General features: G+C 66.0%; 53 protein-coding genes and 1 pseudogene. 29 read left to right on the forward strand and 25 right to left on the reverse strand.

Annotation, left to right across the window (positions count from 1 at the left end; genetic code table 11):
- Positions 1–141: pseudogene (locus AC1DQR_RS35020) on the forward strand (IS3 family transposase); the annotation flags it as partial.
- 800 nt (positions 142–941) lie between these two features.
- Here AC1DQR_RS35020 and AC1DQR_RS35025 read toward each other — a convergent pair.
- From AC1DQR_RS35025 to AC1DQR_RS35035, 3 genes are read right to left on the reverse strand one after another with little or no spacing between them, the layout of a single operon-like run.
- A complete protein-coding gene (locus AC1DQR_RS35025) occupies positions 942–1,433 on the reverse strand; it encodes an aminoacyl-tRNA deacylase (RefSeq protein ID WP_183031910.1) in 492 nt (163 codons plus the stop codon).
- A 35-nt stretch (positions 1,434–1,468) separates the two neighbouring features.
- Positions 1,469–2,434: a site-specific tyrosine recombinase XerD gene (gene xerD / locus AC1DQR_RS35030; RefSeq protein ID WP_477134704.1), complete on the reverse strand. Its 966-nt coding sequence runs from the start codon at positions 2,432–2,434 to the stop codon at positions 1,469–1,471.
- Positions 2,431–2,910, reverse strand: coding sequence for a methylated-DNA--[protein]-cysteine S-methyltransferase (locus AC1DQR_RS35035; protein ID WP_174425989.1), 480 nt, complete (start codon positions 2,908–2,910; stop codon positions 2,431–2,433). The genes xerD and AC1DQR_RS35035 overlap by 4 nt, the downstream gene beginning before the upstream one ends.
- Positions 2,911–3,156: 246 nt before the next feature.
- Here AC1DQR_RS35035 and AC1DQR_RS35040 point away from each other — a divergent pair, with 246 nt between their 5' ends.
- The 7 genes from AC1DQR_RS35040 to AC1DQR_RS35070 all read left to right on the forward strand — a co-directional run bounded on the left by AC1DQR_RS35040 (position 3,157) and on the right by AC1DQR_RS35070 (position 12,524).
- Positions 3,157–4,416: an ROK family transcriptional regulator gene (locus AC1DQR_RS35040; RefSeq protein ID WP_477134705.1), complete on the forward strand. Its 1,260-nt coding sequence runs from the start codon at positions 3,157–3,159 to the stop codon at positions 4,414–4,416.
- 46 nt (positions 4,417–4,462) lie between these two features.
- Positions 4,463–6,088 carry a sugar ABC transporter ATP-binding protein gene (locus AC1DQR_RS35045; protein WP_416050437.1) on the forward strand — a complete coding sequence of 542 codons (1,626 nt, stop codon included), beginning with the start codon at positions 4,463–4,465 and terminating at the stop codon, positions 6,086–6,088.
- Positions 6,089–6,178: 90 nt separating this feature from the next.
- On the forward strand, positions 6,179–7,192 hold the full coding sequence (locus tag AC1DQR_RS35050; RefSeq protein WP_477134706.1) for an ABC transporter permease subunit: 1,014 nt from the start codon (positions 6,179–6,181) through the stop codon (positions 7,190–7,192).
- A gap of 39 nt (positions 7,193–7,231) precedes the next feature.
- On the forward strand, positions 7,232–8,209 hold the full coding sequence (locus AC1DQR_RS35055; RefSeq protein WP_416047695.1) for an ABC transporter substrate-binding protein: 978 nt from the start codon (positions 7,232–7,234) through the stop codon (positions 8,207–8,209).
- 83 nt (positions 8,210–8,292) lie between these two features.
- Positions 8,293–9,783 (forward strand): glucose-6-phosphate dehydrogenase, encoded by a 1,491-nt coding sequence (gene zwf, locus AC1DQR_RS35060; RefSeq protein ID WP_416047696.1) that lies wholly within the window; start codon positions 8,293–8,295, stop codon positions 9,781–9,783.
- Positions 9,784–9,873: 90 nt separating this feature from the next.
- On the forward strand, positions 9,874–11,550 hold the full coding sequence (pgi, locus tag AC1DQR_RS35065) for a glucose-6-phosphate isomerase (protein ID WP_477134707.1): 1,677 nt from the start codon (positions 9,874–9,876) through the stop codon (positions 11,548–11,550).
- A gap of 44 nt (positions 11,551–11,594) precedes the next feature.
- Complete coding sequence (locus AC1DQR_RS35070) at positions 11,595–12,524, forward strand: carbohydrate kinase family protein (protein ID WP_416047698.1); 930 nt, start codon at positions 11,595–11,597, stop codon at positions 12,522–12,524.
- Positions 12,525–12,664: 140 nt separating this feature from the next.
- On the opposite strand, the gene AC1DQR_RS35075 is transcribed toward AC1DQR_RS35070, so the two are convergent.
- The gene (locus AC1DQR_RS35075; RefSeq protein ID WP_253930730.1) at positions 12,665–13,633 is read right to left on the reverse strand and encodes a tripartite tricarboxylate transporter substrate binding protein BugE; all 969 of its coding nucleotides are present in this window, start codon (positions 13,631–13,633) and stop codon (positions 12,665–12,667) included.
- 137 nt (positions 13,634–13,770) lie between these two features.
- Positions 13,771–14,397, reverse strand: a complete 627-nt coding sequence (locus tag AC1DQR_RS35080; protein WP_416047699.1) for a chalcone isomerase family protein — start codon at positions 14,395–14,397, stop codon at positions 13,771–13,773.
- A gap of 122 nt (positions 14,398–14,519) precedes the next feature.
- On the opposite strand from AC1DQR_RS35080, the gene AC1DQR_RS35085 reads away from it, so the two are divergent.
- Positions 14,520–15,413, forward strand: coding sequence for an AEC family transporter (locus AC1DQR_RS35085; protein WP_416047700.1), 894 nt, complete (start codon positions 14,520–14,522; stop codon positions 15,411–15,413).
- 4 nt (positions 15,414–15,417) lie between these two features.
- On the opposite strand, the gene queG is transcribed toward AC1DQR_RS35085, so the two are convergent.
- The gene (gene queG / locus AC1DQR_RS35090) at positions 15,418–16,638 is read right to left on the reverse strand and encodes a tRNA epoxyqueuosine(34) reductase QueG (RefSeq protein WP_416047701.1); all 1,221 of its coding nucleotides are present in this window, start codon (positions 16,636–16,638) and stop codon (positions 15,418–15,420) included.
- Between the two features lie 16 nt (positions 16,639–16,654).
- Here queG and tsaE point away from each other — a divergent pair, with 16 nt between their 5' ends.
- Both tsaE and AC1DQR_RS35100 read left to right on the forward strand, forming a co-directional pair.
- Entirely contained in the window at positions 16,655–17,167 is a 513-nt protein-coding gene (tsaE, locus tag AC1DQR_RS35095; RefSeq protein ID WP_416047702.1) for a tRNA (adenosine(37)-N6)-threonylcarbamoyltransferase complex ATPase subunit type 1 TsaE, read from the forward strand.
- Positions 17,161–18,666 carry an N-acetylmuramoyl-L-alanine amidase gene (locus tag AC1DQR_RS35100; protein WP_150988779.1) on the forward strand — a complete coding sequence of 502 codons (1,506 nt, stop codon included), beginning with the start codon at positions 17,161–17,163 and terminating at the stop codon, positions 18,664–18,666. The genes tsaE and AC1DQR_RS35100 overlap by 7 nt, the downstream gene beginning before the upstream one ends.
- Before the next feature lie 77 nt (positions 18,667–18,743).
- Here AC1DQR_RS35100 and AC1DQR_RS35105 read toward each other — a convergent pair whose 3' ends face one another.
- Complete coding sequence (locus tag AC1DQR_RS35105) at positions 18,744–19,766, reverse strand: bile acid:sodium symporter family protein (RefSeq protein WP_253930735.1); 1,023 nt, start codon at positions 19,764–19,766, stop codon at positions 18,744–18,746.
- Between the two features lie 95 nt (positions 19,767–19,861).
- On the opposite strand from AC1DQR_RS35105, the gene AC1DQR_RS35110 reads away from it, so the two are divergent.
- Entirely contained in the window at positions 19,862–20,770 is a 909-nt protein-coding gene (locus tag AC1DQR_RS35110; protein WP_416047703.1) for a LysR family transcriptional regulator, read from the forward strand.
- 48 nt (positions 20,771–20,818) lie between these two features.
- Here AC1DQR_RS35110 and AC1DQR_RS35115 read toward each other — a convergent pair whose 3' ends face one another.
- Positions 20,819–21,577: a class I SAM-dependent methyltransferase gene (locus AC1DQR_RS35115; RefSeq protein WP_416047704.1), complete on the reverse strand. Its 759-nt coding sequence runs from the start codon at positions 21,575–21,577 to the stop codon at positions 20,819–20,821.
- A 209-nt stretch (positions 21,578–21,786) separates the two neighbouring features.
- Here AC1DQR_RS35115 and AC1DQR_RS35120 point away from each other — a divergent pair, with 209 nt between their 5' ends.
- Positions 21,787–22,596 carry a helix-turn-helix transcriptional regulator gene (locus AC1DQR_RS35120; protein ID WP_043344037.1) on the forward strand — a complete coding sequence of 270 codons (810 nt, stop codon included), beginning with the start codon at positions 21,787–21,789 and terminating at the stop codon, positions 22,594–22,596.
- A gap of 27 nt (positions 22,597–22,623) precedes the next feature.
- On the opposite strand, the gene AC1DQR_RS35125 is transcribed toward AC1DQR_RS35120, so the two are convergent.
- From AC1DQR_RS35125 to AC1DQR_RS35155, 7 genes are all read right to left on the reverse strand, one after another.
- Positions 22,624–23,382, reverse strand: a complete 759-nt coding sequence (locus AC1DQR_RS35125) for a 3-hydroxyacyl-CoA dehydrogenase (protein WP_477134708.1) — start codon at positions 23,380–23,382, stop codon at positions 22,624–22,626.
- Between the two features lie 179 nt (positions 23,383–23,561).
- Positions 23,562–24,227, reverse strand: a complete 666-nt coding sequence (adk, locus tag AC1DQR_RS35130) for an adenylate kinase (protein ID WP_416047705.1) — start codon at positions 24,225–24,227, stop codon at positions 23,562–23,564.
- Between the two features lie 360 nt (positions 24,228–24,587).
- Positions 24,588–25,397, reverse strand: a complete 810-nt coding sequence (gene kdsB / locus AC1DQR_RS35135; protein ID WP_477134709.1) for a 3-deoxy-manno-octulosonate cytidylyltransferase — start codon at positions 25,395–25,397, stop codon at positions 24,588–24,590.
- A gap of 12 nt (positions 25,398–25,409) precedes the next feature.
- Entirely contained in the window at positions 25,410–25,598 is a 189-nt protein-coding gene (locus AC1DQR_RS35140) for a Trm112 family protein (protein ID WP_043344047.1), read from the reverse strand.
- Positions 25,579–26,688: a tetraacyldisaccharide 4'-kinase gene (gene lpxK, locus AC1DQR_RS35145; protein ID WP_477134710.1), complete on the reverse strand. Its 1,110-nt coding sequence runs from the start codon at positions 26,686–26,688 to the stop codon at positions 25,579–25,581. Before lpxK ends, AC1DQR_RS35140 begins: the two co-directional genes overlap by 20 nt.
- A 199-nt stretch (positions 26,689–26,887) precedes the next feature.
- On the reverse strand, positions 26,888–27,316 hold the full coding sequence (locus AC1DQR_RS35150) for an ExbD/TolR family protein (protein WP_043344052.1): 429 nt from the start codon (positions 27,314–27,316) through the stop codon (positions 26,888–26,890).
- A 6-nt stretch (positions 27,317–27,322) separates the two neighbouring features.
- Complete coding sequence (locus AC1DQR_RS35155; protein ID WP_006157938.1) at positions 27,323–27,943, reverse strand: MotA/TolQ/ExbB proton channel family protein; 621 nt, start codon at positions 27,941–27,943, stop codon at positions 27,323–27,325.
- Between the two features lie 1,054 nt (positions 27,944–28,997).
- Between AC1DQR_RS35155 and xseA the strand changes: the two genes are divergently transcribed.
- Together xseA and sodB are read left to right on the forward strand one after the other, a co-directional pair.
- Positions 28,998–30,383, forward strand: coding sequence for an exodeoxyribonuclease VII large subunit (gene xseA, locus AC1DQR_RS35160; protein WP_477134711.1), 1,386 nt, complete (start codon positions 28,998–29,000; stop codon positions 30,381–30,383).
- A 153-nt stretch (positions 30,384–30,536) separates the two neighbouring features.
- Complete coding sequence (gene sodB / locus AC1DQR_RS35165; protein WP_006157940.1) at positions 30,537–31,118, forward strand: superoxide dismutase [Fe]; 582 nt, start codon at positions 30,537–30,539, stop codon at positions 31,116–31,118.
- Between the two features lie 39 nt (positions 31,119–31,157).
- Here sodB and AC1DQR_RS35170 read toward each other — a convergent pair whose 3' ends face one another.
- Together AC1DQR_RS35170 and AC1DQR_RS35175 are read right to left on the reverse strand one after the other, a co-directional pair.
- On the reverse strand, positions 31,158–31,394 hold the full coding sequence (locus tag AC1DQR_RS35170; protein WP_416047709.1) for a type 2 periplasmic-binding domain-containing protein: 237 nt from the start codon (positions 31,392–31,394) through the stop codon (positions 31,158–31,160).
- A 174-nt stretch (positions 31,395–31,568) separates the two neighbouring features.
- Entirely contained in the window at positions 31,569–32,486 is a 918-nt protein-coding gene (locus AC1DQR_RS35175) for a LysR family transcriptional regulator (protein ID WP_477134712.1), read from the reverse strand.
- 166 nt (positions 32,487–32,652) lie between these two features.
- On the opposite strand from AC1DQR_RS35175, the gene AC1DQR_RS35180 reads away from it, so the two are divergent.
- The 5 genes from AC1DQR_RS35180 (at position 32,653) to AC1DQR_RS35200 (ending at position 36,570) form a co-directional block, all read left to right on the forward strand.
- On the forward strand, positions 32,653–33,603 hold the full coding sequence (locus tag AC1DQR_RS35180; RefSeq protein ID WP_416047711.1) for an alpha/beta fold hydrolase: 951 nt from the start codon (positions 32,653–32,655) through the stop codon (positions 33,601–33,603).
- A 40-nt stretch (positions 33,604–33,643) separates the two neighbouring features.
- Positions 33,644–34,627, forward strand: coding sequence for a glutathione S-transferase family protein (locus AC1DQR_RS35185; protein ID WP_416047712.1), 984 nt, complete (start codon positions 33,644–33,646; stop codon positions 34,625–34,627).
- 41 nt (positions 34,628–34,668) lie between these two features.
- Positions 34,669–35,703: an alpha/beta fold hydrolase gene (locus AC1DQR_RS35190; protein ID WP_416047713.1), complete on the forward strand. Its 1,035-nt coding sequence runs from the start codon at positions 34,669–34,671 to the stop codon at positions 35,701–35,703.
- Between the two features lie 281 nt (positions 35,704–35,984).
- Positions 35,985–36,284: a hypothetical protein gene (locus tag AC1DQR_RS35195; protein WP_416047714.1), complete on the forward strand. Its 300-nt coding sequence runs from the start codon at positions 35,985–35,987 to the stop codon at positions 36,282–36,284.
- Positions 36,285–36,375: 91 nt separating this feature from the next.
- On the forward strand, positions 36,376–36,570 hold the full coding sequence (locus AC1DQR_RS35200) for a hypothetical protein (protein ID WP_043344120.1): 195 nt from the start codon (positions 36,376–36,378) through the stop codon (positions 36,568–36,570).
- Positions 36,571–36,609: 39 nt separating this feature from the next.
- Here the strand turns inward: AC1DQR_RS35200 and AC1DQR_RS35205 are convergent, their stop codons facing one another.
- A complete protein-coding gene (locus AC1DQR_RS35205; RefSeq protein WP_416047715.1) occupies positions 36,610–37,488 on the reverse strand; it encodes a lipid A biosynthesis lauroyl acyltransferase in 879 nt (292 codons plus the stop codon).
- A gap of 178 nt (positions 37,489–37,666) precedes the next feature.
- Complete coding sequence (locus AC1DQR_RS35210; protein ID WP_477134713.1) at positions 37,667–37,906, reverse strand: hypothetical protein; 240 nt, start codon at positions 37,904–37,906, stop codon at positions 37,667–37,669.
- 343 nt (positions 37,907–38,249) lie between these two features.
- Here AC1DQR_RS35210 and AC1DQR_RS35215 point away from each other — a divergent pair, with 343 nt between their 5' ends.
- The 6 genes from AC1DQR_RS35215 (at position 38,250) to AC1DQR_RS35240 (ending at position 41,294) form a co-directional block, all read left to right on the forward strand.
- Positions 38,250–38,453 (forward strand): cold-shock protein, encoded by a 204-nt coding sequence (locus AC1DQR_RS35215; protein WP_006157950.1) that lies wholly within the window; start codon positions 38,250–38,252, stop codon positions 38,451–38,453.
- 97 nt (positions 38,454–38,550) lie between these two features.
- Positions 38,551–39,465 carry a trypsin-like peptidase domain-containing protein gene (locus AC1DQR_RS35220; protein WP_416047716.1) on the forward strand — a complete coding sequence of 305 codons (915 nt, stop codon included), beginning with the start codon at positions 38,551–38,553 and terminating at the stop codon, positions 39,463–39,465.
- 61 nt (positions 39,466–39,526) lie between these two features.
- The gene (locus AC1DQR_RS35225; RefSeq protein WP_416047717.1) at positions 39,527–39,811 is read left to right on the forward strand and encodes a hypothetical protein; all 285 of its coding nucleotides are present in this window, start codon (positions 39,527–39,529) and stop codon (positions 39,809–39,811) included.
- 192 nt (positions 39,812–40,003) lie between these two features.
- Positions 40,004–40,327 carry a hypothetical protein gene (locus AC1DQR_RS35230; RefSeq protein ID WP_416047718.1) on the forward strand — a complete coding sequence of 108 codons (324 nt, stop codon included), beginning with the start codon at positions 40,004–40,006 and terminating at the stop codon, positions 40,325–40,327.
- A 95-nt stretch (positions 40,328–40,422) separates the two neighbouring features.
- Complete coding sequence (locus tag AC1DQR_RS35235) at positions 40,423–40,707, forward strand: hypothetical protein (protein WP_150988690.1); 285 nt, start codon at positions 40,423–40,425, stop codon at positions 40,705–40,707.
- Between the two features lie 212 nt (positions 40,708–40,919).
- Positions 40,920–41,294 carry a hypothetical protein gene (locus AC1DQR_RS35240; protein WP_416047719.1) on the forward strand — a complete coding sequence of 125 codons (375 nt, stop codon included), beginning with the start codon at positions 40,920–40,922 and terminating at the stop codon, positions 41,292–41,294.
- A gap of 72 nt (positions 41,295–41,366) precedes the next feature.
- Here the strand turns inward: AC1DQR_RS35240 and AC1DQR_RS35245 are convergent, their stop codons facing one another.
- The 3 genes from AC1DQR_RS35245 to AC1DQR_RS35255 all read right to left on the reverse strand — a co-directional run bounded on the left by AC1DQR_RS35245 (position 41,367) and on the right by AC1DQR_RS35255 (position 42,256).
- Complete coding sequence (locus tag AC1DQR_RS35245; protein ID WP_416047720.1) at positions 41,367–41,621, reverse strand: translation initiation factor 1; 255 nt, start codon at positions 41,619–41,621, stop codon at positions 41,367–41,369.
- An 81-nt stretch (positions 41,622–41,702) separates the two neighbouring features.
- Positions 41,703–41,924 carry a translation initiation factor IF-1 gene (infA, locus tag AC1DQR_RS35250; protein ID WP_006157957.1) on the reverse strand — a complete coding sequence of 74 codons (222 nt, stop codon included), beginning with the start codon at positions 41,922–41,924 and terminating at the stop codon, positions 41,703–41,705.
- A 74-nt stretch (positions 41,925–41,998) separates the two neighbouring features.
- The gene (locus AC1DQR_RS35255; protein WP_416047721.1) at positions 41,999–42,256 is read right to left on the reverse strand and encodes an isochorismatase; all 258 of its coding nucleotides are present in this window, start codon (positions 42,254–42,256) and stop codon (positions 41,999–42,001) included.
- Between the two features lie 531 nt (positions 42,257–42,787).
- On the opposite strand from AC1DQR_RS35255, the gene AC1DQR_RS35260 reads away from it, so the two are divergent.
- On the forward strand, positions 42,788–42,988 hold the full coding sequence (locus AC1DQR_RS35260) for a hypothetical protein (RefSeq protein WP_150988681.1): 201 nt from the start codon (positions 42,788–42,790) through the stop codon (positions 42,986–42,988).
- Positions 42,989–43,015: 27 nt separating this feature from the next.
- Here the strand turns inward: AC1DQR_RS35260 and AC1DQR_RS35265 are convergent, their stop codons facing one another.
- The gene (locus AC1DQR_RS35265) at positions 43,016–43,258 is read right to left on the reverse strand and encodes a hypothetical protein (RefSeq protein WP_043344153.1); all 243 of its coding nucleotides are present in this window, start codon (positions 43,256–43,258) and stop codon (positions 43,016–43,018) included.
- Between the two features lie 110 nt (positions 43,259–43,368).
- Complete coding sequence (locus AC1DQR_RS35270; protein WP_006157961.1) at positions 43,369–43,638, reverse strand: hypothetical protein; 270 nt, start codon at positions 43,636–43,638, stop codon at positions 43,369–43,371.
- 223 nt (positions 43,639–43,861) lie between these two features.
- Here AC1DQR_RS35270 and AC1DQR_RS35275 point away from each other — a divergent pair, with 223 nt between their 5' ends.
- Both AC1DQR_RS35275 and AC1DQR_RS35280 read left to right on the forward strand, forming a co-directional pair.
- Positions 43,862–43,999 carry a hypothetical protein gene (locus AC1DQR_RS35275; RefSeq protein WP_006157962.1) on the forward strand — a complete coding sequence of 46 codons (138 nt, stop codon included), beginning with the start codon at positions 43,862–43,864 and terminating at the stop codon, positions 43,997–43,999.
- A 216-nt stretch (positions 44,000–44,215) separates the two neighbouring features.
- Entirely contained in the window at positions 44,216–44,437 is a 222-nt protein-coding gene (locus AC1DQR_RS35280) for a hypothetical protein (RefSeq protein ID WP_043344159.1), read from the forward strand.
- Positions 44,438–44,808: 371 nt separating this feature from the next.
- On the opposite strand, the gene AC1DQR_RS35285 is transcribed toward AC1DQR_RS35280, so the two are convergent.
- Positions 44,809–45,354 (reverse strand): tripartite tricarboxylate transporter permease (locus AC1DQR_RS35285; RefSeq protein ID WP_477134714.1); only part of this gene is annotated, 546 nt, incomplete at its 5' end.

The raw sequence follows: 45,354 nt of genomic DNA on the forward strand, positions 1-45,354 counted from the left end.
GCACGACGTGACATTACCCAGTACATCGTCGGCTTCTACAACCCTGTGCGCTTGCACTCAACCCTTGGCTATGTCTCGCCTGCCGCTTACGAGGCCAAGCCAGAAGCAAAACAACCTATCAGCCTGTCCGAAAAAACTTGACCACTACAGTTGCGTCGTACGGCCCGGAGTGTTGGCTGGCCTTTGCCATACCGGCTTGGAGGGCATCGAAACTGCATGACCCAATGGTCACGTGGTGGTGCCCCTGATCGCTTTGCTCGGTGCGCGTTCGGGCATCTGCCGTTCGCGGTGCGTAGCGCCACGATCCTGCCGGCCCTGGTGGTTTCGTGGTTTTGTCTCTGGCGGCGGGCGCTCGGCCATTTGATGTCCTGCCGTACCGGCGCGAGCGGCACCTTGCTTCACCCCCCTCTGGTTTCGTGGTGGGCACCGTGGCCCGTCCGCGAGGGCCGCGCCCGCAACTCACCACGCTYGCCCTCCGAGACAAAACCACGAAACCGGCCACACCCGAAACGGCGCAGCACTTCGCCCCGCGAACGGCAGATGTGGGAATGGTCACCGCAAGCGAGGTCAGGGGCTGCACGACGTAACCCATGGGTCATGCAGAAATGATGGCCTTGGGGCCGGTAGGATTCGCCAGCCAACACTCCGGGCCGTACGACGCAACCGCCGAGGCAAAAACAGCCTGATTGCTCTGCTCCCGGCAGGGTCGGCTTTCTTCTCGTTAGTCTTCTTTGCCGACGCAAAGAAGAGTGACCGGCAGCCCCCGCAGGGGGATGTCGTATGGCTGTTGGGTTCAACAACCAACGCCGCTGAAAGAAATAGCGACCAACCCTCGCAAGGGGATGTCGTATGGCCCTTGGGTCCAAAAACCATCGCCGCTCAAAGAAACAGCGACCACGAACAGCGACCACGAACAGCGACCACCCCATCATCCCATCACCTCAATCCCTCAACCCACACTCCACCACCTCCGCCCCCACCAACGTCTTCAAAACCTGCGGATCAATACTAACCAGATACCCCCTGCGGCCCCCATTGATATAGATCCGCTCCAGCGCCAGCACACCAGCCTCAACAAAAACCGGCATCCGCTTGCGCGTCCCGAACGGCGAGGTCCCGCCCACCAGATACCCGCTATGCCGCTGCGCCACCTCGGGCTTGCAGGGCTGCACGCTCTTGTGCCCGGTTTGCCGCGCCAGGTTCTTGGTAGACACCGAACAGTCGCCATGCATCAGCACAATCAGCGGCTGCGCACGCTCGTCTTCCATCACCAGCGTCTTGATCACCGCGTGCTCGTCCACGCCGAGCTGGCGGGCGGACTCCCCCGTGCCGCCATGCTCGACGTAGTCATAGGCATGCTCGCCAAAGGCAACGCCATGCCGCTTGAGGAACTGGGTGGCCGGGGTTTCCGAAACGTGTTTGGACTTGCTCATGATGGATGACGGATCGCAATGACCGCGCTGGCAACCTAGCCGCGCGGATGGTGGTGCTGGTGCAGCTCGCGCAGGCGCTCGCGCGCGACGTGCGTGTAGATCTGCGTGGTGGAGATATCGGCGTGCCCCAGCAGCAACTGCACCACGCGCAGGTCCGCGCCGTGGTTGAGCAGGTGGGTGGCAAAGGCATGCCGCAAGGTGTGCGGTGACAGCGGCGCGTAGATCTCGGCTTCGCGCGCGTGGCGCTTGATCAGGTGCCAGAAGGCCTGGCGCGTCATGCCGTCGCCGCGCTGGGTGACGAACAGCGCTTCGCAGGCACGCTCGCCCAACAGCGCAGGCCGGCCTTCGGCCAGGTAGCGGCGCAGCCAGTCGCCGGCTTCGGTGCCAAACGGCACCAGGCGCTCCTTGTTGCCCTTGCCGCCCACCACGCGCGCCACGCCCTCGTTCAGGCTGATCTCGATGGTCTTCATCTGCGTCAGTTCGGACACACGCAGGCCGCTGGCATACATCAGCTCCAGCATGGTGCGGTCGCGCAGGCCAAGCGGCGTGGCGGTGTCGGGTGTCTCCAGCAGCGCCTCGACCTGGGCTTCGGTCAGCGTCTTGGGAAAGCGCGGCGGCTGCTTGGCCGGGCGCAGCAGCAGGCAGGGATCGGCCGTGATCATGTGCTCGCGCAGCGCCCACTGGAAAAAGCGCTTGAACACCGTCAGCCGCCGGTTGGCGGACGAGGCACGGGTTTCCAGGTGGCGCGAGGCGAAGTAGCCGTTGAGGGCGGTGTCGTCCACCGCCAGCAGCGCGCAGGTGCCCGAGGCATGCAGCCAGCGCGACAGCAGCGCCAGGTCGCGCCGGTAGGCGTCGATGGTGTTCTGCGCGAGGCCGTCTTCGAGCCACAGCGCGTCGCAGAAGCGGTCGACCAGGGCCAGGTCGGCGAGCAGATCGGGGCCGTCCTCGGTGTCGATGGCGGCGCTGCCGTTGTCGCCGTCAATCTGCGCAATGTCGTTCATGCCAGCATCACCCCTTCATGGCGCAGCAGCCAGCGTTTGATGTCAAGGAAGAAGCCGTCGCCGTCATGGTTGGCAAAGCCGCCGATGCCGCTGGCGCCAACCACGCGATGGCAGGGAATCACCAGCGGGAAGAAATTTGCGCCGCACGCCTGCCCGACCGCGCGTGGCGCGCTGGCGATCTGCCGCGCCACCGCGCCATAGGTGGTGACCTTGCCACGCGGCACGTTCGAGATCGCTTGCCAGACCCGGCGCTGGAACGCGCTGCCGACTGGCGCCAGCGGGATATCGAAGCGTGCATCCGGATCGGCGTAGTAGGCCTCCAGTTGCCGCGCCAGGCGTTGCGTGACCGCGTTGGCCGGCTCGACGAGCCGCATGCTCGCGGGCAGGTAGACGATCTCGCGGACGAATTCGCCGTCGGTGCGCACGCCGATCTTGCCGAAAGGGGCTGGGAGGATGGCGTCGAAGATAGAGTCCATGGCAGGGGTGGGAAGCGCGAGCCTGGATTTTAGAGCATGGCGGCGCCGGGATGCGTGGTGGCGTGCGGGGCGCACCGCAGAGGGCCATGCAACCAGTTTGACTGGGGTTTCCCCTTCCTTGAGTTCTGGTCCGGCTTATTATTTAATTCAAACTGAATTAATTAATGCCGCAAGCAGATGCACCGCCGCCGCCATTCAGCGCGAAACGTGATGCAGGCGGCACTCATAACAGCATTCGGAGACCACATGAACAGTGCCAAGGCCGGCCGCGGCGTGAATTCCGCCAGTTTGCGGCTGTACAACGAGCGCGCGCTGCTGCTGGCGCTGCGGCATGCCGGGGAGGCGTCCAAGGCGGATCTCGCCCGCATCGCGCAGCTCACCAACACGGCGGTGGGCAGCATCGTGCAGACGCTCACCGAGGATGGCCTGATCCATGTGGCCGGCCGCCGCCAGGACGGGCAGCGCGGCCAGCCGGCCAGCCTGATCCGCCTGCAGCCCAAGGGCGCGTTCGGCATCGGGGTCCGGCTGGACCGCGGCAGCATCGAGTGCGTGATGGTGGACTTCGGCGGCGAGATCCTCGCCAGCCGCGCCCACCAGATGGTCCTGCCCCACCCGGAGCAAGCGCTGGCATTGGTGCGCGACGACGTGGCCGAACTGCGTGCGCTGCTTACGCCGGACGAGCGCAAGCGCCTGCTTGGCATCGGCGTGGCCCAGCCCTATAACCTCGGTGCCTGGCTGCGCGAGCTGGACTTGCAGGACGAGGCATCGCAGGCCACCTTCCGCGCCTGGGATGCCGTGGACTTTGCCGCGGCGCTGTCGGATGCCACCGGCCTGCCGGTGTTTGGCGAGAACGACGGCACCGCCGCCGCCGTGGCCGAGCTGTTCTACGGCAGCCACCACGCGCAGAGTTTCCTCTATGTCTTCGTCGGCCCGGCCATCGGCGGCGGCGTGGCGCTCAACGGCGACTGCGTGCGCGGCGTGTCGGGCAATGCCGGCGACATCGGCATGATGCCGGTGCAGCCCAGCACCCTGGCCTCCGCGCCGCGCACCGGCAAGCGGCGCGACATCCTGCTGGCGCGCGCATCGCTCAACGCGCTGACGCGCCACCTGCGCCACCACGGCGTGGCCATCGACGGCCACGCCGAGCTGGAAGCGCAGGTGCGCGGCCAGCACCCGGCGGTGGCGGAGTGGCTGGACGACTGCATCGATGCGCTGGCGCCTGCCATGCAATCGGCGCTGGCGGTGCTCGACGTGCCGCTGATCATCCTTGACGCCGATATCGACGGCGGCCTGGTGCAGGCGCTGATCGAGCGCCTGCAAGGCGAGCTGGACGACGGCGCGCCCGAGGCACGGCGAGCGCCACGCGTGGTGCGTGGCTGCTTTGGTGCCAATGCCGGCGCGGTCGGTGCCGCGTCGCTGCCGATGTTCATGAATTTCTCGCCGCGGGCCGACATGCTCAAAGGCGCATCCGCCATGATTCCGGAGGCCAACCATGCCATCGTCTGATCTGTCCGCTTCGGCTGTTTCAGCTGCTTCGTCCGATACGTCCGATATGTCCGATACGTCCACCAAGGCGCCGCTGCTGGCGCTGCGCAATATCTGCAAGACCTTCCCCGGCGTGCGCGCGCTGCGCAATGTCGAGCTCACGGCCTACGCCGGCGAGGTCCACGCCTTGATGGGCGAGAACGGCGCCGGCAAGTCGACGCTGATGAAGATCCTGTCCGGCGCCTACACCGCGGACCCCGGCGGCGAATGCCATATCGACGGGCAACGGGTGCAGATCGATGGGCCGCAATCCGCGCGCGACCTTGGCGTGGCGGTGATCTACCAGGAGCTCAGCCTGGCGCCCAACCTGAGCGTGGCCGAGAACATCTATCTGGGCCGTGCCCTGCAGCGGCGCGGGCTGGTGGCGCGCGGCGACATGGTGCGCGCCTGCGCGCCCACGCTGGCCAGGCTCGGCGCGGATTTCTCGCCCGCGGCGAACGTGGCGAGCCTGTCGATCGCGCAGCGCCAGCTGGTGGAAATCGCGCGGGCCGTGCACTTCGAGGCGCGCATCCTGGTGATGGACGAGCCCACCACGCCGCTGTCCACGCACGAAACGGATCGCCTGTTCGCGCTGATCCGCCAGCTGCGCGGCGAAGGCATGGCGATTCTCTATATCAGCCACCGCATGGCCGAGATCGACGAGCTGGCTGACCGCGTGACCGTGTTGCGCGACGGCTGTTTCGTTGGCACGCTGGACCGCGCGCACCTGTCGCAGGCGGCGCTGGTCAAGATGATGGTGGGGCGCGACCTGTCAGGCTTCTACACCAAGACGCACGGCCAGGCGGCCGGGCGTGAGGTGATGCTGTCCGTGCGCGACGTGGCCGATGGCCGGCGCGTCAAGGGCTGCAGCTTCGACCTGCGCGCCGGCGAGGTACTGGGGCTGGCGGGCCTGGTCGGCGCGGGCCGCACGGAGCTGGCGCGGCTGGTGTTCGGCGCCGACGTGCGCACGCGCGGCGAGGTCCGGATTGCCGACCCGGCCAACCCGGCCGGCCCCGGCGGGCTGGTCACGCTGCCGGCCGGCGGCCCGCGCCAAGCCATCGATGCCGGCATTGCCTACCTGACCGAGGATCGCAAGCTGCAGGGCCTGTTCCTGGACCAGAGCGTGCACGAGAACATCAACCTGATCGTGGCCGCGCGCGACGCACTAGGCCTGGGCCGCCTGAACCGGGCCGCCGCGCGCCGCCGCACGGCCGAGGCCATCGACACGCTGGGCATCCGCGTGGCGCATGCGCAGGTCAACGTGGGCGCGCTGTCCGGCGGCAACCAGCAGAAGGTGATGCTGTCGCGGCTGCTGGAAATCCAGCCGCGCGTGCTGATCCTGGATGAGCCCACGCGTGGCGTGGACATCGGCGCCAAATCGGAGATCTACCGGCTGATCAACGCGCTGGCCCAGAGCGGCGTGGCGATCCTGATGATCTCCAGCGAGCTGCCCGAAGTGGTGGGCCTGTGCGACCGCGTGCTGGTCATGCGCGAGGGCACGCTGGCCGGCGAAGTGCGCCCCGCCGGCAGCGCGGCCGAAACCCAGGAACGCATCATCGCGCTGGCCACCGGCGCGGCCGCGCAGCCGGCGCCCGCATGGGCGGACGTGCCGCTCGCTGCCGCCGGCAACGCAACCGGCATCACGCTGCATTGAGGCAGGGCGCAGCCTGTGCGCCGCCCGCAAGAGACAGAACGATCGACGCCGGCCCGCAACGCTGCGCAGCCGCCGGCGCAGGAGACAACCATGCATGAATCCATCACACGTCCCGCCGTTTCCACTGGCGCTTCATTGCCCGCGGCCACCCTCGGCCGCCTCACCACCCAGGAGCGCCTGCGCGCGCTTGGCATGCTGCCCGTGCTGGTGCTGCTGTGCATCGGTTTCTCGGTGCTGACCGAGAACTTCGCCGGCTGGCAGAACCTGTCGATCATCGCGCAGCAAGCGTCCATCAACATGGTGCTGGCCGCGGGCATGACCTTCGTGATCCTGACCGGCGGCATCGATTTGTCGGTGGGCTCCATCCTGTCGATCTCGGCGGTGGTGGCGATGCTGGTGTCGCTGATGCCGCAGCTCGGCATGCTGAGCGTGCCGGCCGCGCTCTTGTGCGGCCTGCTGTTCGGCATCGTCAACGGCGCGTTGGTCGCTTTCATGAAACTGCCGCCGTTCATCGTCACACTGGGCACGCTGACGGCGGTGCGCGGGCTGGCGCGGCTGGTCGGCAACGACAGCACGATCTACAACCCGGATATCGGCTTTGCCTTTATCGGCAACGGCGAAGTACTGGGCGTGCCCTGGCTGGTGATCATCGCCTTTGCCGTGGTGGCGGTGTCGTGGTTCGTGCTGCGCCGTACCGTGCTGGGCTTGCAGATCTACGCGGTGGGCGGCAATGCCGAGGCGGCGCGCCTGTCCGGCATCAAGGTGTGGGTCGTGCTGCTGTTCGTGTACGCGGTGTCCGGGCTGCTGGCGGGGCTGGGCGGCGTGATGTCTTCCGCGCGCCTGTACGCGGCCAACGGGCTGCAGCTTGGCCAGTCATACGAGCTCGATGCCATCGCCGCGGTCATCCTGGGCGGCACCAGCTTCGTGGGCGGCACCGGCTCCATCGTCGGCACGCTGGTCGGGGCGCTGATCATCGCGGTGCTGTCCAACGGACTGGTGCTGCTGGGCGTGTCCGATATCTGGCAGTACATCATCAAGGGGCTGGTGATCATTGGCGCGGTGGCGCTCGACAGCTATCGCCGCAAGGGCTCGGCGCGCACGTGAAGCGTGCGTGACCTGACCACCGGCTACTGGAGACACGATATGTCCAAGCAATACCTGGCGGCACTGGCGATGGCGGCAATGAGCCTGCTGTGCGCCGGCGCAGCCGCACAGAGCGCGCCCGACGCCGCACCGGCGAGCGCGCCCGCGCAACGGCCGCTGAAAAAAGTCGGCGTCACGCTCGGCTCTCTCGGCAACCCGTACTTCGTCGCGCTGGCGCACGGCGCCGAAGCCGCCGCCAAGAAGATCAACCCGGATGCCAAGGTCACGGTGCTGTCCGCCGACTATGACCTCAACAAGCAGTTCTCGCATATCGACAGCTTTATCGTGTCGAAGGTGGACCTGATCCTGATCAACGCGGCCGACGCGCGCGCCATCGAGCCCGCGGTGAAGAAGGCCCGCAAGGCCGGCATCGTGGTGGTGGCGGTGGATGTGGCGGCGGCGGGCGCCGACGCCACGGTGCAGACCGACAACACGCAGGCCGGCGAGCTGGCCTGCGCCTTTCTCGCCGAGCGGCTGGGCGGGCGCGGCAACCTCATCATCCAGAATGGCCCGCCGGTGTCTGCCGTGCTGGATCGCGTGAAGGGCTGCAAGACAGTGCTGGGCAAGCACCCCGGCATCCACGTGCTCTCCGATGACCAGGATGGCAAGGGTTCGCGCGAGGGCGGCCTCAATGTCATGCAGCTTTACCTGACCCGCTTCCCCAGGATCGACGCGGTCTTCACCATCAACGACCCGCAGGCTGTCGGCGCCGACCTGGCCGCGCGTCAGCTGAACCGCCGTGGCATCCTGATCGCGTCCGTCGACGGCGCGCCCGATATCGAGGCCGCGCTCAAGGCCAACACGCTGGTGCAGGCCTCGGCCAGCCAGGACCCGTGGGCCATCGCCCATACCGCGGTGGAGATCGGCGTGGGGCTGATGCATGGCCAGGTGCCCGCAAACCGCACCGTGTTGCTGCCGCCCACGCTGGTGACGCGAGCCAATGTGAACGCGTACAAGGGCTGGGCGGCGCCGCGCTAGCGGGGCAGCGGCCAGCGCTCAACGTACAACCGATTTCCTGATAGCCGATTAACCGACCAACCGACCAACCGACTGGTGAAACCATGCCAAACAATGCTGTAGGCGCAGTCCCCGAATTCGACTTCGTGCTGTTCGGCGGCACCGGCGACCTGGCCACGCGCAAGCTGCTGCCGGCGCTGTTCGATGCGCACTGCGTGGGCTCGCTGCACCCGCGCGGGCGCATCCTCGCACTCGGCAGCCAGCCGCTCGGCCAGGACGCCTACCTGGCCATGCTCGAGTCCAAGGTGCGTCCGGCGCTGCCCGCTGCCGCCGCGGCCGAAGTCTGGCAGGCCTTTGTCGCGCGCATCCTCTACCTGCAGGTCAACGCCAACGCGCCGGAGGGTTTCGATGCACTCGCCGAGCTGGTCCGTGCCCGCGCCGCGCCGGTGGTGGTGTTCTACCTGGCCACCGGCCCGCAGCTGTTCGTGCCGATCTGCGAGCAGCTGGCGCGCACCGGCCTTAACCACGCAGGCGTGCGCATCGTGCTGGAAAAGCCGCTGGGCCACGATCTGGCCTCGTCCGATGCGATCAACTCCGCGGTGGCGCAACACTTCGCCGAAGACCAGATCTACCGCATCGACCATTACCTGGGCAAGGAGTCGGTGCAGAACCTGATGGCGATGCGCTTTGGCAACGTACTGTTCGAGCCGCTGTGGCGGCGCGAATGGGTGCGCGATGTGCAGATCACCATCGCCGAGGAAATCGGCGTGGAAAAGCGCGGCGCATTCTACGACGGCATCGGCGCGCTGCGCGACATGGTGCAGAACCACCTGCTGCAACTACTGTGCATGGTGGCGATGGAGCCGCCGGCCAGCCTGTCGGAGGACGCGATCCGCGACGAGAAGCTGAAGATCCTCAAGGCGCTCAAGCCCATCGAGTTGAACGAGGTCGCCGAGAAGGTGGTGCGCGGGCAATATTGCCGTGGCGCAGCGGCCGGCGACGCCGTGCCGGGCTACGTGAACGAGCCGGCCGTCGCGCCCGATAGCCAGACCGAGACCTTCGTCGCCATCAAGGCGGAGGTTGCCAACTGGCGCTGGGCCGGCGTGCCGTTCTACCTGCGCACCGGCAAGCGCATGCAGTCGCGCCTGGCCGAGATCGTGATCCAGTTCCGCGACGTGCCGTACTCGCTGTTCCCGCGTCCGCTGGACCACGAGCCCGGCAACCGGCTGGTGATCACGCTGCAGCCGGAGGAAAGCATCCGCCTGCATTTCCTGGTCAAGCATCCCGGCGACACGCAGGCGCTGCAGCCCGCCACGCTGGACCTGCAACGCATGCTGCCGCGCGGCCAGGGCAATCGCAATGAGCGCAAGACCGGGGCTTACGAGCGTTTGCTGCTGGACGTGATCCGCGGGCGGCTCGGGCTGTTCGTGCGGCGCGACGAGCAGGCGCAGGCCTGGCGCTGGGTTGCGCCGATCCAGCAGGCCTGGGCGCAGAGCAATCTCGCGCCCAAGCTCTACACCGCCGGCACCTGGGGGCCGGCGGCGTCGAGCGCGCTGCCCTCGCGCGATGGCGCGGTGTGGCATGAAGAGCTGTGAGACGTCTGTAAGACGCGTTGTGAAGCCAGTCTGAAGCATGGCGCCGCGCCAGCAGTTGCCAGCGCGGCGGTGAGTACAGGAGTTGATTCGATGTCCACGATGTTCCCGGTGTCCCCGATGTCCCCGATGTACGAAGGGTCTCGTTCCCTGCCGACCTGGCAGCGGCTGCAAGCGCATGCGCAAACCATCCGCCATGCCCACCTGCGCGACTGGTTCGACGGCCAGCCGGGCGAAGCCCGTGGCGCCGGCTTCGTGGCCGAGGCGGCCGGCCTGACGCTCGACTACGCCAAGAACCGCGTCACCGACACCACCATGGCGCTGCTCTTCGCGCTGGCCGACGAGGCCGGCGTGAGCGCGCGGCGCGATGCCATGTACCGCGGCGAAGCAGTCAACACCACCGAGCGCCGCGCCGCGCTGCATATGGCGCTGCGCGCGTGGCCGGAGGACGGCTTTCACGCGCAGGGCGTGGCGGTGGCCGGCGACGTGGCCGCGGTGCTCTCTCAGATGGAGCGCTTTGCCGACGCGGTGCGCGGCGGCACGTGGCGCGGCTGGAACGGCCGCCGGATCACCGACGTGATCAATATCGGCATCGGCGGCTCGGACCTCGGCCCGCGCATGGTCTGCCGCGCGCTCGCGCACCTGGACGCCGAAGGGCCGCGCCTGCATTTTGTCGCCAACGTGGATGGCAGCGATCTTGCCGCCGTGCTCGCGCGGCTGGACGCCGCCAGCACGCTGGTGGTGGTTTGCTCCAAGACCTTCACCACGCTGGAGACCATGGCCAACGCGCACACCGCGCGCACCTGGTTCCTGCGCCACGGCGTGCCGCAGGCACAGTTGGCCAGCCACTTCGTCGCGGTCTCCACCAACCGGCAGGCGGTGGCCGCGTTCGGCATCGACCCCGCCAATATGTTCCCGTTCTGGGACTGGGTGGGCGGGCGATTCTCGCTTTGGTCCGCGGTGGGGTTGTCGATTGCGCTGGCTGTTGGCTTTGCGCGTTTTCGCCAGTTGCTCGACGGCGCCCGCGCCATGGACCGGCATTTCGCCGAGGCCGACGCGCCGCAGAACATGCCGATGATCCTCGGCCTGCTCGACGTGTGGTATCGCAGTTTCCTGGGCACCGGCAGCCGCTGCGTGGCGCCGTATTGCGAGCCGCTCGAGCTGCTGCCGGCCTTCTTGCAGCAGCTCGAGATGGAGAGCAACGGCAAGTCCGTGCAGCTCGATGGTGCCGCCGCCGCGCAAGGCACCGCGCCGGTGGTCTGGGGCACCACGGGCACCAACGGACAGCACGCCTACTTCCAGATGGTGCACCAGGGCTCGCACTGGATGCCGGTGGATTTCATCGCCGCGCTGGAGCCGGTGCACCCGATGCCGGGCCACCACGGCAAGCTGCTCGCCAACTGCTTTGCGCAAGGCGAGGCGTTGCTGCGCGGGCGCACCGCGCAAGAGGTCAGGGCGCTCGGCGTGCAGGACGAAGCGCTGGTGCCGCACATGGTGTTCGAGGGCAACCGCCCCAGCAACACGCTGTTGCTGCAGCGGCTCGATCCGTATCACCTGGGCGCATTGATCGCGCTCTCGGAGCACCGCACTTTCGTGCAGGGCGTGCTGTGGAATATCAACTCGTTCGACCAGTGGGGCGTGGAGCTCGGCAAGCAGCTTGCCGCGCCGATCGCCTGCGAGCTCGACGGCGGGCCGGCGCGCCCGCATGATGCTTCCACCGCCGGCCTGATCCGGCGCGCATTGGCCGCGGCATCGGCCTGGCAAGGCTGACGCGCGGCAGCGCACGCATACGGAAAACCGAGAAAGAGGATGCAATGACAACGACATCATGGCCAGCCTACGTCGTCTTTGGCGAGGCATTGACCGATATGGTCCACCAGGGCGGGCAGCACTGGCTCGGCCTGCCCGGCGGCTCGTGCTGGAACGTGGCCCGCGTGGGTGCGCGGCTGGGCGTGCCTACCGCCTTTGCCGGTGCGATCAGCGCCGACACGCTGGGCGACCAACTGGCCGAGGCCAGTGCCGAGGCTGGCCTGGACCTGCGCTTCCTGCAGCGCGTGGAGCGCTCGCCGTTGCTGGCGTTTGTCGGCGCGCAGCACCCGCCGCAGTACTTTTTCGTCGGCGACGACAGCGCCGATCTCTACTTCGATCCCGAGCGCTTGCCGCCGGGCTGGCGCCAGGCGGCGCGCACCGTGCACTTCGGCTCGCTCAGCCTCGCGCGCCAGCCGCTCGCCGCGCGCCTGTGCACGGAAGCCACGCAGGCCAGGGCCGCGGGCAAGCGCATCGCCTTCGATCCCAACTTCCGCACGCCCATGCGCGCACCGGAGTATCAGGCCGTCTTTGCGCATATGGCCGGCCTGGCGGACTACATCAAGGTATCGGACGAAGACCTGCGCGGCCTGTACCCCGCGCTGGACGAACTCGCCGCGCTCGCCGCGCTCAGGGCGCTGGCGCCGCAGGCGCGCGTGCTGCTGACGCGCGGCGCGGATGGCATGACGCTGTTGCATGGGGATGGTGCTTGTGAGCAGCCGGTTTTCGCCGTCGATGTGGTGGATACCGTCGGCTGCGGCGACGCCGCAATGGGCGGATGGATGGCGGGATTGCTGCTGGACCCCGAGGCGACGCTGGCGCGGCAGGCGCGATGGGCTGCCGCTACCGCGGCGGTGGCAGCTACGCGTGCAGGGGCGTATTCGCCGACGGTGGCCGAGGTGAGCGTGCTACTAGGCGAAGCGGTGGTTCTGGCCTGATAAAGCAGGATCTGCGTTGTCGTGCTCTCTGCTGTCTCTCCCTCTCCCCCTGAGGGGAGAGGGAGAGACAGCCGTCGTCATGGCGCGCGGCGTTGGCCCGCTCGCCCGCTTCGGCTAGTGCCGCGGGTTTGACACCGAGATCACTGCTCCAGCTTGATGTTCTGCACCTTCACYAGCGTCTTCATCTTCTCGAATTCCTTCTTGATCTCCGCCGCATGCTCTGCAGGGGTGTTGCCCGAAGGTTCCGCGCCGGCAGTGCGCAGGCGTTGCTGGAAGTCCTTGTCCTGCAGCGCCTTGACCGCGGCTTCGTTCAGCTTCTTGATGACTTCGTCAGGCGTGCCGGCCGGGGCCACCAGGCCGTACCAGGCCGGGTCGTTCGGCTCCTTCAGGCCGAGCTCGCCGAAGGTCGGCACGTTCGGCAGGGAGTCGATGCGCTTGTTCCATGCCACCACGATCGGGCGCAGCTTGCCGGCCTTGATGTAGGGCATCGAGGAGGGCAGGTTGTCGACCATGATCGGCACCTGGCCGGCCAGCACGTCGTTCAGCGCCGGGCCCGCGCCGCGGTAGGGGATATGGACCATGAAGGTCTTGGTCGAGACCTTGAACTGCTCGCCCAGCATGTGGCCGAAGGCGCAGGTGCCGGAGGTCGCGTACGAATACTTGCCCGGATTGGCCTTGAGCACAGCCAGGAACTCCTTGTAGTCCTTGGCCGGGAAGTTCGGGTTGACCGCGATGACGTTGGCTACGTTGGCCAGGTTGGTGACGGGCTTGAAGTCCTTGATCGGGTCGTATGACAGCTTGGGGTTGCAGGCTGGGTTGACCGCCATGGTGGAGACCGTGGAGATGCCGATGGTGTAGCCGTCGGGCGCGGCCTTGGCGATGGCGTCGGCGCCGATCGAGCCGCCCCCGCCGGCGCGGTTTTCCACCACCACGGGCTGGCCCAGGATGCGGCTCATCTGGTCGGCCGCGCCACGGCCCACGATGTCCGTCGTGCCGCCGGGCGCAAACGGGATGATCAGCCGGATCGGCTTGGTCGGGAAGCTTTGCGCCTGCGCCACGGAGGCTGCTGCTGCCAGGCCAAGGGCCAGGGCGATTTTGCTGGTTTGCATGAGATCGTGTCTCCCGTCAAAGGACCGGGCGGGGATATCCGCCCAAGGTAAAGAACGCCGGCGACGCTGCCGCGGTGGCGGGGCTTTGAAGCCGGCGGCGTGAGTTCTGGCGGGCGGGCCTGGAGGCCGCCCGGGGGCTAACCGCCCAGGAGCCCGCGCTTGAGATCCCGGTCGACCGGGTGGTCGCCAAGGAAGATGCGCAGCACGGCCTGGTAGAAATCTTCGCCCGGGATCGGCTTGCCGCGCGGCGTGCCGTTGATGGCGACCACGGTGCCGCCATCGGGCGAAAAGTCAAAATTAATCACATCGCCCTTGCGGGCGGTGCCCATCTGCTCCATGGTCTGGCGCAACTGGAACAGGCGCTCGGACAGCCTCTGGAACTGGACCTCGCTGTGGTTTTCGCGGATCCCTTCGTTCAGGGCCTTGATAAAGGCATCGGATGGCACCTCGCGCAGCGGCCGGATCTGCAGGCGCTTGGGGCCGTGGGCGCCCAGCACCACGGTCGCGTTGCGCGCCTTCTCCGGCAGGTAAAGGGCGGCCACATAGCCTTTGATGATGAACATCGAGCGCAGGCCAGTGCCGTTGAGTTGCAACTCCTTGCCGCCGACCCGGGTGGCGTCGTCGATCCGCATGCCCTCGATTTCGTTGGCGCGCGCGGGCTCCGCCGCCATAGCCAGGGCGGCGCCCACGCAGAGGGTGAGCGCCAGCAGGCTTGCGCGGTGGGCGAGCCTTTCGCGCGCGAACGGGGTACGACGGGAAAACATAAAGGCTGGACGGTACGACGGAACGTGCCATAGTCGATGATTTCTGAAACAATACCAATTGGTATCTGCCCTAGGCTGCACTTGGCGTGCGCGGCGGCCATCACAATAACTAAAACCAACTGATGTCTTCTGCTCTCCTGTTGGTGCCGGATTTCAGCCTGATCCTGATCGGCTGGCTGCTGGTGCGCTATTCCTCGTTCGACCGCGCGTTCTGGGCTGGGGTGGAGCGCCTGGTGTATTTCGTGCTCTTCCCCGCGCTGCTGTTGCAGTCCACCAACAGCGCCAAATTCGATTTCTCCTCCACGTCGGCCATGCTCGGCCTGGCGCTGTTGACCACCGCCTTCGGCATGGTGGGCGGCTATGCCGTCAAATGGGCGATGCGGCTGGCGCCGCTCGATTTCGCTTCCGGCCTGCAGACTGCATTCCGCTTCAATTCCTATATCGGGCTGGCGCTGGCCGCGCGCCTGGGCGGCAGCGAGGGCCTGGCCATGATGGCGGTGATCGTCGGCTGCACGGTGCCGCTGTGCAATGTGGCCGCGGTATGGGCGCTGGCCCGTCACGGCGAGACCCGCCTGTGGCGCGAGCTGGCGCGCAACCCGCTGATCCTCGCCACTGCGGGGGGCTTGCTGACCAACCTGGTGGGCCTGCACCCGCCCGAGGTGGTGGGCATGACGCTGGCCCGGCTGGGCTCCGCATCCACCGCGCTGGGGCTGATGACTGTTGGCGCGGGCCTGCAGATGAGCGGGGTGACGGGGGCGGTCGGGCCGGTGGCGTGGTGGAGCGGTGTCAAGCTGGTGGCCATGCCCTGCTTTGCCTGGGCGGTGGGGCGCCTGCTGCCGCTGACCGAGCTGCAGTCGCAGATCGCGGTGCTGTTCGCCTCGCTGCCAACGGCGTCGAGCGCCTATATCCTGGCCGTGCGCATGGGCGGCAACGGGCCGATGGTGGCGGCGACGATCTCGGTGATGACTGTGGCGGCCATCGTCACTACGCCGTTCTGGCTGTCTCTCGTCAGTTAGCTCGTCAGTTAGCGGGCGCCTGGGCCAGCGCCCACTCGATATGCTCGCGCACCAGCGGGCTGGCCTCGGCCTGGCGCGCGCCGAGCGCCGCGCGGATGCGCGTGGCCAGCGCCGTGTCGCCGCTGGCGATGGCCGCGCGCAGGCTGTTGCCCAGCCCTACCGCCAGGTTGCGCAGCCAGCGTTCATGGCCGATACGGCGGATCGGGCTGCCTTCCAGCCGCTGGTTGAATTCCGCCTCCGTCCAGCCGAACAGTTCGGCCATGTCGGGCGCGTCGAAGCCATTGCGCACGTCGAAGTCCGGCAGCGTGGCGCGGTGGGCGAACTTGTTCCACGGGCAAGCCAGCTGGCAGTCGTCGCAGCCATACACGCGGTTGCCCATTGGCGCGCGTAGTGCCTCCGGGATGGCGCCCTTGTGCTCGATGGTCAGGTAAGAGATGCAGCGGCGCGCGTCGATCCGGTAGGGTTCCAGGATGGCCTGGGTCGGGCAGATATCGATGCAGCGGCGGCAATTGCCGCAGTGGCCGGGTTCCGGCGCGTCGGCGGGGAAGGGCACATCGACCAGGATCTCGCCGAGGAAGAACATCGAGCCGCCATCGCGGTCGAGCAGCAGCGTGTGCTTGCCGCGCCAGCCCAGTCCGCCCTGCGCGGCCAGCGCCACCTCCATCACCGGCGCCGAGTCGGTGAACACACGATAGCCGAACGGGCCGATGGCGGCTTCGATGCGGCTGGCGAGCTGCTGCAGTCGGTTGCGCAGCACCTTGTGATAGTCGCGGCCCCGCGCGTAGAGCGAGACCACGGCGGTGGCGGGGTCGTCGAGCCGGGCAAGTTCATGGGCGCGCCAGTCGTGCGGGCCCGCGGCGGGCAGGTACGGCATGCGTGCCACGATGGCGCGCACCGTGCCGGGCACGAGTTCGGCGGGACGGGCGCGCCGCAAGCCGTGGTTCGCCATATAATCCATGTCGCCGTGGTAGCCCTGCGCCAGCCACGCCAACAATCCTGCTTCAGCCCGGCTCAGATCCACGTCGGCAATGCTGAGCGCATCGAAGCCGAGCTCCGTGCCCCAGGCCCGGATCGAGCCCACCAGCGCCTCCAGCCCGGCGGCGTCCGTGCCTGCATGCACAACGGACGACGCCAGGGGCGGCGCAAGGCCAGGCGCTGCCCCGTGGGCGGCGTTGCTGGCAGGAGGGGGCGAGGCGGTTGGCGCCTGGGCTGCTCGGTCGATCATTCCCGAATTGTACGCAATGCCCCTGCTCCAAGAACGCACACTCAACCTGCCCGACGAAGCGGCCACCGCCCGGCTGGGCGCGGCGCTGGCCGAGGCCGTGCGCAACCTGCCGCCACAGACCGTGCACCTGCAGCTCTCGGGCGACCTTGGTGCCGGAAAGACCACGCTGTCGCGCGCCATCCTGCGCGCGCTAGGCCACGCGGGCAAGGTGCGCAGCCCCACCTACACGCTGTGCGAGCCGTATTCGGTCACGCGCGCCGATGGCTCGCCGCTGACCGCCTACCACTTTGACCTGTACCGCTTCGCCGATCCGGAGGAGTGGGCCGACGCCGGTTTTCGTGATTGTTTTGCCGAACCGGCCGTGAGCCTGGTGGAATGGCCGGAGAAAGCCGGGCGCTTGCTTGGGGAACCGGACCTTCACTTGTTGCTCCAATCGGACATCAGCGACGCCGACGACGCGGCCGAACGCCGTATCGTTACGCTTCGTGCCTATACTCAGACTGGACTTTTCCTGCTTTGCGCATGCTGATCAAGCGACTCGCCACCGACCGACCCGACGATATCCAGCTGGCCCGCCGCAAATGGCTGGCGCAGTGCCTCAAGGCCGGCGCCGGCAGCGTGGTGCTCACGCTGGCCGGGCCACAGATCGCCTTTGGCGCCGGCATCGTCGCGGTGCGGGTCTGGCCCGCCGAGGAATACACCCGCGTCACCATCGAATCCGATGAGCCGCTAGCCGCCGTCCACCAGATGATCCACGGCCCCGACCGGCTGGTGGTGGACATCGATGGCCTCGATCTCTCGCCCACCCTGCGCGAGCTGGTGGCCAAGATCACCTCCAACGATCCCTACATCCAGACCGTGCGCGTGGGCCAGAACCGGCCGCGCGTGGTGCGGCTGGTGTTCGACCTGAAGGAAAACGTCTCGCCGCAGGTGTTCACGCTGGCGCCGATTGGCAGTTACCGCAACCGCCTGGTCTTTGACCTGTACCCCGTCAATCCGCCGGATCCCTTGTGGACCCTGGTGCGCGACACCGAGGACAAGCAGCGCAGGTTTGCCGCCACGCAGCCCCCGGCCGGCGCGGACGGCGTGTCCGGCGCGCCTGCCTCCGGCGAGGAAGACGCCATTGGCGCACTGGTGCGCAAGTTCGAGGACAAGGGCGCCAACCCGGTGCCGGCCCTGCCGCCGATGGCAGCCGTCAAGCCCAGGCCGCCGGCGCCTTCCTCACCAGCCGTGCCATCGGCACCGCCGCTGGCGCAGAACAACCCGCCTGCGGCCCTGCCTGCCAACAACCCGCCGGCGGACCGTTCCTTCAAGATGCGCCGCCTGCTGACCGTCGCGATCGATCCCGGCCATGGTGGCGAGGATCCCGGCGCCACCGGCGCGTCCGGCTCGCGCGAGAAAGACGTGGTGCTGCAGATCGCGCAGCGGCTGCGCGCCAAGATCGATTCCCAGCCCAATATGCGCGCCATGATGACGCGCGACGCGGACTTCTTCGTGCCGCTCAACGTGCGCGTGCAGAAGGCGCGCCGGGTGCAGGCCGATCTGTTCGTGTCCATTCACGCCGATGCCTTCCTCTCGCCGGAAGCCAAGGGCGCCTCGGTGTTCGCCTTGTCCGAGCGCGGCGCGTCCAGCACCGCCGCGCGCTGGATGGCCAACAAGGAGAACGCCTCCGACCTGATCGGTGGCGCCAACATGGGCAACAAGGATGCGCAGGTGGCGCGGGTGCTGCTGGACTTGTCCACGACCGCGCAGATCAACGACAGCTTGCAGGTGGGCAAGGCGGTGCTGGCGGAGATCGGCGGCGTCAACCGGCTGCACAAGGGCAGCGTGGAGCAGGCGGGCTTTGCCGTGCTGAAGGCGCCGGATATCCCGTCGATCCTGGTCGAGACCGCTTTCATCAGCAATCCCGAGGAAGAGCGCAAGCTCAACGACGAGAGCCACCAGGAGCAACTGGCCAACGCCATCCTGCGTGGCATCAAGAACTACTTTGCGCGCAATCCGCCGCTGGCGAAGAATCCGTCGGTGTAAGCGGCGGCGCCTGAAAACAAAACGGCCGGCAACATTGTTGCCGGCCGTTTTCCGTTTGCCGTGCCGCGCGCCGAGACTCAGGCGCGGGCGGTAGCCCCGTCGGGCAGCGCGTCGCGGCTGGCGTAACGCGAGGCAATCACCGAGCACACGATCAGCTGCAGCTGGTGGTAGACCATCAGCGGCAGYACCAGCAGGCCCAGCGCCGGATGGCCGGCAAACAGGATCTTGGCCATCGGGATGCCGTTGGCCAGGCTCTTCTTGGAGCCGCAGAACACCGCGGTGATCTCATCTTCCACCGAGAAGCCGAGGCGGCGCGCGGTGAAGGTGGTGGTGGCCAGGATCACCACCAGCAGCACGGCGGCGAGCGCCATCACGGCACCGATGGTTTCCCAGCTGTACTTGTGCCACAGGCCGGCGGCGGTGGCGTCGCAGAACGACGAATACACGATCAGCACGATCACGCCGCGGTCGATCTTGTTGGTGATCTGCTTCTTCTTGGCCAGCCAGCTGCCGATCAGCGGGCGGGCCAGCTGGCCGAGCGCGAACGGCAGCAGCAGTTGCAGCGCCACGCCGGTCAGCGCCTTGCCCAGCGGCATCGAGGCGCCGCTGGCGCTGATCACCAGGCCCATCAGCAGCGGCGTGACGGCCATGCCGATCAGGCCCGAGATGGTGGCATTGAAGATTGCGCCGGGCACGTTGCCGCGCGCCATCGAGGTCATCGCCACGGACGACGACACGGTGGACGGCAGCGCGCACAGGTAGAACACGCCCAGTAGCAGCTCGGCGGGCAGCATGTTGCGCAGGCCGAACATCAACGCCAGGCCGACCACCGGGAAGACGATGTAGGTGAAGCTCTGCACGAAGGCATGCAGGCGCCAGTGGCGCGCGCCAGCCACCAGCTTGTCGCGCGACAGCGCGGCGCCGTGCAGGAAGAACACCAGGGCCACGCCCAGGTTGGTGACCATGCCCAGGTGCAGCGGGCCGTCGCCGGCGCCGATTTGCGGGGCCAGCAGCGCGATGCCGATGGCGCTCAGCATGATCAAAACGAACCCGTCGATCAGGTCGTAGATTTTCTTGAAGGGTGAGAGGATGGCGGGCATGACAGCAAGGTTGGATAAGGGTTTCGCCTAGCATTGGACGCCACCAAAGCCTAGAATGCAAATTCATTTATCGCATCCATTCATCTCATAGACGCATGAATTACACATTGCGCCAGTTGCGGATCTTCCTCGCCGTGGTCGGGCATGGCAGTTTCAGCCGTGCCGCGGACGCCGTTGGCCTGACGCAGCCCGCGGTCAGCCGGGGCGTTGCCGAACTGGAAGAGGCACTTGGCGTGCGCTTGCTCGACCGCACCACGCGGGAGGTGGTGGTGACCGACGCCGGGCAGGCCCTGGCGCCTGCAATCGAGCGCCTGCTTGGCCAGCTGGACGATACGCTGGAAGAAACGCGCCAGCTTGGCGAGCGCTATCGTGGCCGGGTTGTGATTGCCAGTGCACCCACGATTTCCGCGCGGCTGATGCCGCTGTATGTGTCGACTTGCGCGCGCCAGTATCCGGATATCCGCCTCAGCGTGCGCGACAACGTGCAGGCCGATGGCCTCGAGCAGATCCGCGCGGGGGCCGTGGACTTTGGCGTCTTGATCGATCCGTTGGCGCATGAAGGCTTGACCATCGCGCCGCTGGCGACCGATCCGTTTTGCTTCGTGTGCCGGCGCGATCACCCGCTGGCCAATGCCGACTCGGTGCCGTGGTCCGCACTGGACGGCATGCCGCTGGTGCTGTTGGATTTCGCCTCGGGCAGCCGGCCCCTGATCGACCGCATTTTCGCCAGCCATGGCGTGGCGCCCAGCGTGGTGCAGGAGCTGGGGCATTCGGCCAGCGTGTTTGGCATGGTCGAGGCCGGCATCGGCGCTTCGGTCCTGCCCTCGTTCTCGCTGCCGTTGCCGGCGGCGTCTCCTCTGGTCTGGCGGCCGCTCACGCCGCGCGAGGAGCGGCGCATCGTCATGGTTTGCCGGGAAGACCGTTCCCTATCGCCCTCGGCCGCCGCCGTGTGGCAGATGGTACAGAGCCTGCCATTGCCGGCCGAGCCGGCCATGCCGCAATGACGGGCACCCGCCTGGCTTGGCTGCTCAGCTGCTTAGCTACTTAACGGCTTAACTGCGCGTTGCCGTGACCATCACCGCTTCCAGCGCAAAGCTGCCGTCGGCCTTGACCAGGTAGTGGTCGCGTACTTCCGCCGGCGCCAGTTGCCACAGGTGCTGGATGGCGGCCACCGCCACGGGCGGCGTGCGCATGCGCTGCACCCAGGTGGCGAACTCCAGCTCGATGCGCCAGGCCGGCGAAACGCTGGCCGTGAAGCCCGCAGTCTCCAGCATCGCTTGCCACTCGGTACCGGTGTAGTCACGGATATGCGACGGGTCGCGCAGCAACTCCACCGATTGCAGCCAGGTATCGGGCAGCGGGTCGTCCGAGCCGGCGATATCGATCAGCACGATCTTGCCGCCTGGCTTGAGCACCCGGTACATCTCCGCCAGGGCCGCTGGCACGTTGCGCCAGTGGTGCGCGCTCATGCGCGAGATCACCGCGTCGAAGCTGGCATCGTCAAAGGGCAGCGATTCCACGGCGCCCTGGCGGGTGCGGATGTTCGCCAGCCCCTTGTCGCGCGCCGCGCCTTCCACAACCGCCAGCATTTCCGCCGACAGATCGTAAGCCGTCACTTGCGTTGCAACCCCCGCTGCGGCAAAGCTGGCGTGGCCCGCGCCGCAACCCAGGTCGAGCACCTGCGCCGCTGGCAGCGCCGTCAGTTCCTGTGCAAGCTGCTGCAGGTCCGCGCCCTGGGCATGGACCGCGCTGGTGAGGTAGGCGCTGGCGGTGGCGCCGAACTGGGCGGCAACGAGTTCTTGTTGTTGCATGTGGCTCTCCTGGCGGCAATGGCCGCTAGTGGGTTCTGGGGACCGGGGACGGGGGATTGGTGACGGGGGCTTGCCCGCGTAACGGGTTCGACGTACTGTAGCAGCCTGTTTTCCCGGTACAAGTCAGGGTTTTATCCTGGTATAAAACGCACCAGCTTTTGAGCTTTTGAGCTTTTGCCTGGCTATCTGCATTGCCCGCTCAGCCCTCCATGACAGAATACGCGCCCCCCGATCCCGCTAGGCCACACGAACTCACGCGCGAAGCTGTGCTGGGCCGCTTCCTGCGGGCGCACCGCGAGCGCCTTGCCCCGGCCGAAGTTGGCCTGGCCCCCGGCCGGCGGCGGCGCACGCCGGGCTTGCGCCGCGAGGAGCTGGCGCAGCTCGCCGGCCTGAGCGCCACCTGGGTGACGTGGCTGGAACAGGGCAGGCCGGTGGCGCTATCGGCACGCGCGCTGGCCAGCCTGGCTGGCGCACTGCGGCTGTCGCGTGCGGAACGGGCCTACCTGTTCGAGCTGGCGGGCCGGCGCGACCCTATGCAGGCGCAGGACGAACACGCGCCAGCAGCAGTCCTCGCCAGCGTGGAGGCCATCAACGGCCCGGCCTACCTGCTGGACCGGCAATGGAGCGCGCTAGCTTGGAATGCCGCAGCCGCCGACCTGTTCGTGGGCTGGCTCGATCCCGCCAGCGAAGACCGCAACCTGCTGCGCAGCATGTTTTTGTCGCCGGGTTTGCAGGCATTGGTGGAGGACTGGCCGCACCGGGCGGCGCGGCTGGTGTCGGAGTTTCGCGCGCACAGCATCCGCCATGCCGACGATCCGCCGATGCGCGCGCTGGTGGAGGGGCTCATTGCCCAGAGCCCGGTGTTCCGGGCCGACTGGCTGTCGCAGGATGTGGAAGAGCGGCAGGGCGGGCGCCGCGGCTTCCAGCATCCATTGCGCGGGCTGCTGCATTTCGAGCAGCTCACGCTCGTGCCGGCCGCCGCGCCGGGCCTGACGCTGGTGATGCTGATGCCGGCGTGAATCCTGCCGGCAAAGGCCACGACGGCGTTACTTCGGCTGCATGCGGATGGCGCCGTCGAGCCGGATCACTTCGCCGTTGAGCATGGGGTTGGTGATGATGGAGCCCACCAGCTTCGCATACTCGGCCGGGYGGCCCAGGCGCGACGGGAACGGCACCATTTTGCCGAGCGCGTCCTGCACTTCCTGCGGCATGCCCAGGAGCATCGGCGTCTCGAACAGCCCCGGAGCAATCGTCATGCAGCGCACGCCGTCGCGCGACAGGTCGCGCGCGATGGCCAGSGTCATGGCSACCACGCCACCCTTGGAGGCSGCGTAGGCGGCCTGSCCGATCTGGCCGTCGAAGGCCGCCACCGATGCTGTATTGATGATCACGCCACGCTCGCCTTCCGCATCGGGCGTGTTCTGCACCATGGCCGCGGCAGCCAGCCGGATCATGTTGAAGGTGCCGATCAGGTTGACGCGGATGGTCTTGTCGAAGGCGTCGAGCGGGTGCGGGCCGTTCTTGCCCACCGTCTTGTTGGCAGTGGCAATGCCGGCGCAATTGACCAGCCCGGCCAGGCGGCCCAGCGCGGTGGCTGCCGCCACGGTGGCTTGCCCGTCGGCCTCGCTGCTGACGTCGCAGCGCACGAACTTCCCGCCCAGCTCGGCGGCCAGCGCGGTGCCGGCGGCTTCGTTAAGGTCGGCGATCACCACCTTGCCGCCCGCGGCGGCCAGCATGCGGGCGCTGCCCTCGCCGAGCCCGGAGGCGCCGCCGGTGACGATAAATACGTTGTCGCGGATTTCCATCGTTGTCTTCCTCGCTTGGATGTGTGGTCTTTTGGTTTTCTGGCGCTGCAGGTACGGCATGTTGGCATAACGTTTACGTAAACGTCAATTCGGCGATGCTATCTCCGCGGATGGCGGCGGCAATAAAAAAGGCGACCCGCGGGTCGCCTTTTCCACCTGCAGCGCCGGAGGCGCGCGGCTTACTTCAGTGCTTCGAACACACGCGAAGTGATGTCTTCCACGCTGCCGACGCCCGCGATCTTGCGGTACTGCGGCGGTGCCACCTTGGCGGTGGCGTCGCCATTGGCGGCCCACTTGGAGTAGTAATCCACCAGCGGACGGGTCTGCTGGGCGTAGACGTCGAGGCGCTTCTTGACGGTCTCTTCCTTGTCGTCGTCGCGCTGGATCAGCGCTTCGCCGGTGGTGTCGTCCACACCTTCCACCTTGGGCGGGTTGTACTTGACGTGGTAGGTGCGGCCCGATGCCACGTGCACGCGGCGCCCGCTCATGCGCTCGATGATGGCATCGAAGGGCACGTCGATTTCCAGCACGTAGTCGATCGCCACGCCTGCTTCCTTCATGGCCTCGGCCTGCGGAATGGTGCGCGGGAAGCCATCGAACAGATAGCCGTCCTTGCAATCGGCCGCCTGCAGGCGGTCCTTGACCAGGCCGATGATGATGTCGTCCGACACCAGGCCACCTGCGTCCATCACCTTCTTGGCGGCCACGCCTAGCGGCGTGCCAGCCTTCACCGCGGCGCGCAGCATGTCGCCGGTGGAGATTTGGGGGATGCCGAACTTCTCGCAGATGAACTGGGCTTGCGTGCCTTTGCCGGCGCCAGGCGCGCCCAACAGGATCAAACGCATTACGGGTCCTCAGAGTTTTGAATCTTGTATGGCAGGGGGAATGGAAGGAGGGTAACGCCGAAACTTGACGCGAGGCTTACCAACGCCGTCGGGACGGCGCGCCTCAGGTCGGAGTCTGGTCTGTTGACGACCGGCACGCTGACGCCTCTGCCGCTGGCGGCGGGCGGGTACCGATCGGGCTCACTTTTCATCTCCCCACCGAGCCTTGGCCGGGCGCCCGGGCGCCCGACGGCTCTGTATCGTCAAGCATTATGCCATGAGGCGGCGCGAAATCGGCTTGCCGCTGCGGTGACATCTGTCATGACTTATGTCGTAAGTCATGCGATGACCGCCGCAGCCGGCGGCCATCGCCAAGTGCGCTCAGGGGCCTTCCTGCGCCATGGCCTGCGCCCAAAGCGCACGCACGCGGTCCAGGTCGGCCTGCGTGTCAACGCCCGGCGCGGGCACAGCCGCTGTCTCCAGCACGCCGATGCGCTCGCCATGCCACATCGCACGCAGCTGCTCCAGGGCTTCCGTCTGCTCCACCGGCGACAGCGCCAGCGTGGGAAAGCGCCGCAGGAATCCGGCGCGGTAGGCGTACAGGCCGATATGGCGCAATACCGGCATGGCCGGTAATGCCACCTGGGCGGTGACTGCCGCCGCGGCCGGCACGCCGGCCCAGGCGTCGCGGGCCCAGGGGATCGGCGCGCGGGAGAAATACAGCGCGCGGCCAGCGGCATCGCACACCACTTTCACCACATTGGGGTTGAACACCTCAGCAATCTCGCTGATCGGATGCGCGGCGGTGGCAATGGCGCAATCGGCATGGTGCGCCAGGTGCAGCGCCACCTCGTCGATCAGGCTGGGCTCGATCAGCGGCTCATCGCCCTGCACATTGACCACGATGGCGTCGTCCAGCAGGCCTAGCCATGTTGCCACTTCGGCCAGGCGGTCGGTGCCCGAGGGGTGGTCGGCACGCGTGATCACGGCTTCGATGCCATGCGCCGCGCAGGCTGCCGCCACTTCGGGCGCGTCGGTGGCGACCACCGTGCGCTGCGCCGACGAGGCATGGGCGCGCTCGGCCACGCGCACGATCATGGGCTTGCCGCCGATATCGGCCAGCGGCTTGTTGGGCAGCCGGGTGGAGGCCAGGCGCGCCGGGATGACGACGGTAAAAGCGGGCAGCGACATGGTGCGAGCCGCTTATTCCGGCGAGACCAGCCGGCCCGGCACGGTCTGGCGTGCCTCATCGGCCAGCATGATGGGAATGCCATCGCGGATCGGATAGGCCAGTTTGTCGACCTGGCAGATCAGTTCCTGGGCGGCGCGGTCATGTTCCAGCTTGCTCTTGCACAGCGGGCAGACCAGGATTTCAAGCAGCCGGTTGTCCATCTTGCGTTTCCTTGGTGTGGCCGGCGGCGGTCGCGGCGCCCGGCGCTGTGGGAGCGGCCTGGGCATGCGCGGCGACGGCGCGGCGAATTTTTTCGATCAGGCCCGCGTCGATCACGGGCGTGGTGGGGACGACCCAGATCCGCGGGTCCAGCGGGTCACTGAGGCGCTCGCATTTTACGGCATCCTTCTCGGTGATCAGGATCGCATCGGCCGCCTGCGCGACAGGATCGCCGGCGAACGGGTCTTCGGCGAAGTCGTAGTGGTCCGGCAGGGGCATGGTGTCCGGCGCGAGGCCGGCTGCGCGCAGGCTGGCGAAGAAGCGCTCGGGGTTGCCGATGCCGGCGGCGGCCAACACGCGCTGCCCGGCAAACGCCGACAGCGGCTTGGCCATGGTCGGGTCGGCCAGCTGCCAGGCATCGTCCAGCACCAGGCGCATGCCGTAGACATCCGGCTGGCTCGGGCTGGGGCGGAAGTCCGGGTCGTTGATCAGGGTGGCGTCGCGACGGCGCGAGAGCGATTCGCGCAGCGGGCCGGCCGGCAGCAGCAWGCCGTTRCCGCCCATGCGSGWRTCGAACATCACGATCTCGAAGTCGCGYTGSAGCTTGTAGTGCTGCAGGCCATCGTCGAGCAGCAACACGTTGACGCCGGGATGCGAGACCAGCATGGTCTGCGCGCACAGCGCCCGGTCGGGGAAGACCCAGACCGGCACGTCGGTGGCGCGCGCGATCAAGAGCGGCTCGTCACCCACGTCCTTGGCCTGCGAGGTGGGCTTGACCCGGCGCGGATGCTTGAGCTTGACGCCGTAGCCGCGCGAGACCACGCCTGGGCGCAGGCCGGACTCGGCCAGCGCATGGGCCAGCGCGATCACCGCGGGGGTCTTGCCGGTGCCGCCCACGGTCACGTTGCCGACCACCACCACCGGCATCGGCAGGCGCGTCGAGCTGTACCAGCCGCGCCGGTATGCCAGGCGCCGCCAGCCGCTGACCAGGCCGAACACCCACGACAGCGGCAGCATCAGCCAGGCGAACCAGCCGCGGCGTTGCCACTGGGCGGTCACGAAGTCGGCAAGGGCGTTGCGGGGAGCGGGCATGGGCGTGGTAGGCAGGGCTGGGCGGTAATGCTGCGTTGAAAGGAGCAGGGGTGGGGCCGGGGACAGTAGCATGGCGCGCCGGCGCGATGGCGTCATCGCGGGGCAGCGCAAGCGAGCTACCCGGTCATTATGGGCACCTTGCGGCGCCCGCCGCAAGGTGCGGCTCGCGGCGGGGGATTGCATCCCCGCGCCAGGCCGCTCAGCGTGCCTGCGAGCTCTGCGTGGCGAAGGTCAGGCGGGGCAGCCCGGCCAGGCGGGCGGCTTCCATGACGTTGATCACGGACTGGTGCGTGGCCTGCGCATCCGCATTGACGATCAGCACGGGCGGCTGGCCATCGGCCGGGCCGGCTACCTCGCGCAGGCGCTGGGCCAGGCTGGTCACGTCCTGCTGGTCCATGACCTGCTTGTTGATCGAATAGACACCCTTGGCGGATACGGATACCACGATCTCGCCGGGGCGCTGCTGCGCCTTTTCGGCGTCGGCGGTCGGCAGCTGGATCTGCAGCTCGGTATAGCGCGAGTACGTGGTCGTGATCATCAGGAAGATCAGGATCACGAGCAGGACGTCGATCAACGGGATGAGGTTGATCTCCGGTTCTTCACGCCGCTGGCGGGATCGGAAGTGCATGGCGTATCAGGCGCGGCGCTGCGGCAGGATGGCGTCCAGGAAGGCGGTGGCGCGGAATTCCAGCTCAGCCACGTAGTCGTCCACGCGCCGGCGGAAGTAGCGCCAGAAGATCAGTGCCGGAATCGCGATGATCAGGCCGAAGGCGGTGTTATAGAGCGCCACCGAGATGCCATGTGCCAGCTGTTCGGGGCTGGCGCCGGCGCCGCCCTGACTGCCGAAGATCTCGATCATGCCGATCACGGTGCCCAGGAGGCCCATCAGCGGTGCGACCGAGGCGATCGTGCCTAGTGCGTTCAGGTAGCGCTCCAGCTCGTGCGCCACGGCGCGCCCGGCTTCCTCGACCACTTCCTTGGCGGCATCGCGCGACGTATGGGGCTGCAACACCACATGGCGCAGGCCAGCGGCCAGCACGCGGCCCAGCGGGGAGTTCTGCTCCAGCGTGTTGACCACCTCCGGCGTGGCGCGGCGCTGGTGCGCCACCGACAGGGCTTCGTCGTACAGCTTGGGCGGCAGCACCTTGCTGCGCTTCAGGCTGAGGAAACGCTCGACAATCAGCGCCAGGGCGATGACCGAGGCGAGCAACAAGGGCCAGATCGGCCAGCCGGCAGCTTGAATGATGGAAAACACGTGGAACCCCGAGTCAACGGCTTGTGTGCTCATGCCAGGCGCCGCGGCCGTGCGCGCGCTGGCTATGTTCGAAAAAATCAGGCGCCACTCTAACCCGCAGCACTGGGCGGGGCAAGACGCAGCATCACGGTGTGTCTGCCGCGCATCGTGCGCGCGACGTGCTGGAAGCGGCGACTGCCGGGATGTCCACATGGAACAGGGACAGTGCTGTGGATGAATTGTGGACAGAGGGCTGACAAGGCGCTCAAGTCACTGATTGATAAGGAAAAATTGTGCGTCGCTTAAAAAACGGGCAAGCGGCGAGTGACGAGGACATCCTCCGGACGCGCGCGAACCGCCCAAAACCGGAGTCCGGTCTATCCACATTAAAACAGGACAGTGCTGTGGACCGTTTGTGGACAGGCGCCTGAAAAGAATGCTAAGTCATTGATTGGAAAGGCGGGTATACATGGTGCCTAAATAATGTGCAGGGCACGCCAGATGGGCTTTGCGGGGGCCTCCAACGCCCCGTGAAGGAAAAAATCCCGCCATGTCTCCCCCTTTCCACATTCCGCCGGGACAGTCTTGTGGACGGGTTGTGGAAAACTATCTGAGAAGCCACTTAAGTCATTGATTGAAAAGCGCTTCATACATGCTGATTAAAAAATGGGCAACGGCCATTTGCACCGTGTTTTCCCGTCTCCGCGCTCATGCTCTGGACATGGCCATGCCATGTCGCGGCAAGGAGGCCTTGCGATCTCTTTTGGCCGCCGGATGGGCATTTCCGGCGGGCAGGAAATAGTTTTCCACAGATAACGCGTTCTACCCAAGGTTGTCCAGAGTTCCTGTGGATAACTTTGTGAACAAGCCGGGGGTGCAGCCGGTAAGTGTTTGACGCATAAGGGGTTTGCTTACATTGCCTAAAAAATAAGACAGCCGAAAGCGCATAAGAATCAAAGGCTTGTGTCAAGTCATGCGGCCTTGCGGGGTTATTGCCTCCCCCACCCCAAGAGACTTGACAGACCAGTTATGCTGTGGACATGTCAATTCCACGCCGCTTGCCCGGCCGTGCGCCATGTCAGAACCGCTGAACTTTTCGCGTGAAACCCAGCCTATGGCCCCTCCCGGGGCGCGTGAGGCGATTCCCGTCGGAGAGCTGAACCACGCGATCGCCCAGGTACTGGAACGTAGTTTCCCGCTGACCTGGGTCCGGGGCGAAATCTCAAATTTCACACGCGCCGCCAGCGGCCACTGGTATTTCTCGCTCAAGGACGCGCGCGCCCAGATCCGCTGCGTGATGTTCCGCGGGCGCAACCAGCATGTCGACTTCACGCCGCGCGAGGGCGAGGCGGTCGAGGTGCGGGCGCTCGTATCCATGTATGAGGCGCGCGGCGAGTTGCAGCTCGGCGTGGAGGGCATGCGCCGCGCTGGCCTTGGCAATCTGTACGAGGCATTCCTGCGCCTGAAGGAAAAGCTCTCGCAGGCCGGGCTGTTCGCGCCCGAGCGCAAGCGGCCGCTGCCGGTCCACGCCCGCACCATTGGCGTGATCACCTCGCTGCAGGCGGCGGCACTGCGCGACGTGATCAGCACGCTGCGCCGGCGCGCCCCGCATGTGCCCGTCGTGGTTTACCCGGTGCCGGTACAGGGCGCCGGCGCTGCGGCGAAGATCGCCGCCATGATCGACACCGCCAGCGAGCGCAACGAATGCGATGTGTTGATCCTGTGCCGTGGCGGCGGCAGCATCGAGGACCTGTGGTCGTTCAATGAGGAGAGCGTGGCGCAGGCCATTGCGCGCTGCGCCGTGCCGGTGGTCTCCGGCGTGGGCCACGAGACCGATTTCACCATCGCCGACTTCGTCGCCGACGTGCGCGCGCCCACGCCCACCGGCGCCGCCGAGCTGGTCAGCCCGGACCGCAGCCATATGCTGATGCAAGCCAGCCGCGCGCGCGACGCGCTGGCCCAGTGCATGCAGCGCCAGCTCGACCGGCGCGCCCAGAACCTTGACTGGCTGGCCCGCCGCCTGCGCAGCCCGCAAGCGCAGCTGCAGGAGCGCCGCCTGCAGGTCGACAACCTCATGCGTCACCTACGCTCAGCGCTGCGCGATACCGTGGCCGCCCAGCGCCACCGCCAGCAGGTGCTGGCCATGCGCTGGGCGGCTGGCCGGCCTGACCTGGCCCAGGCCCAGGCCGAGTTGCGCCGCACCGCGCTGCGCCTGCGCGATGCCACGCAGCGCCAGGTTGAGCGCGCCGGCCAGCACCTCGAGCGTGCCGCCGGCACGCTCGAGGTGCTGGCGCCGCAGCGCACCCTGGAGCGCGGCTATGCCGTGCTGCTGGACCAGCGCGGACGCGCCTTGCGCTCACCGTCGGAGCTGCGCGCGGGCACCGTGATCGAAGTCCACCTGGCCGAAGGCGTGGCCGATGCCAGCCTCGCCAGCGTTCAGCCCCGGCTGGTGGAACGCTAAGCCCGGCGCGCGTCGGCGGACCGCCGACAGCGCTTGCATATCGATCAAACTAATATGATCGAAGGGGCTTTGTTTGCCGCGTTTGCGCGGGTATGGCAAGTCCCCTACAATCGACAATTCCTGATCTTCAACCCCACAGAAAGAGACAGAACAATGGAACATACTCTCCCCCCGCTGCCTTACGCTCATGATGCGCTCGCTCCGCACATCTCCAAGGAGACCCTGGAGTTCCACCACGACAAGCACCACCAGACCTACGTCACCAACCTGAACAACCTGATCAAGGGCACCGAGTTCGAAAACTCGACGCTCGAAGAGATCGTCAAGAAGTCCTCCGGCGGCATCTTCAACAACGCTGCCCAGGTGTGGAACCACACCTTCTACTGGGACTCGCTCAAGCCCAACGGCGGCGGCCAACCGACCGGCGCGCTGGCCGATGCCATCAACGCCAAGTTCGGCTCCTTCGACAAGTTCAAGGAAGAATTCACCAAGACCGCGGTCGGCACCTTCGGTTCGGGCTGGGCCTGGCTGGTGAAGAAGGCCGACGGTTCGCTGGACCTGGTCTCGACCTCCAACGCCGCTACCCCGCTGACCACCGATGCCAAGCCGCTGCTGACCTGCGACGTGTGGGAACACGCTTACTACATCGATTACCGCAATGCCCGCCCGAAGTATGTCGAGGCATTCTGGAACGTCGTGAACTGGGACTTCGCCAGCAAGAACTTCGCTGGTTGATCTAGCGGTTGCTTCGGCACCAGAAGTTGAAAGAGCCCCTTACCTGGTTAAGGGGTTTTTTTTGTCGAGGAATTCCGTGGGCTTGAATTGACGTATTTCTTCGTATCCTGTCGGCTGCCAGATTGGCGGCATCCGCGCGGCGGTCTCGCGCAGCAGCTTGCGTAGCCAGACGATAGCCGGGTCGCCTTCCTGATACTTCCGCCACTGAAGATTCTCCGCGAATCGAGGCAAGTCAAGCGAGCACTTGATGATCCGCAAGCCGAAGCGTTTTGCCATTTGTTGTGCGAGTCTCGATGACGGAGTGGCGATCCGCGCTGTCCCCAGGAGAAGCTCGGGCATGAGTGTGAAGTTCGAGATTTGCCGCGCCTTCGGGGACTGGTTGCGGCAACACACAGTCTCTGTTCTACCGTGACGCGGAAAGTAACCCTTTAACCCCCGCAGCGCCGCGGCTCAGGCAAACAGATCCATGCCCTGCACCAGGCGCTTCGCCAGCCGTGGCTGCCGAAACTGGTCCAGCCACCATTCCAGCGCGCGGCCCTCATGGTCGCCCCGCCACGCCACATACAGCGTGTTGGGCTCGCGCGGATCGGCCGTGCGCTTTTCCACCAGCTCCCCACGCTTGAGCAGCGAGGCCACGCGGTGCCGCGGCAGCCAGCCGACGCCCAGCCCCTCGCRCTGCGCCAGGATCTTCGCGCGCATGCTCGGCACCGCCAGCGAGGCTTGCCCGCCCACCAGGCCGTAGGCCCGCCCTGCGGTACCGCGCGATGAATCGGCCACGGCCACGCCCCGGTGCGCCGAGATGCGCTGGCGCGTGAGCGGCTCGGCTACGCCGGCAAGCGGGTGGCGCGGCGCCACGGCAAAGACCCATTCGACCACACCGAGCTCGAACCAGCGCAGGCCGGGGATGGCGGGTGGCTCATTGGTCGCGCCGACGATCACATCGGCGCGGCCGTCGCGCAGCGCTTCCCAGGTGCCGCTGAGGACTTCGTGGGTCAGGCGCAGCGCCACGCCGGATTTGAGCGCATCGAAGCTGCGGATCACCGGCATCAGCAATTCGAACTCGAGCACTTCATCCGTGACGATCCATAGACGATCTTCCCAGCCGCTCGCCACCTGCCGCACGCGCTGGGTCATGCGCGATACGTCCTGCATCAGGCGCGCGGCCTCTTCGGCCAGCAGGTGGCCGGCAGGGGTGAGTTGCAGGCGGTAGCGGCGGCGGTCGAACAGCAGGGCGTCAAAGCGGCCCTCCAGTTGCCGGGCGGCGTGGGAGACGGTCGATGGCGCCTTGCCCAGGCGCGCCGCGGCGCGCGAGAGGCTGCCGCTGTCCCGGATGGCTTCCAGCAAGGCCAGTTCGTCTTCTGACAACATGTTCAACTCCGTCGAACGAGTTCATCGGGAAAATCGTACGGCAAAACACATGTGCCGGCGCAATATTCGTCGCAATGCTTCACCCGATTCCCGAAACCCCTTTGTTTGCAAGCGCCGTCGGCCAGGAGAGTACGTCCAGCCATGGCACAGTCACCGGAGAAAAGTCATGGCTCTCATTCATCGCATCGCAAGCTACGCCGGCGCCGCATTGCTGGTGTTCTGCGCGCTCGCTGCGCCACGCGCCGAAGCCGCTGCCGCCGTCGTCTCTCATACGATCAAGGCGAACGGCGTTGCCTTGCACTACCTGCAATCCGGGCGCGGTAGTGGCACGCCGGTCGTGCTACTGCACGGCTACGCGGAATCCAGCCATATGTGGCTGCCGCTGATGGCGAAGCTTGGTGACAAGCGTACCGTGATCGCGCCGGACCTGCGCGGCGCGGGCGACTCGGCGATGACCGAGTCGGGCTACGAGAAGAAGAACCTGGCGCAGGACATTCACGCCATGGTCCAGGCTCTCGGCTATCGCAAGATCAACCTCGTCGGCCACGATATCGGCCTGATGGTGGCTTACGCTTACGCCGCGCAGTACCCGGACGAAGTGGAAAGCGTGACGCTGATGGATGCGTTCCTGCCTGGCGTGGGCGACTGGCAAAAGGTCTGGCTGCTGCGCGACAAGTGGCACTTCAACTTCTACGGCGACACGCCGGAGAAGCTGGTGAAGGGCCGCGAGCGTACCTACTTTGAACACTTCTGGAACGATTTCGCCGCTGACCCGAAGCACTCGGTGTCGGAGGCAAATCGCCGGATCTATGCTGCCAACTACGCCAAGCCGGGCCGGATGCGCGCGGGATTCGAGTTCTTCCGTGCGTTCCCGCAGGATGCCGAAGACTTCGCGGCGCTGGCAAAGCACCCGCTGCCGATGCCCATGCTGGTGCTGGCGGGCGAGAAGGCTTCGGGTAGTTTCCTGATCGACCAGGCGCGTCTCGTCGCCACCCATGTGCAAGGCGTGATCGTCAAGGGCTCGGGGCACTGGCTGATGGAAGAAGCGCCAGGGCAGACCATTTCAGCTATCGTGCAGTTCATCGACGCGCCGTCGCAACCCGTTAGCGCCGACTAAAGACGCCTACCTCACCGCATCAAAAAAAAGGAGTATCGACATGGGACTGCTCGTCAACGGCAAATGGCAAGACCGCTGGTACGACACGGCATCCACCGGCGGCCGCTTCGTTCGCAAGGACGCTGCCTTTCGCAACTGGGTGACGCCCGATGGCGCCGCAGGCCGGAGCGGCGCCGGTGGCTTCAAGGCCGAGGCCGGGCGCTATCACCTGTACGTGAGCCTGGCCTGCCCGTGGGCGCACCGCACGCTGATCATGCGCACGCTCAAGGGGCTGGAAGAGATGATCAGCGTATCCACGGTGCACTGGCTGATGCTCGGCGAGGGATGGACGTTCGCCGAGGGCGCGGGCGTGGTGCCGGACACGGTCAACGGTGCGCGGCTCTTGCACCAGGTCTACACCGGCGCCGATCCTGACTACACCGGGCGCGTCACGGTGCCCGTGCTGTGGGACAAGCAGCGGGCAACCATCGTCAATAATGAGTCGTCAGAGATCATCCGCATGTTCAACACCGCCTTCGATGGTATTGGCACCAGGGCGGGCGACTACTATCCGGCGGCGCTGCGCGCGGAAATCGACGAGGTCAACGCACGGGTATACGACACGCTCAACAATGGCGTCTACAAGTCCGGCTTTGCCACCACGCAAGATGCATATGAAGAGGCGGTGACACCGTTGTTCGATACGCTCGACTGGCTCGAGGCGCGGCTCGCCACGCGCCGCTTCCTGCTGGGCGACCGGCTTACCGAGGCCGACATCCGCCTGTTCACAACGCTGGTACGCTTTGACGCGGTTTATGTGGGGCACTTCAAGTGCAACCTGCGGCGCATCGCCGACTATCCGAACCTGTCTGGCTTTACGCGCGACATCTACCAGTTGCCGGGGATTGCGGCGACGGTCAATATCGACCATATCAAGCGGCACTACTATGAAAGCCACCGCTCCATCAATCCGAGTGGCGTGGTGCCGGCGGGGCCGGTGCTGGACTTTGTCGCGCCGCCGGAGCGCGCGCGGCTGGCGGCGTAAGGCCGTTGTCCGTTTCTTTTTCGTTAGCCGAGACCACGCCCATGACGTTTCATCGCCAATTCCTGCTTGCCTTGCTCACATTGGCAGCCGTTGCCACCGCCCCTGTCGCGCTGGCTGCCGCCGACGATGGGCCCGCATATGGCCCCGAGCTGGAAGGCTTCGACTATCCGGCGCCGGTGCAGCAGTTCGCGTTCACCTCGCAAGGCGAGGCGATGCAGATGGCTTACATGGACATCAAGCCAGAGCGCGCCAACGGCCGCACCGCGGTCTTGCTGCATGGAAAGAACTTCTGCGCGGCGACCTGGGGGGACACGATCAAGGTGCTCAGCACGGCCGGGTATCGCGTCATTGCGCCGGACCAGATCGGCTTCTGCAAATCCAGCAAGCCGGCGCACTATCAGTACAGTTTCCAGCAACTGGCGCGCAACACCCACGCCTTGCTGGAATCCATCGGGATCCAGCAGGCGACGGTGATCGGGCATTCCACGGGGGGCATGCTGGCGATGCGCTATGCGCTGATGTACCCGCAGCAAACCGAGCGGCTCGCCCTCGTCAACCCGATCGGCCTGGAAGACTGGAAGGCGCTGGGCGTGCCGTCCTTGTCGGTGGATCAATGGTATGCCCGTGAGCTCGCCACCAATGCCGACAAGATACGCAGCTACGAACAGGCTACCTACTATGTCGGCACATGGCGCCCCGAGTACGAGCCCTGGGTGCAGATGCTGGCGGGCATGAACCGCGGCCCGGGCAAGCAGCAGGTGGCCTGGAACTCCGCGCTGATCTACGACATGATCTTCACGCAGCCGGTCGTGTACGAGTTGGGCGCGTTGAAGACGCCAACCTTGCTGCTGATCGGCGACAAGGACACTACGGCCATCGCCAAGGATGCAGCACCGCCGGAAGTCCGCGCGAAGGTCGGCAACTATCCGGTGCTGGCGCAGCGCACCTTGAAGGCGCTGCCGAGCGCCAGGCTGGTCGAGTTTCCCGAGTTGGGCCACGCGCCGCAGATGCAGGATCCAAAGGCGTTCCACAAGGCGCTGCTGGATGGCCTGGCGGCGTTGCCGGCAAGCCGGTAGCACGAATGCCGAAGGCGTGCGGGGCGGGGGCGGCGGCTGAGGGAATGAATCCTGCATGGGGGTAGGGCAAGGCCGCTTTGCCCGTGGCTGTCACGCACTGGCGGTTGCCGCCGCCAGATCTCTGGTCTGCCGTTACCGAACAAGAACACGCCATCTTGTACCTTCTCCAACCCATGCGGGCCGCGTTTTGTAAAAAATGCAGTGCTATCGCCACCGTTCTCAGTCGATCCGCCGCGCACGACAAGCTCGCGCCCAGTAGCCACTTTTGCCTTCTTCATGTCGTGCTCGCTACGTTGACGCTTGGCGTGCCGGCAGGCCATGCCTTTGCCGAGCAGACGGAGGCGGCATCTGCGGTCGAAGTGGCGCAGTGCGGGGATCTGCTCGCCATCGTGCGCGATAGCCTGGTCAAGGAAGTGGAAGTGCCTTGTGCTCACCCTTCGCCAGCGGCATGCAACGAACGCAAGCGTCCGCTACTGGCCATCACCGCCTATATCCGCGAGCGCAGCACCAGCCGAGGCGACGATTGCGACACGCTGCTGGAAGTGAATCGCCGCCTGCGCGCCTTGCCTCCAAAGCGCTGACAGGCCGCGCCGTGGTGCTACCATGCGCGCAGCTTGCTAGCCTGGGCATCAGGCCCGGGCGGCAGAGTTCGACTTTTGCAGGAGAATCTGGATGGATCCGACAGTTGTGATCAGCACCTTCGAGCGCATCGCCAACGACGACACGGTGGAGCTATCGGTGGACGACGCCGTGGCCGGCCTGGCCGCGCTGCTTGCCAGCGAGCCGTTTTCCGACGCGGCGCGTGCGCTGCTGGAGACGGTGGGCGCCACGCTCTATCGCGTGGGCCTGGATGGCTACGAAGGCTGAAGGGAAAGTGGGCGGCGCGCGCGCGCCGCTCCAGGCATCTCAGTAGACAGGCGCTTCGCCCTCGGGGCGGTGCTTGAAGCGGCGATGCACCCAGTAGTATTGCTCTGGCATGGCGCGGACCTGTTGCTCCAGGAACGCGTTCATGCGCAGCGCGTCGACCTTCTCGTCGCCGGAGGGGTAGCCCGCCAGCGCGTCGAATATCTTCAGCTTGTAGCCGCGGTAGCCAGGCAGGACAGAGGTGGTGAAGGGCACGACGCGTGCGCCGCTGAGCGCGGCGAGACGCGACACCGAGGTGAGCGTGCAAGCGGGGACGTTGAAAAACGGCACGAATACCGAATCACGCAAGCCAAAATCCATGTCCGCCGCGAGCATCAGCGGCGTGCCCGACTTGAGCGCACGCAAGGCCTGGCGCACGCTGCCATTGCGCGGGATCATCTCGGTGCCGAACCTGCCGCGCTGCTGCTTGGCGAGTTGTTCCAGCAACGGGTTCGACATCTTCGAGTAGAGCGATGCCACCGGATGCTTGATCGAGTAGAACATGCAGCCGGCCTCGATCGCCACGAAATGGAATCCCAGGAAGATGGTCGGGCCGGCCTCGGTGTTGCCGAGCTCGATGGCGGACTCCAGCTCGACCAGGTCATTGAGCTGGCCGGCGCAGCCATACCATTGCACGCCGCGTTCCAGGTAGCTTCGAATCACGTGGCTGAAATGCGCCTGCCCCAGGGCATGTCGATGCGCTTCGCTCTGGTCGGGAAAGCAAAGCCGCAGGTTGGTCTGCACGACGCCGCGGCGCCGGCTTGGAAAGCGATAGAGCAGGGCGCCCAGGCCCATGCCAATGCGGGCGCACACGCCATAGGGCAAGGCGGCGAGCAAGCGCAGCAGGCTGACGGTGAAAAATAGTCCGATACGCTGGATCATCCTGTTCCTGAAAGGTTGCCGCGTGGCGTGACGCGCGCCGCCGCGGGCGTGCGGCGCTGTCTCGCGTGAAAGACGCGGCAGTGGTGGTGATTGCCAGCTACTGGGCTTGCGGGGCCTGTTGGGCCCGTCTTGTGGGTGCGGTGCTATGGCGCCGTGTCGGTGCGGGCGCGTGCCTGCATCATTGAAGGTCCGGGACCGGCGCCTGCTGCGGCGCCAGCTGCCAGCCCTGCGCATCGACGTTCTTGCCGTCGCGGTAGGTCCAGCCGGTGCCACAGGCCTGGCACACAAAGGTACTGACTGTCATTGCAGGGCGGCGTGGCGCCTTGATGCGCTGCGTGTCGGTGATTCTGAGCAACGCATGGCCTGGCGAGCCACCACGGTTGGTGTCGATGGCGAGGCAGGCTGGGCAAGGCGACATGCGGAATCCGACGGCGGAAGGTGGGTGACTGTAGCACGTTCATGCTGCAATAAACCGCCGCCGCGAGCTTGTGTCTGCTCACGCACGTGGGCGCGCGATGCGTGGCGCCAGGTGTGGAAAAGACCGTGCCCGCAACCAATGAGGCACTTTTTTCTTCGGTAAGTTGACATGCCTATCCCAGGCCTGTATAAACGTTGGTGCAGGATCTTTCAAGCGGTTACTCAGATGTTATGGATCGTCCCCTCCAAGCGGCGATTCGTTTGCTCCATGTTCCTTCCTTGATCGTCATGCCTGGTGAGCATCAGGCTCATCCAGAACTTTTAAGGTTTAAAGGATATCCAGCATGGAAACCGGTACCGTCAAGTGGTTCAACGACTCCAAGGGCTTCGGCTTCATCACCCCTGACGCAGGCGGCAACGACCTGTTCGCGCATTTCTCGGAAATTCAAGGCGGCGGTTTCAAGTCGCTGCAAGAAGGCCAGAAAGTGCGTTACGTCGCAGGCGTTGGCCAAAAGGGCCCCGCAGCGACCAAGATCGAGCCGATCTAATCGAGCCGATTCGAATCGCCTAGAAAAAAGCCCCGCTTAGCGGGGTTTTTTTTTTACCGACCGGGAATCATCGAGGTGCGCAAGCGCATAAAACATCATGCCTATGGTCGAATCCATCCTTCTAGCTGCCGTCCGGGTTTCGTCCTTCGAGGGCCAGCAGCCGCTGACCAACGCAAGCGGATTCTTTTTCGAGCGAGATGGCAGGCTCTTCGTGGTGACCAGCCGCCATGTGGTGTTCGACGAGCCAAGCAAGCACCACCCGGACCGCATCGAGATCGAGTTGCACAGCCAGCCGGAAAACATGGCCGACTCGATCGGCTTTTCGATTCCGCTGTACCGTGACGGGCTTGCCGTCTGGCGCGAAGGCGAGGACGGCGGCGGCCCGGTCGATGTCGCCGTGGTGGAGATCGAGCGCAAGGCGTTGCCGCCCAAGCTGCTTTACCGGGCCTTCACGCCGGAGCATCTGGCGCAGCCTTCTGATCGCGTCGAGGTGGGTGACTCCCTGTTGATCGTCGGATTTCCGCTGGGTTTTCATGACGCGCTTCATCATCTGCCGGTTGCGCGCCAGGCCGTGGTCGCATCCGCGTACGGATTGCGCTTCCAGGGCCAGGGGTTTTTCCTGACCGATGCCAGGACTCACCGCGGCACCAGCGGCGCGCTCGTGGTCTCGCGCATGCGCGATGGCCGGGGCGACAAGCTGGACCTGCCGTGGATACTGCTCGGCATCCACTCCGCTCGCTTCGACGTCGGCTCGCGCGACCTGGCGGAGGACGAAGTGCTTGGGCTGAACTCTGCCTGGTATGCGGACATGCTGCTGACCCTGACCGAGCCCGTGGCGGCAAAGCCCGCGCGGGCCGCGCCTGGCGCTGCCGCTACTCCCGCCGCCGCTACGCCCCCGGTTGCTGCTGCTGCGGCCGTTGGCAATGTTGCAGCCACGCCGTCGGTTGTCCCGGCGGCCGCTCCCGCTCCCGCTCCCGCTCCCGCGCCAGTCCTGCCCTCTCGGCCAAAATAAAGGTCATGGAGCGGCTCTCAATAGGAGTAGAGTGGGACTCAGTGGAACTGTGGAGTGCATCATGGACGTCAATCCGATTGCCAGCTACAAAGGGTTCGACTTATACCCTCTCGTGTACAAGCACGCCGTGGTGCGCACCTGGCCGGAACGCAGGCCGGACCGGACCTTCGATGCCGCCGTCGTGATCTGCCGCGAAGGGGGCGAGCCCGAAGGAACGCAGGCCCGTACGTTCCGCCTCGACGCAGTGCCGTGGGACAACGTCGGCGCTGCGCGCCGTGGTGTCGTTCGTTACGCCGAGGACATCATCAACGGCGCGATTCCCGGGCAATCCGTCGTCTCGCTCTGACGCCAAGAGCGATATGCGGCAATGTCCGTCGTTGCACGAGGATAACGCAGGCGCGCCTGCCATGTCCTCGCCTGTCCATGGCTTGGCCGAGCTGCCAGCCACCGCTGCATCGTCGCCAGTTGACGAGATCCCCGGGATGTCCTGCTTGTCCGTCCGACCGACGGCGCGCCGATCGGTCGCTGGTGCGTCGTCATGTTAGATCTCGTTGCCTTCGTGAAGCCCGTCCTTGACGAGATCACCGGGCAAGACGTCAGGATCTGGCCGGCGGGGCAACGCGTGGTGACGGCAAACTGGCAGATCCCTGATGCCAGGAGCTTTACCTGGCCAGCCAGGGCGCTTGAAATAGAGATGGCGCAGGACGTCGCGGAGCAATTGAGCAACGCGGACCAGGACGCCTTATATCAACTACAACGCAGCCTTGACCGGTATCTGCGCGCACGCCTTGGCGTCCATTGCAAGCAGGACAAGCCAGGGAACGCGATCGTGATTGTTGTCGATCGCCTGATGGCTCCCTAGCTTGCCCGCGTGCTGGCGCATTGGGCCTCGGCATTGGCCATTGCGAGCGAACCGGCACAAGGCCAGCTGCGGCATCAAGCCGCCTGGAGCACTACATGAACAATACGCCTTCCGCCTGCTACAAGGGTTTCGACCTCTATCCGCTGGTGTACAAGATCCAGCCCGCGCAATCCTGGCCGAGGACCAAGCCGGATCGCAGCTTCAACGCGTCCGTGGTGATCTGCCGCGAAGGCCATCGGCCCGGCAGTGAGCGCACGCGCGTGTTCCGCCTGGAAAGCACCCCTTGGGAGAATATCGGCACGGCGCGCAGGGGGGCCGTGAAGTTCGGTGAAGATATTATTAACGGGCTGATCCCCGGGGAGTCTGTCGCTACGCTGTAACGCTGCGCCGGCAGAATCCGGCCCGGTAGCGCGGCGTTGTCCGCGCTTGCCATGATGCTCGCGTTGCCAACTGGTATCGTAGGGCTGGCCCGGCCGCCGCCAGGCATTGGGAAGCAAGAGGAAACGGGACCGCGCCGTGCAATGCCCGCCCTGCCGGTCTACCTGTCAAAACCTGCCGCGCGCAGTTGCGCCGGCCCGCGAGCGTATACGTCATGAACAAGGTTGCCACACCATCCAACTTCCTCTGCACGCTACCGGGGCAAGGCAAGGGCATCGCTTACCATGTAGCCGTCAGCTTTCTCGACTCCAGTCATCCGACGGGTGTGCGCTTCACCAGTTTCGTCGGCGAGGGCAGGCGTTCATTCGGGGTTCAGGCCAACGAGGCGGCCTTGACGGGCGAAATGGTCGACAGCTTCGAGGCATTGTGCCGGCTGGCGATCGGGCAAGCGATTCGTGACAACCTCTATGACAAGGCTGGCGAAGGCGACTACGTGCTGGACCTGGGCGCGCAGCCTTTCGAGGGCGAATTGCGCCCGGTTGGTTCGCGCGTTGGTGTCAGCATGCCGCGCATGCGGTTTCCTGGCTGAGCCATCGCGTTTCCTGGCGCTGGCACGGGCGCGGGGAGCGCCCGGGAGATCGTGCTGGTCCGGACTGCCTGGCTAGACGCCGAATGCCGGGCTGCCGAAGCGGTCCAGCAGCGATTCAATCAATGCCATGTCTTTGGTCTGCGGCGTCCTGTCTTCCGTGGCGCGCGACGGGCCGCAATAGGTTGCGGATACATGCCTGCGCACGGTCAGCACTTCGTCCGCGGGGCGCTCCGCCGTGACTTCCGGTCCCGGCACGTGGCGATAGCTTCCGCCTACCCAGCCACCTGGCGTCAGGTGCATCTCTTCCCATTCTTCGCTGATCGACATGATTCTTCCTTTCGTTAGAGGGTGGGAGGGGCCGCGGGGCCAACAGCTTGACGGCGCGGCAGCGTATCCGGCCAGCCAGTATCAGTACTTGTGGCGGTAGTTGATCCGGCCCTTGGTCAGGTCGTAGGGCGACATTTCCAGCGTGACGCGATCGCCGGCCAGGATACGAATGCGGTTCTTCTTCAGGCGGCCGGACGAATAGGCCCACACCTGGAAACCATTTTCCAGGATGACGCGAAAACGGTTGTCCGGCAGTACTTCCGATACTTGTCCACCAAATTCCACTAGTTCTTCTTTAGCCAAGGATGATCCTTTTGCAGCAAGACCTGCTGCACAGTAGGTTGAGACGCATGCGGGTTGCTTTTCGTGTGGCCGGCTTATTGCAGGCGCATATCGGCAGCGACGCTCTCGGCCGCGCGTCGGGCGGCCTGTTTAGCCTGGGCTTCGGTGCCATGCGTGGCATGGCGCATCGAGACGTTGGCGACGATGCATTCGGAGCCATTCTTGTATTCGGCGATCAGGTAGGTCGCAAACCACACGCCTGGCTCTTGTTGTATCGGGTAGACCGACACGGTGTACGGATTGGCGCGGTTGGCGCGGGTGGTGCTATTGGTGCGATTGATGCTTTGATTCAAGGTGTTGCCCTTATGCGGGCGGACGATCTGAGGCAACGTTGAGCGCATCTCGTGGTGCGCCGCGTGCTCTCTTCTGGCGATCGGTCGCCGTGTTTGCGTTGTCCAGCAACGGCAGGTCTCGCACATTTGCGCGAGAAAGGTGGCTGGTGATGAGTGGACCGTGCTTGCGCAGGCTGATGCGCCAGGTACATGCGCACAGGTTACGGAGCGGACATGCCGCCGGGTCGGGAGGGTGATGGGCGATTGTCGCCCTGAACGAATCGGGTGTACGCCCGACAGGCTGCCATTAATATTTTGATGGTGTCTGGCAGCCGGCACGTTTGGGCCGACGAGAAGAGGTCGGCGAACGGCCAAGATTGGCAATCATACCATTTTCCGTCAATCGGCGCTCGCTCGCGGATTTGCGCGTACGATAGACATGGCGTTGCGCATAGCGACCCTCGTGGCGCTGGTGTGGCCCGGCGCTACCTGTCGTATCACGGGAAAGCCGGTGCCCGATGCCCGGCAGGCCGTAACTGAACGAGGTGATCGATGCCGGAGAGTTTTTTCTATCAGGGCCATTACGTCAACCTGGAACTGACGCAGCGCACTTTCGGGCAATGGAACTGGGTCTATACCCTGGATACGCACGGCCGTTTTGAAAACCAGGGCAACGCGTTCAGCTCGCGCGAGCTTGCCATGGCGGATGCCCTGGAGAATGCAAAGGCCCGGATCGAGCGCCTGGGGCACTAGTTACGTGGCACCAGGCGCCTGGCCGCCTTACTTCCCCTCGTCGGGAATGTTGTATTGCGCCTGCAGTGTGGCCGTGAACGGCCGGATCTTTTCGATGCAGGCCGCGCTGTCGCCGCCTTCCATGGTGGACAGATTCCAGTTGCAGCCGCCCGCGTCCGGCGCATGCCAGCAAACGTCGCCGAAGCAGGCGCCGCTGCATTCCGCGAATTTCTGCTGCTCGGCGCGAATCATCGCGCGCAGTTCCGCCTTGTTCTTGATCTGTCGGTCCATGGTCGTCTCCTGTTTTTTCGTGGGGAAGTCTTGCTGGGCGTGGCTGCGGCCAGGCCGGTCAGGGCGGCCGCGCGATGGACTGCAATTCCGGGCGAATCGAGGGGGCGGGATTACTTGCGCTTGACGAAGGTGGACATGTCGTCGATGACGGTCCTGGCGTAGGACACGGCCAGGTCGATGGCATCGTGCGGCGTGTGCGCGACGTGTTCTAGCAAAGGTGGCACCAGCCTGAGCGAGCCGCTGTCGCCGCTGACCTGCGTGATGGTCACGGTGGCGAGAAAGCTCGCCCGGGCGAGTTCGGCATTGGCGCTTTCGTCGAACGAGCGACGTACATTGGCCGAGACCTTGAACCCCTTGTAGATCGCATGATTTTGAGACATGTTGATCTCCTTTCCTCAACGAGCATACGCTGTTTGCCCGGTGGCGTCCGATTTACTTGGCGGCGCAATGGCAGGTGGTTCTCAACCGGCGGCCGGCGGCGATTTTCCCGCTTCGGTCATGCGCAGGCACCTCGCGCGATATTTCACTGCGCGTTGGAGTAAGCGGGTATGCTGGATCTGCCGCCTGGCACGCAATGCAGTAACCCAATCGTGGAGACACACCATGGCCAAAGGTCAATTACGCGGTAATCGCGAAACCAAGAAGCCCAAGCAACCCAAGAAGCCGGTCGCACCGGCGGCACCGTTCGGTGCCGTCCAGTCGCGCGTCGGCAATGATGGCGCGGCAGGCAAGAAGAAGTAATCAAGGCGCGAATAAAGCGCGAATAAAGCGCAGCTGAAGTGCAACTGAGACGGAACGTCAGGCTGGACCACGCCATCTTGCGTTGCAGCAAGAAGCCCAGGGTGCCATCGCGACCGGTGTGCTCCCGTTCAGCGCCTGACGCTCACCCGAGGCGGTGGCGGTAACAAGCTGCCGCCGGGGCGTTCGAGACACCGGGAGTGCAAGATGAGGCGTGACATGTCCTTCGCGGACCGCGTGCTGACGGCACTGCGCGCTGACAGCCAGGCGATGATGACGGATCTCCAGCTCGCCAAGGCGCTGGGCAATGCCGATGCATCCAAGCTCAGCCACCATTTACTGCTGCTTCAGGATTCGGGCCTGGTCGCCAAGACCGCTACCTCCGGGTGGCGCCTGACCTGGGCCGGCCACGACCGCGCGGAAGCGCGCAGCGTCGCCTAGCAGGCATCCGGCCGGCCGCCAGCCCGGCCGCACAGACAAACCAAATCCCCCGCTATAAAGTACAAAGCCCGTGGCTATTGCGGCACGGGCTTTGTCACGCTATTTCTTGTCGGCGGGCTGTACCGCTTGCGGGTCAAACTGGCCGGGCTGGGAGGTCCTGCGCTTTTCGCCGGGTTGCTGGAAGTGTGTCTTCCAGGGTGTGGTCGGCGCTGTTTGCTGACCAGGTTGCCTGGGACTGTAATTCATTCAATACCMCCATCGATGTCCGTCCGTGCCGGGCCGGCACTCTCCCAGTGTAGGCTTGTGCCGGCCCTTTCCCTAACGCTGTTACCGATGAGCCGCCCGCCCGCGGCGGCGTCGCCATGCCGGCGTCATTCCTCCTGGAATGCTTCCTCGCGCTTGGCCTTGATCGACGGCAGGGCAACGATACAGACCAGCAGCCCGGCCGCGATCAGCAGGCCGAGCGACAACGGACGGGTCAGGAATACGGTGAATGTCCCCCGCGACAGCAAGAGCGCGCGGCGGAAGTTCTCCTCCATCATCGGCCCCAGCACAAAGCCCAGCAGCAGCGGCGCCGGCTCGCACTTGAGCTTGATGAACAGGTAGCCGATCACACCGAAGCCAGCCGCGGTGAAGACGTCGAAGGTCTGGTTGTTGACCGAGAACACGCCGATGCAGCAGAACACCAGGATGGCCGGGTACAGGTAGCGGTAGGGCACCTGCAGCAGTTTGACCCAGATGCCGATCAGCGGCAGGTTCAGGATGATCAGCATCAGGTTGCCGATCCACATCGAGGCGATCAGGCCCCAGAACAGCGCGGGGTTGCTGGTCATGACCTGCGGGCCCGGCTGGATGTTGTGGATGGTCATCGCGCCCACCATCAGCGCCATCACGGCGTTGGGCGGAATGCCCAGCGT

This window comes from Cupriavidus sp. 05L411 (assembly GCF_056398045.1).

What these genes read in the sequence shown, in the direction of transcription:
- xseA (WP_477134711.1), top strand. Translation starts at nt 28,998, where the DNA reads ATGTCAGAACCGCTGAACTTTTCGCGTGAAACCCAGCCTATGGCCCCT.
- AC1DQR_RS35210 (WP_477134713.1), bottom strand. Translation starts at nt 37,906, where the DNA reads ATGTCGCCTTGCCCAGCCTGCCTCGCCATCGACACCAACCGTGGTGGC.
- AC1DQR_RS35115 (WP_416047704.1), bottom strand. Translation starts at nt 21,577, where the DNA reads ATGCAACAACAAGAACTCGTTGCCGCCCAGTTCGGCGCCACCGCCAGC.
- AC1DQR_RS35110 (WP_416047703.1), top strand. Translation starts at nt 19,862, where the DNA reads ATGAATTACACATTGCGCCAGTTGCGGATCTTCCTCGCCGTGGTCGGG.
- AC1DQR_RS35225 (WP_416047717.1), top strand. Translation starts at nt 39,527, where the DNA reads ATGGACGTCAATCCGATTGCCAGCTACAAAGGGTTCGACTTATACCCT.
- queG (WP_416047701.1), bottom strand. Translation starts at nt 16,638, where the DNA reads ATGATCGACCGAGCAGCCCAGGCGCCAACCGCCTCGCCCCCTCCTGCC.
- AC1DQR_RS35100 (WP_150988779.1), top strand. Translation starts at nt 17,161, where the DNA reads ATGCTGATCAAGCGACTCGCCACCGACCGACCCGACGATATCCAGCTG.
- AC1DQR_RS35055 (WP_416047695.1), top strand. Translation starts at nt 7,232, where the DNA reads ATGTCCAAGCAATACCTGGCGGCACTGGCGATGGCGGCAATGAGCCTG.
- AC1DQR_RS35070 (WP_416047698.1), top strand. Translation starts at nt 11,595, where the DNA reads ATGACAACGACATCATGGCCAGCCTACGTCGTCTTTGGCGAGGCATTG.
- AC1DQR_RS35280 (WP_043344159.1), top strand. Translation starts at nt 44,216, where the DNA reads ATGTCCTTCGCGGACCGCGTGCTGACGGCACTGCGCGCTGACAGCCAG.
- AC1DQR_RS35230 (WP_416047718.1), top strand. Translation starts at nt 40,004, where the DNA reads ATGTTAGATCTCGTTGCCTTCGTGAAGCCCGTCCTTGACGAGATCACC.
- AC1DQR_RS35180 (WP_416047711.1), top strand. Translation starts at nt 32,653, where the DNA reads ATGGCTCTCATTCATCGCATCGCAAGCTACGCCGGCGCCGCATTGCTG.
- adk (WP_416047705.1), bottom strand. Translation starts at nt 24,227, where the DNA reads ATGCGTTTGATCCTGTTGGGCGCGCCTGGCGCCGGCAAAGGCACGCAA.
- AC1DQR_RS35120 (WP_043344037.1), top strand. Translation starts at nt 21,787, where the DNA reads ATGACAGAATACGCGCCCCCCGATCCCGCTAGGCCACACGAACTCACG.
- AC1DQR_RS35200 (WP_043344120.1), top strand. Translation starts at nt 36,376, where the DNA reads ATGGATCCGACAGTTGTGATCAGCACCTTCGAGCGCATCGCCAACGAC.
- AC1DQR_RS35140 (WP_043344047.1), bottom strand. Translation starts at nt 25,598, where the DNA reads ATGGACAACCGGCTGCTTGAAATCCTGGTCTGCCCGCTGTGCAAGAGC.
- xerD (WP_477134704.1), bottom strand. Translation starts at nt 2,434, where the DNA reads ATGAACGACATTGCGCAGATTGACGGCGACAACGGCAGCGCCGCCATC.
- AC1DQR_RS35275 (WP_006157962.1), top strand. Translation starts at nt 43,862, where the DNA reads ATGGCCAAAGGTCAATTACGCGGTAATCGCGAAACCAAGAAGCCCAAG.
- AC1DQR_RS35185 (WP_416047712.1), top strand. Translation starts at nt 33,644, where the DNA reads ATGGGACTGCTCGTCAACGGCAAATGGCAAGACCGCTGGTACGACACG.
- pgi (WP_477134707.1), top strand. Translation starts at nt 9,874, where the DNA reads ATGTCCACGATGTTCCCGGTGTCCCCGATGTCCCCGATGTACGAAGGG.
- AC1DQR_RS35190 (WP_416047713.1), top strand. Translation starts at nt 34,669, where the DNA reads ATGACGTTTCATCGCCAATTCCTGCTTGCCTTGCTCACATTGGCAGCC.
- kdsB (WP_477134709.1), bottom strand. Translation starts at nt 25,397, where the DNA reads ATGTCGCTGCCCGCTTTTACCGTCGTCATCCCGGCGCGCCTGGCCTCC.
- AC1DQR_RS35085 (WP_416047700.1), top strand. Translation starts at nt 14,520, where the DNA reads ATGTCTTCTGCTCTCCTGTTGGTGCCGGATTTCAGCCTGATCCTGATC.
- AC1DQR_RS35245 (WP_416047720.1), bottom strand. Translation starts at nt 41,621, where the DNA reads ATGTCGATCAGCGAAGAATGGGAAGAGATGCACCTGACGCCAGGTGGC.
- AC1DQR_RS35150 (WP_043344052.1), bottom strand. Translation starts at nt 27,316, where the DNA reads ATGCACTTCCGATCCCGCCAGCGGCGTGAAGAACCGGAGATCAACCTC.
- AC1DQR_RS35265 (WP_043344153.1), bottom strand. Translation starts at nt 43,258, where the DNA reads ATGGACCGACAGATCAAGAACAAGGCGGAACTGCGCGCGATGATTCGC.
- zwf (WP_416047696.1), top strand. Translation starts at nt 8,293, where the DNA reads ATGCCAAACAATGCTGTAGGCGCAGTCCCCGAATTCGACTTCGTGCTG.
- AC1DQR_RS35205 (WP_416047715.1), bottom strand. Translation starts at nt 37,488, where the DNA reads ATGATCCAGCGTATCGGACTATTTTTCACCGTCAGCCTGCTGCGCTTG.
- AC1DQR_RS35235 (WP_150988690.1), top strand. Translation starts at nt 40,423, where the DNA reads ATGAACAATACGCCTTCCGCCTGCTACAAGGGTTTCGACCTCTATCCG.
- AC1DQR_RS35045 (WP_416050437.1), top strand. Translation starts at nt 4,463, where the DNA reads ATGTCCGATACGTCCACCAAGGCGCCGCTGCTGGCGCTGCGCAATATC.
- AC1DQR_RS35035 (WP_174425989.1), bottom strand. Translation starts at nt 2,910, where the DNA reads ATGGACTCTATCTTCGACGCCATCCTCCCAGCCCCTTTCGGCAAGATC.
- tsaE (WP_416047702.1), top strand. Translation starts at nt 16,655, where the DNA reads ATGCCCCTGCTCCAAGAACGCACACTCAACCTGCCCGACGAAGCGGCC.
- AC1DQR_RS35080 (WP_416047699.1), bottom strand. Translation starts at nt 14,397, where the DNA reads ATGTTTTCCCGTCGTACCCCGTTCGCGCGCGAAAGGCTCGCCCACCGC.
- AC1DQR_RS35220 (WP_416047716.1), top strand. Translation starts at nt 38,551, where the DNA reads ATGCCTATGGTCGAATCCATCCTTCTAGCTGCCGTCCGGGTTTCGTCC.
- AC1DQR_RS35270 (WP_006157961.1), bottom strand. Translation starts at nt 43,638, where the DNA reads ATGTCTCAAAATCATGCGATCTACAAGGGGTTCAAGGTCTCGGCCAAT.
- AC1DQR_RS35025 (WP_183031910.1), bottom strand. Translation starts at nt 1,433, where the DNA reads ATGAGCAAGTCCAAACACGTTTCGGAAACCCCGGCCACCCAGTTCCTC.
- AC1DQR_RS35040 (WP_477134705.1), top strand. Translation starts at nt 3,157, where the DNA reads ATGAACAGTGCCAAGGCCGGCCGCGGCGTGAATTCCGCCAGTTTGCGG.
- AC1DQR_RS35260 (WP_150988681.1), top strand. Translation starts at nt 42,788, where the DNA reads ATGCCGGAGAGTTTTTTCTATCAGGGCCATTACGTCAACCTGGAACTG.
- AC1DQR_RS35050 (WP_477134706.1), top strand. Translation starts at nt 6,179, where the DNA reads ATGCATGAATCCATCACACGTCCCGCCGTTTCCACTGGCGCTTCATTG.
- AC1DQR_RS35170 (WP_416047709.1), bottom strand. Translation starts at nt 31,394, where the DNA reads ATGGCAAAACGCTTCGGCTTGCGGATCATCAAGTGCTCGCTTGACTTG.
- AC1DQR_RS35240 (WP_416047719.1), top strand. Translation starts at nt 40,920, where the DNA reads ATGAACAAGGTTGCCACACCATCCAACTTCCTCTGCACGCTACCGGGG.
- AC1DQR_RS35215 (WP_006157950.1), top strand. Translation starts at nt 38,250, where the DNA reads ATGGAAACCGGTACCGTCAAGTGGTTCAACGACTCCAAGGGCTTCGGC.
- sodB (WP_006157940.1), top strand. Translation starts at nt 30,537, where the DNA reads ATGGAACATACTCTCCCCCCGCTGCCTTACGCTCATGATGCGCTCGCT.